51 protein-coding genes and 1 tRNA gene (1 of these 52 cut by a window edge) are annotated in these 55921 nt (G+C 62.8%); 25 read left to right on the top strand and 27 right to left on the bottom strand.

Annotation, left to right across the window (positions count from 1 at the left end; translation table 11 throughout):
* Positions 1 to 75 carry the 5' portion of a PTS sugar transporter subunit IIA gene (locus tag ACOVRJ_RS05835; RefSeq protein WP_422042953.1) on the bottom strand. Its footprint begins 330 nt before the window's first position, so the window shows 75 of its 405 coding nt (coding positions 1-75); its start codon is at positions 73 to 75; its stop codon lies off the left edge, out of view.
* 110 nt (positions 76 to 185) lie between these two features.
* Positions 186 to 719: a hypothetical protein gene (locus tag ACOVRJ_RS05830; protein ID WP_422042952.1), complete on the bottom strand. Its 534-nt coding sequence runs from the start codon at positions 717 to 719 to the stop codon at positions 186 to 188.
* A gap of 143 nt (positions 720 to 862) precedes the next feature.
* Between ACOVRJ_RS05830 and ACOVRJ_RS05825 the strand changes: the two genes are divergently transcribed.
* From ACOVRJ_RS05825 to ACOVRJ_RS05810, 4 genes are all read left to right on the top strand, one after another.
* Positions 863 to 2080 (top strand): CaiB/BaiF CoA transferase family protein, encoded by a 1218-nt coding sequence (locus tag ACOVRJ_RS05825; RefSeq protein ID WP_422042957.1) that lies wholly within the window; start codon positions 863 to 865, stop codon positions 2078 to 2080.
* A gap of 194 nt (positions 2081 to 2274) precedes the next feature.
* Positions 2275 to 3462 (top strand): hypothetical protein, encoded by a 1188-nt coding sequence (locus tag ACOVRJ_RS05820; protein ID WP_422042951.1) that lies wholly within the window; start codon positions 2275 to 2277, stop codon positions 3460 to 3462.
* Positions 3463 to 3506: 44 nt separating this feature from the next.
* On the top strand, positions 3507 to 4019 hold the full coding sequence (locus tag ACOVRJ_RS05815) for a TlpA disulfide reductase family protein (protein ID WP_422042950.1): 513 nt from the start codon (positions 3507 to 3509) through the stop codon (positions 4017 to 4019).
* Positions 4020 to 4051: 32 nt separating this feature from the next.
* Complete coding sequence (locus ACOVRJ_RS05810; protein ID WP_422042949.1) at positions 4052 to 4861, top strand: substrate-binding periplasmic protein; 810 nt, start codon at positions 4052 to 4054, stop codon at positions 4859 to 4861.
* Between the two features lie 24 nt (positions 4862 to 4885).
* Here ACOVRJ_RS05810 and lipA read toward each other — a convergent pair whose 3' ends face one another.
* The 9 genes from lipA to ACOVRJ_RS05765 all read right to left on the bottom strand — a co-directional run bounded on the left by lipA (position 4886) and on the right by ACOVRJ_RS05765 (position 11777).
* Positions 4886 to 5872 (bottom strand): lipoyl synthase, encoded by a 987-nt coding sequence (gene lipA, locus ACOVRJ_RS05805; protein ID WP_422042948.1) that lies wholly within the window; start codon positions 5870 to 5872, stop codon positions 4886 to 4888.
* Positions 5873 to 5896: 24 nt separating this feature from the next.
* Positions 5897 to 6568, bottom strand: coding sequence for a lipoyl(octanoyl) transferase LipB (gene lipB, locus ACOVRJ_RS05800; RefSeq protein ID WP_422042947.1), 672 nt, complete (start codon positions 6566 to 6568; stop codon positions 5897 to 5899).
* A 173-nt stretch (positions 6569 to 6741) separates the two neighbouring features.
* Positions 6742 to 7044, bottom strand: a complete 303-nt coding sequence (locus ACOVRJ_RS05795; RefSeq protein ID WP_422042946.1) for a DUF493 family protein — start codon at positions 7042 to 7044, stop codon at positions 6742 to 6744.
* A gap of 29 nt (positions 7045 to 7073) precedes the next feature.
* A complete protein-coding gene (locus tag ACOVRJ_RS05790) occupies positions 7074 to 7955 on the bottom strand; it encodes a D-amino acid aminotransferase (RefSeq protein ID WP_422042945.1) in 882 nt (293 codons plus the stop codon).
* An 89-nt stretch (positions 7956 to 8044) separates the two neighbouring features.
* On the bottom strand, positions 8045 to 9211 hold the full coding sequence (locus tag ACOVRJ_RS05785; RefSeq protein ID WP_422042944.1) for a D-alanyl-D-alanine carboxypeptidase family protein: 1167 nt from the start codon (positions 9209 to 9211) through the stop codon (positions 8045 to 8047).
* 18 nt (positions 9212 to 9229) lie between these two features.
* Complete coding sequence (locus tag ACOVRJ_RS05780; protein ID WP_422042943.1) at positions 9230 to 9850, bottom strand: alpha/beta hydrolase; 621 nt, start codon at positions 9848 to 9850, stop codon at positions 9230 to 9232.
* Between the two features lie 3 nt (positions 9851 to 9853).
* Positions 9854 to 10180, bottom strand: a complete 327-nt coding sequence (locus tag ACOVRJ_RS05775) for a (2Fe-2S) ferredoxin domain-containing protein (RefSeq protein ID WP_422042942.1) — start codon at positions 10178 to 10180, stop codon at positions 9854 to 9856.
* Positions 10181 to 10238: 58 nt separating this feature from the next.
* A complete protein-coding gene (locus ACOVRJ_RS05770) occupies positions 10239 to 11339 on the bottom strand; it encodes a VanZ family protein (RefSeq protein WP_422042941.1) in 1101 nt (366 codons plus the stop codon).
* Positions 11340 to 11354: 15 nt separating this feature from the next.
* Positions 11355 to 11777, bottom strand: a complete 423-nt coding sequence (locus ACOVRJ_RS05765; protein WP_422042940.1) for a CopD family protein — start codon at positions 11775 to 11777, stop codon at positions 11355 to 11357.
* A gap of 314 nt (positions 11778 to 12091) precedes the next feature.
* Here ACOVRJ_RS05765 and hemB point away from each other — a divergent pair, with 314 nt between their 5' ends.
* The gene (gene hemB, locus ACOVRJ_RS05760; protein WP_422042939.1) at positions 12092 to 13108 is read left to right on the top strand and encodes a porphobilinogen synthase; all 1017 of its coding nucleotides are present in this window, start codon (positions 12092 to 12094) and stop codon (positions 13106 to 13108) included.
* Positions 13108 to 14205: a magnesium transporter CorA family protein gene (locus ACOVRJ_RS05755; RefSeq protein WP_422042938.1), complete on the top strand. Its 1098-nt coding sequence runs from the start codon at positions 13108 to 13110 to the stop codon at positions 14203 to 14205. The genes hemB and ACOVRJ_RS05755 overlap by 1 nt, the downstream gene beginning before the upstream one ends.
* 10 nt (positions 14206 to 14215) lie before the next feature.
* On the opposite strand, the gene ybeY is transcribed toward ACOVRJ_RS05755, so the two are convergent.
* Positions 14216 to 14662, bottom strand: coding sequence for an rRNA maturation RNase YbeY (ybeY, locus tag ACOVRJ_RS05750; protein WP_422042937.1), 447 nt, complete (start codon positions 14660 to 14662; stop codon positions 14216 to 14218).
* On the bottom strand, positions 14659 to 15729 hold the full coding sequence (locus ACOVRJ_RS05745) for a PhoH family protein (protein WP_422042936.1): 1071 nt from the start codon (positions 15727 to 15729) through the stop codon (positions 14659 to 14661). Before ACOVRJ_RS05745 ends, ybeY begins: the two co-directional genes overlap by 4 nt.
* 136 nt (positions 15730 to 15865) lie before the next feature.
* On the opposite strand from ACOVRJ_RS05745, the gene ACOVRJ_RS05740 reads away from it, so the two are divergent.
* The 4 genes from ACOVRJ_RS05740 (at position 15866) to ruvB (ending at position 19766) form a co-directional block, all read left to right on the top strand.
* Positions 15866 to 17287 (top strand): sensor histidine kinase, encoded by a 1422-nt coding sequence (locus ACOVRJ_RS05740; RefSeq protein ID WP_422042935.1) that lies wholly within the window; start codon positions 15866 to 15868, stop codon positions 17285 to 17287.
* Positions 17288 to 17417: 130 nt separating this feature from the next.
* Positions 17418 to 18071, top strand: a complete 654-nt coding sequence (locus ACOVRJ_RS05735; protein WP_339595631.1) for a response regulator transcription factor — start codon at positions 17418 to 17420, stop codon at positions 18069 to 18071.
* Positions 18072 to 18102: 31 nt separating this feature from the next.
* Positions 18103 to 18675, top strand: a complete 573-nt coding sequence (ruvA, locus tag ACOVRJ_RS05730; RefSeq protein WP_263539181.1) for a Holliday junction branch migration protein RuvA — start codon at positions 18103 to 18105, stop codon at positions 18673 to 18675.
* 20 nt (positions 18676 to 18695) lie between these two features.
* Complete coding sequence (gene ruvB, locus ACOVRJ_RS05725) at positions 18696 to 19766, top strand: Holliday junction branch migration DNA helicase RuvB (protein WP_422042934.1); 1071 nt, start codon at positions 18696 to 18698, stop codon at positions 19764 to 19766.
* Positions 19767 to 19872: 106 nt separating this feature from the next.
* Here ruvB and ACOVRJ_RS05720 read toward each other — a convergent pair whose 3' ends face one another.
* From ACOVRJ_RS05720 to ACOVRJ_RS05700, 5 genes are all read right to left on the bottom strand, one after another.
* Positions 19873 to 20829: a porin gene (locus tag ACOVRJ_RS05720; RefSeq protein WP_422042933.1), complete on the bottom strand. Its 957-nt coding sequence runs from the start codon at positions 20827 to 20829 to the stop codon at positions 19873 to 19875.
* A gap of 219 nt (positions 20830 to 21048) precedes the next feature.
* Positions 21049 to 21699, bottom strand: a complete 651-nt coding sequence (locus tag ACOVRJ_RS05715; RefSeq protein ID WP_422042932.1) for a histidine phosphatase family protein — start codon at positions 21697 to 21699, stop codon at positions 21049 to 21051.
* Positions 21700 to 21702: 3 nt separating this feature from the next.
* A complete protein-coding gene (locus ACOVRJ_RS05710; protein WP_422042931.1) occupies positions 21703 to 22026 on the bottom strand; it encodes a DUF1840 domain-containing protein in 324 nt (107 codons plus the stop codon).
* Between the two features lie 100 nt (positions 22027 to 22126).
* On the bottom strand, positions 22127 to 24256 hold the full coding sequence (locus ACOVRJ_RS05705; protein WP_422042930.1) for a putative bifunctional diguanylate cyclase/phosphodiesterase: 2130 nt from the start codon (positions 24254 to 24256) through the stop codon (positions 22127 to 22129).
* Complete coding sequence (locus ACOVRJ_RS05700; protein ID WP_422042929.1) at positions 24253 to 25548, bottom strand: HD-GYP domain-containing protein; 1296 nt, start codon at positions 25546 to 25548, stop codon at positions 24253 to 24255. Before ACOVRJ_RS05700 ends, ACOVRJ_RS05705 begins: the two co-directional genes overlap by 4 nt.
* A 212-nt stretch (positions 25549 to 25760) precedes the next feature.
* Here ACOVRJ_RS05700 and pcaF point away from each other — a divergent pair, with 212 nt between their 5' ends.
* Both pcaF and ACOVRJ_RS05690 read left to right on the top strand, forming a co-directional pair.
* Positions 25761 to 26963 (top strand): 3-oxoadipyl-CoA thiolase, encoded by a 1203-nt coding sequence (pcaF, locus tag ACOVRJ_RS05695; protein WP_422042928.1) that lies wholly within the window; start codon positions 25761 to 25763, stop codon positions 26961 to 26963.
* A 432-nt stretch (positions 26964 to 27395) separates the two neighbouring features.
* The gene (locus ACOVRJ_RS05690) at positions 27396 to 28241 is read left to right on the top strand and encodes an IclR family transcriptional regulator domain-containing protein (protein WP_422042927.1); all 846 of its coding nucleotides are present in this window, start codon (positions 27396 to 27398) and stop codon (positions 28239 to 28241) included.
* 72 nt (positions 28242 to 28313) lie between these two features.
* On the opposite strand, the gene ACOVRJ_RS05685 is transcribed toward ACOVRJ_RS05690, so the two are convergent.
* From ACOVRJ_RS05685 to ACOVRJ_RS05675, 3 genes are all read right to left on the bottom strand, one after another.
* Positions 28314 to 29213, bottom strand: coding sequence for a CPBP family intramembrane glutamic endopeptidase (locus ACOVRJ_RS05685; RefSeq protein ID WP_422042926.1), 900 nt, complete (start codon positions 29211 to 29213; stop codon positions 28314 to 28316).
* Between the two features lie 217 nt (positions 29214 to 29430).
* A complete protein-coding gene (locus ACOVRJ_RS05680; RefSeq protein ID WP_422042925.1) occupies positions 29431 to 30954 on the bottom strand; it encodes a 3-hydroxyacyl-CoA dehydrogenase in 1524 nt (507 codons plus the stop codon).
* A 9-nt stretch (positions 30955 to 30963) separates the two neighbouring features.
* The gene (locus tag ACOVRJ_RS05675) at positions 30964 to 31758 is read right to left on the bottom strand and encodes an enoyl-CoA hydratase-related protein (RefSeq protein WP_422042924.1); all 795 of its coding nucleotides are present in this window, start codon (positions 31756 to 31758) and stop codon (positions 30964 to 30966) included.
* A gap of 91 nt (positions 31759 to 31849) precedes the next feature.
* On the opposite strand from ACOVRJ_RS05675, the gene ACOVRJ_RS05670 reads away from it, so the two are divergent.
* The 5 genes from ACOVRJ_RS05670 (at position 31850) to ACOVRJ_RS05650 (ending at position 40510) form a co-directional block, all read left to right on the top strand.
* The gene (locus ACOVRJ_RS05670) at positions 31850 to 33577 is read left to right on the top strand and encodes an NADH-ubiquinone oxidoreductase-F iron-sulfur binding region domain-containing protein (RefSeq protein WP_422042923.1); all 1728 of its coding nucleotides are present in this window, start codon (positions 31850 to 31852) and stop codon (positions 33575 to 33577) included.
* On the top strand, positions 33574 to 36393 hold the full coding sequence (fdhF, locus tag ACOVRJ_RS05665) for a formate dehydrogenase subunit alpha (RefSeq protein WP_422042922.1): 2820 nt from the start codon (positions 33574 to 33576) through the stop codon (positions 36391 to 36393). The genes ACOVRJ_RS05670 and fdhF overlap by 4 nt, the downstream gene beginning before the upstream one ends.
* Positions 36394 to 36397: 4 nt before the next feature.
* Entirely contained in the window at positions 36398 to 37318 is a 921-nt protein-coding gene (locus tag ACOVRJ_RS05660; protein ID WP_422042921.1) for a hypothetical protein, read from the top strand.
* Between the two features lie 110 nt (positions 37319 to 37428).
* Complete coding sequence (locus tag ACOVRJ_RS05655; RefSeq protein WP_422042920.1) at positions 37429 to 37722, top strand: antibiotic biosynthesis monooxygenase family protein; 294 nt, start codon at positions 37429 to 37431, stop codon at positions 37720 to 37722.
* Positions 37723 to 37819: 97 nt separating this feature from the next.
* Positions 37820 to 40510 carry a GNAT family N-acetyltransferase gene (locus ACOVRJ_RS05650; RefSeq protein ID WP_422042919.1) on the top strand — a complete coding sequence of 897 codons (2691 nt, stop codon included), beginning with the start codon at positions 37820 to 37822 and terminating at the stop codon, positions 40508 to 40510.
* A gap of 102 nt (positions 40511 to 40612) precedes the next feature.
* Here the strand turns inward: ACOVRJ_RS05650 and ACOVRJ_RS05645 are convergent, their stop codons facing one another.
* Entirely contained in the window at positions 40613 to 40969 is a 357-nt protein-coding gene (locus ACOVRJ_RS05645; RefSeq protein ID WP_422042918.1) for an HU family DNA-binding protein, read from the bottom strand.
* 197 nt (positions 40970 to 41166) lie between these two features.
* Here ACOVRJ_RS05645 and ACOVRJ_RS05640 point away from each other — a divergent pair, with 197 nt between their 5' ends.
* Positions 41167 to 43320 (top strand): putative bifunctional diguanylate cyclase/phosphodiesterase, encoded by a 2154-nt coding sequence (locus ACOVRJ_RS05640; protein WP_422042917.1) that lies wholly within the window; start codon positions 41167 to 41169, stop codon positions 43318 to 43320.
* 71 nt (positions 43321 to 43391) lie between these two features.
* Here ACOVRJ_RS05640 and ACOVRJ_RS05635 read toward each other — a convergent pair.
* A tRNA-Leu gene (locus tag ACOVRJ_RS05635) sits at positions 43392 to 43476 on the bottom strand.
* Positions 43477 to 43669: 193 nt separating this feature from the next.
* On the opposite strand from ACOVRJ_RS05635, the gene ACOVRJ_RS05630 reads away from it, so the two are divergent.
* Positions 43670 to 43861 (top strand): hypothetical protein, encoded by a 192-nt coding sequence (locus ACOVRJ_RS05630; protein WP_422042916.1) that lies wholly within the window; start codon positions 43670 to 43672, stop codon positions 43859 to 43861.
* Here the strand turns inward: ACOVRJ_RS05630 and ACOVRJ_RS05625 are convergent.
* A complete protein-coding gene (locus tag ACOVRJ_RS05625) occupies positions 43858 to 45075 on the bottom strand; it encodes a M24 family metallopeptidase (protein WP_422042915.1) in 1218 nt (405 codons plus the stop codon). The genes ACOVRJ_RS05630 and ACOVRJ_RS05625 overlap by 4 nt on opposite strands.
* A gap of 218 nt (positions 45076 to 45293) precedes the next feature.
* On the opposite strand from ACOVRJ_RS05625, the gene ACOVRJ_RS05620 reads away from it, so the two are divergent.
* Positions 45294 to 45872 carry an NnrU family protein gene (locus tag ACOVRJ_RS05620; protein WP_422042914.1) on the top strand — a complete coding sequence of 193 codons (579 nt, stop codon included), beginning with the start codon at positions 45294 to 45296 and terminating at the stop codon, positions 45870 to 45872.
* A gap of 66 nt (positions 45873 to 45938) precedes the next feature.
* Here ACOVRJ_RS05620 and ACOVRJ_RS05615 read toward each other — a convergent pair whose 3' ends face one another.
* On the bottom strand, positions 45939 to 47243 hold the full coding sequence (locus ACOVRJ_RS05615) for a glycerophosphodiester phosphodiesterase family protein (protein WP_422042913.1): 1305 nt from the start codon (positions 47241 to 47243) through the stop codon (positions 45939 to 45941).
* 157 nt (positions 47244 to 47400) lie between these two features.
* Between ACOVRJ_RS05615 and ACOVRJ_RS05610 the strand changes: the two genes are divergently transcribed.
* The gene (locus ACOVRJ_RS05610; protein WP_422042912.1) at positions 47401 to 49170 is read left to right on the top strand and encodes an ABC transporter ATP-binding protein; all 1770 of its coding nucleotides are present in this window, start codon (positions 47401 to 47403) and stop codon (positions 49168 to 49170) included.
* Here the strand turns inward: ACOVRJ_RS05610 and ppk2 are convergent.
* Entirely contained in the window at positions 49167 to 50381 is a 1215-nt protein-coding gene (gene ppk2 / locus ACOVRJ_RS05605; RefSeq protein WP_422042911.1) for a polyphosphate kinase 2, read from the bottom strand. The two genes, ACOVRJ_RS05610 and ppk2, sit on opposite strands and share 4 nt — an antisense overlap.
* Before the next feature lie 608 nt (positions 50382 to 50989).
* Here ppk2 and ACOVRJ_RS05600 point away from each other — a divergent pair.
* The 4 genes from ACOVRJ_RS05600 to ACOVRJ_RS05585 all read left to right on the top strand — a co-directional run bounded on the left by ACOVRJ_RS05600 (position 50990) and on the right by ACOVRJ_RS05585 (position 55373).
* Positions 50990 to 52477, top strand: a complete 1488-nt coding sequence (locus tag ACOVRJ_RS05600; protein WP_422042910.1) for a PhoX family protein — start codon at positions 50990 to 50992, stop codon at positions 52475 to 52477.
* Positions 52478 to 52509: 32 nt separating this feature from the next.
* On the top strand, positions 52510 to 53094 hold the full coding sequence (locus ACOVRJ_RS05595; protein ID WP_422042909.1) for a PEP-CTERM sorting domain-containing protein: 585 nt from the start codon (positions 52510 to 52512) through the stop codon (positions 53092 to 53094).
* A 41-nt stretch (positions 53095 to 53135) separates the two neighbouring features.
* A complete protein-coding gene (locus ACOVRJ_RS05590; protein ID WP_422042908.1) occupies positions 53136 to 53972 on the top strand; it encodes a PEP-CTERM sorting domain-containing protein in 837 nt (278 codons plus the stop codon).
* A 120-nt stretch (positions 53973 to 54092) separates the two neighbouring features.
* On the top strand, positions 54093 to 55373 hold the full coding sequence (locus ACOVRJ_RS05585) for a CaiB/BaiF CoA transferase family protein (RefSeq protein WP_422042907.1): 1281 nt from the start codon (positions 54093 to 54095) through the stop codon (positions 55371 to 55373).
* A 302-nt stretch (positions 55374 to 55675) separates the two neighbouring features.
* On the opposite strand, the gene ACOVRJ_RS05580 is transcribed toward ACOVRJ_RS05585, so the two are convergent.
* The gene (locus ACOVRJ_RS05580; RefSeq protein WP_422042906.1) at positions 55676 to 55843 is read right to left on the bottom strand and encodes a hypothetical protein; all 168 of its coding nucleotides are present in this window, start codon (positions 55841 to 55843) and stop codon (positions 55676 to 55678) included.
* Positions 55844 to 55921: the final 78 nt, after the last annotated feature.

Here is a 55921-nt window from a genome sequence, read left to right as displayed (position 1 = left end):
CGGAAAGGTGTGTTCGGCAACCGCTTTCATCGCGGAGGCCAAGGGTGCGTGGGCAATCAGGAGTAGACCGGGCATGGCACGATTATCAACGCAGCGTTAAGCAGCAGTGAAGCGCTGGCTCACTCTGGCCCCTTCGGTCGCGACCAGCCCGGCGACGGAGGCCTGAAACACATTCAAAGCGCCACTCACTGATCCAACTTCACCGCAGACACAAAGCCGTCCCAGGCTTCATTGGCGCCTTTTTTACCCAACACCACCACCTGATAGACACGCAGACCTCGCGCAAAAACAGCGACGTGAGCAGTTTGGGAAGCCCCGGAAAAAACCTGCACCTGCGCTTCGGGGTTGGGCGTCATGCCGGGCACCTGAAACGCCGTCCCGGCGGTGCCAGGCGCTTGTAGCTTGGCCGCTAAGGACTGCCGCATCTGCAGCAATGCCGGCGTCACCATCTGCGGCTCAGATAGGTCCGCCCAAGCCAGCGAAAAACTCAAATCCGCGGCCTTGCACTCGGCCAAGCCCATGCTCGAAGGCTCAGCCGGTGTCGCAGGGCGCACATTGATCTGCGGTTTGCAAGGGAACAGCGCCTGCACGCCACTGCCGGCCGGTCTCACCTCCCGCCAATCCAATGCGGGCGAGCATGCCGCCAAACTAGTCGCCAACAAAAAGCCCGCCAACCGACGAAGCGCAGACGAAGACACCAACCAGAATTTCACTTTCATCTTGGCATTATCGAGCGGCGCCTGAGCCCTCGCCCGTCAAAGCCTCACCACGGCGATGCCGCACAATCAAAGGCATGCAGAACTCCGATCCCGCCACCCCTGGTGCCGTGCATACAAGCAACCCAACCAGCGCTACCGCGCCGATGGCCCTGGCTGGAGTGCGTATTCTGGACCTCTCCCGTGTCTTGGCGGGCCCCTGGTGCACGCAAACGCTCGCCGATCTGGGTGCCGATGTCATAAAGGTTGAAAGACCCGGCCAGGGTGATGACACTCGCAGTTGGGGGCCTCCGTACCTGAAGGACACCGAGGGTGCCGACACCAGCGAAGCGGCCTACTACCTGGGAGCCAACCGAAACAAGCGATCCATTGCCATCGACATCGCCAAGCCCGAGGGTCAGGTCTTGATACGTCGCCTGGCTGCCAAGGTCGATGTCTTGGTCGAGAACTTCAAGGTCGGCGATCTGGCTCGCTACGGCCTGGACGCCCAAACCTTGCGGCAGGCCAATCCCGGACTGATCGTCTGTTCCATCACAGGATTCGGCCAAACCGGCCCTTACCGGGAGCGTGCCGGCTATGACTATGCCGTCCAAGGCATTGGTGGCCTGATGAGCGTCACTGGGGAACGCGATGATCTCCCCGGCGCAGGTCCGCAGAAAGTTGGCGTGGCAGTCGCCGACTTGTTCACCGGTATGTACGCCAGCGTGGCCATCCTGGCCGCCTTGCGCCACCGGGATGCCACCGGCGAGGGGCAACTCATCGACATGGCGCTGCTCGACAGTCAAGTGGCGATGCTGACCAACCTTGGGGTCAACTATTTGTGCAGCGGCGTAACGCCAGCCCGCATGGGCAATGCCCATCAAAACATCGTGCCCTATCAAGTCTTTGAGGCGGCAGATGGACATCTGATCCTTGCCGTGGGCAACGATGTGCAGTTCGGCAAGTTTTGCTGCATCGCCGGCCATCCAGAATGGGCCCAGGATCCTCGATTCAGCAGCAATGCGGCACGCGTGCGTCACCGAGATACTCTGACCCCCCTGATTGCACAAGCCCTCAGGTCCAAGTCGCGTGATGCGTGGTTGAGCGCCCTTGAAGCAGCCCATGTGCCCTGCGGCCCCATCAACAATCTGGCGCAGACCTTTGCCGACCCCCAGGTGCAAGCGCGTCAGATGTGCGCGCATGTCCCCCATCCCTTGAACCCCGAGCTGCGCCTGGTTGCAAGCCCAATCAAGCTATCGGCCACGCCGGTGAGCTATCGACGCGCACCCCCAACTCTGGGCCAGCACACGCAACAACTCTTGTCCGAAGCCGGCTTGTCAGAAGCTGAAATCAACGCCCTGCTCGCTTCTGGCGTCGTCGCCTGAGCCAAATGCAAGCGTGAAAAATTCCTCAAAAAACGAACGCCCTGGAGGAACAAGCCTGATTTGACAGTGCTTTCCCCCGGATCAAGGGATGGACGCTCTGAAGTATCGCGCTGACGATGGCGGCCGCTGTGGTCACTTCGCTCTCTCTGGGCGAGTACAAAGACAACACGGCCCACAGCCAAACAAGCCCCTTCATGTCCAGCCCTCCGACTGCCTCCACTGCCAGTGCCGCCCAAGCAGCCGCGAACGATGTCGCCGGCTCGCCCAGCCACACGCAATGGACCGACATCGTGCAGCAACTGGGAGCCGAGATTGCCGGGCCGCTCAGCACCGCCATGGAACGCATCCATGATCTGATCAGCACGGGGCAAATTGACCGCCAGAGCCTGCGCTCGCTGAAAGAAAGCGTCGTCCAGGCACGTGAGGCCGGCATGATGGGACAACAGCTGGCGCGCCTGGCCTCCGGGCGACTGCGTCTGTCGCGCGAGCGCATGCACCTGACGCAGGTTTTGCGCGGCGTCTTGGCGCAGCGCAGTCGCGAAACCCAGTCCCGCGGCATCCAGGTTCGGCAGATCCTCAAACCAGTGGAGGTCATGACCGATGGCTCTTTGCTGTTTTCCCTCCTCAATGCGCTGATGGATTGGGCCTTGTCCAGCACCCACAGCGCCGTCGATCTGCGCCTGGATCTGACGCCTTGGCCGGCCAAAGCTCGCTTGACCTGCCGATTCGCCCATCGCTCACTTGATTTGATGGACGATCCGCGCGCCCAAGAGTTGCCTCGTGCACTCAACTCACTGTCTTGGCGACTGGTTGAGCAGACTGCCCTAACAATGGGCGTGCTGCCACTGCGCGAGGACGAGGCCGGCATCACCGTTTTGACGCTGGAGTTTCCCAACACCGTCAGCGAAGAGCCCGGCGTGGCCGGCCTGACTGTAGGGTCGGCCACGCCCCCCCTGCCACCCATCGAACGGGAGCGCGACTCCGACTACCAGCCTTCCAGCAATTCAAAACCGCTGGCGGGCAGCCATGTGTTGATCGTCTCGCAGCGGCGAGACTTGCGCACGCAGATTCAGGCGGCGGTCCAGCACATGGGCCTGATCGTCGACCTGGTCGGCAGCATGAGCGAAGCACTCCGGTTCTGTGAGGAAGGCCTGCCGCACGGCATCATCTTTGAAAGCGCCCTGCGCGGCGCCGACTTCGAGCGCCTGCACGAAGAAACCATGCGCGAAGTGCCAGACTTTTGCTTTGTTGAAGTCCTGGACGAGCCCCATTTGACGCAGCTGTCCACCGCCACCTCGGACGGTTTAGCCCGAATCTCTCGTCTGCACGTGAGCGATGCCCTGCCCTCGGTGCTGCTGTTCGAGCTGTCCAAAAGCCTCTAAACCCGGTCGAAGTCGAGCATTTAGGGCCCGGCTACACTACGGGCATGAAGTTGCAAAGAAGCGTCGTGATCCCTGTGCTGCTGGCTGCCTTGGGTGGTGCCGGTTTTTGGGCCTACCAAGACCTGGGCCAGCAAGAGAAGCTGCCTGTGGTCAGTTACGTGCTCTTGAACGGCCAGAAGCTGGATTCCAGCCAGTGGGCCGGCAAGGTGATGCTGGTGAACTTCTGGGCCACCAGTTGCAGCACTTGCGTCAAAGAAATGCCCGAGTTGATGGCCACGCATGAGAAGTTCAAGGCGCGCGGTTTCGATACCTTGGCCGTGGCCATGAGTTACGACCCGCCCGCTTTTGTGGCCAACTTCGCCGAGAGCCGCAAGCTGCCCTTCGGCGTTGCAATCGACAACACCGGCGAAATTGCCAAGCAGTTCGGCAAGATCCAATTGACCCCGACGACCTTGCTGATCAACAAGCGCGGCGAGGTGGTGAAACGTTATGTGGGCGAGCCGGACTTCGCCGCCCTGCATGCGCTGGTAGAAAAGCTCTTGGCCGAAAAGGCTTGAACACAAACCCTGGCGGCACTCGAACTTTGACCATGCGAAGCTCAATGATCCGCACCCTGTGCCAACTCAGCCTCTCGATCGGTCTAGCGATCGTCAGTGGGGTCGCATCGGCTGCGGAAGAGCCTCTCGACAAGAACACCGTGGTCTTGGCCGGCGAGGATGACTGGTCGCCCTACAGTGCCGCAGAAAAGCCGGGCGCAGACCCTCAAACCAGCCCGGTGGGCTACAGCGTGGATCTGGTGCGCGCCGTGTTTGCCAGCCAAGGCATCAAGGTGCAACTCATCAACGTGCCCTTTGCCCGCTGCATGCAATATGCCAAGACGGCGCAGGTGGCCGGTTGCTTCAACGCGACCATCACCGATGACAACCGCAGCGACTATATCTGGCACCAACCCGCCATGTTTGAAGAAGAGTTGTCCATCTTCGGTCGAGCCGACAACACCGGGGTGGAAATGCGCCTCTCCGATTTGCGCGGCAAGCGCGTGGCCTATACCAATGGCTACACCTATCCGAGCGAGTTCATGCATGACAGCCGGATCCAAAAGTTCGCGGCAGTCTCAGACGGCGCCTTGATTCGCATGCTGCTGAACAAGCGCGTCGACTACATCTTGCTGAACCGCACCCCCGGCTGGATGCGTATCGACGCTACCCCCGAGGCGCGAGGCAAAGTCAAGCGGGTGGGTTTGGTGTCAATGGATGGCTTCTGGGTGGCATTTTCCAAACAGCACCCGCAGGGGGAGCGCCTCGCCATGACCTTCAGCCAAGGCCTGGCGCAGATGCGTCGTGACGGCAGCTACCAGCGCCTGCAAGATGAGTTCAGGCGGCGCGTCAGCTACCGCTGAACTTCAGAACGGCGGCGGGATCTTTCAGTCGCCCGCCAATACGCCGTGCGCCTGCTGATCGGCGTGGTAGCTTGAGCGCACCATGGCGCCAACGGCCGCGTGACTGAAACCCATCTTGTAGGCCTCAGCCTCAAACATCTTGAAGGTATCCGGGTGCACATAGCGGCGCACCGGCAGATGGTGGCCCGAGGGGGCCAGGTATTGCCCAATGGTCAACATGTCTATGTTGTGGGCTCGCATATCGCGCATGACCTGCAACACTTCTTCATCGGTCTCACCCAAGCCGACCATGATGCCGCTCTTGGTCGGCACGCCCGGCACTTCGGCCTTGAAGCGCTTGAGCAGGTCCAGGCTGAACTGGTAGTCGGAACCGGGGCGCGCTTCCTTGTAGAGGCGCGGTGCAGTCTCGAGGTTATGGTTCATCACATCCGGCGGCGCAGCCTTCAAGATGTCCAGCGCGCGGTCGGCGCGGCCGCGGAAGTCGGGCGTCAAAATCTCGATCTGCGTCGTCGGGCTGAGTTCGCGGATCTTCTGGATGCACTCGACAAAATGGCCGGCACCGCCGTCACGCAGATCGTCACGGTCCACGCTGGTGATGACCACATACTTGAGCTTCAACGCGGCGATGGTCTGCGCCAGCTTCAGCGGCTCATCGGTATCGAGCGGGTCGGGGCGGCCATGGCCCACATCGCAGAAGGGGCAGCGACGGGTGCACTTGTCCCCCATGATCATGAAGGTGGCCGTGCCCTTGCCGAAGCATTCGCCAATATTCGGGCAGGAGGCTTCTTCGCAAACGGTGTGCAGCTTTTGCTCGCGCAGGATCTGCTTGATTTCGTAAAAGCGGGTGCTGGGGGAGCCGGCTTTGACGCGAATCCAATCGGGCTTTTTCAGCGTTTCAGCCGGCACGATCTTGATCGGGATGCGGGCCGTTTTGGCCTGCGACTTTTGCTTGGCGCTGGCGTCATACGCCTCGCCTGTCTTCGCTTCGTGAGTGATGTTCTCGGTCGCCATGCCAGCCAAACTCCAAATGATCGTTCAGCCTTCGAGCTGGGCCTGCAGCCGCTCGCCGAAACGCTGGGCCACCTCGGGCCAATCCGCAAAAACCCCGAGTGTAACGAGGTCCACCGTTGCCAGACCCGCATAACCACAGGGGTTGATGCCTGCAAAGGGCTGCAAATCCATCGCCACGTTCAATGCGACACCGTGATAAGTGCAATGCCGGCTGACCTTGATACCCAAAGCCGCCACCTTGCCCAAGCCGCGAAACGGGTCGAGTGGATCGACCGGGCCCGACAGCGCCGCATGGTTGTGAGGGTCATTCAGCCGCACATAAATGCCGGGAGCACCCGCCACCCGGTGGCCGGTGATGCCGTAAGCATCCAGCGTCTGAATCACCGCCGCTTCCAGGCGGAACACATACTCGCGGACGAAGTAGCCGGCGCGCTGCAGATTGATCAAGGGGTAGGCCACCACCTGACCCGGCCCGTGATAGGTCACCTGCCCGCCTCGGTTGGTCTGCACCACCGGGATACCGCCAGCCTGCAGTACATGGTCGGCCTTGCCGGCCAGGCCCTGGGTGTAGGTGGGCGGATGCTCGCAAAGCCAGAGTTCATCGGGGGTGTCGGGCCCACGCGACTCTGTGAACTCGCGCATAGCCTCAACAGTCGGCGCGTAATCCACTCGCCCCAGAGTTTTCACAACAATCATGTGACGAATGGTAGCGCCAGCCTGAAAGCCCTTCGCCACGACGGACACCTGAGTTTGGGTGCGCGAAGCAGCAAATGTTGTCGATAAATCCGCACCCAGCAAGGTTTTGGATCAGGGTCGACGCTTTGGCGGCCGCCCCCGCAAGCTGAGCGGGAGGCCTGGATCGATGCGGCTTACAGCACCACCTTGACCATCGGATGGGTGCTGAGCGTGCGGTACAACTCGTCGAGCTGTTCGCGACTGGTGGCGGTGACGGTAATCGTCAGGCCCAGGTAGTTGCCGCCCTTGCTGGGGCGGCGCTCGATGGTTGCGGCGTCGAATTCGGGGTCGAACTGCAGCGCCACCTGAGCGATCGCCTCAACAAAGCCCTCCACATGGCTGCCCATCACTTTGATAGGGAAACGCGAGGGATATTCAATCAAAGACTGCTCGGGCGGAATGTCCGGTGGCGGGTTCATGGGGGGCAGAATACTCATCGTCTTACTCTCAAACTTTTTTCATATTCTTAAATGGACTGCAGCAGCTTGGCGCGCTGGTAAGCCTCAAACAGCCGCGCGTAGACCGGTCCGGGCTTGCCGCGCAAGGCACCATGCCCCACCGACTGGTGATCCAGCGTCGTCACCGGCAACACCTCTTTGGTGGCCGAGCTGAGGATGATCTCGTCGGCCGCAAACAGTTCGACCTCTGAAATCGGGCGCAGGTTGTAGCCGATGCCGACTTCTTCGCAAAGCTCTTTGAGCAGTTCCACCCGGATGCCTTCAAGCAAGCATTCGCTCTTCGGAGGACCGAGCAGCGCGCCCTCCTTGACGATCCAGACATTGGAAGCCGACGCCTCGGTCAAAAAGCCGTCACGCAACAGAATCGTTTCCAGCGCCCCTTGGTCGGCTGAGATCTGCCGAGCCAACACATTGCCCAGCAAAGACGTGCTCTTGATGTCGCCGCGCTCCCAGCGGAAGTCACGGGCGCTGACGCAACTCACGCCGTGATGACGTTCTTCGGCCGAGATGGGCTTCGACGCGCTGCTGTAGGCGAACACGGTGGGCTGAATGCCCGGCGGCATCACATGGTTGCGTGGCGCCACGCCGCGGGTGACTTGCAAGTACAGCGCCTGATCCTCGGCCTCGACCTTGGAAATCAGCTTGCGCGCGATTTCCAACCACTGGGCGCGCAACATTGGGCTGTTGATGCGCAACTTGGCCAAGCTGCGCTCAAAACGGTCCATATGCTGCTCGAAGCGAAACAGGCGCCGGCCATAGACAGGCAACATCTCATAGGCGCCGTCGCCAAAAATGAAACCACGATCCATCACCGAGATCTTGGCCTCGGCCAGGGGCGCGTAATCGCCATTCAGAAAACAGTACACCTCGGGCAAAGCGTGAGTCTTCATGCGGCCTCCTCCTGATCAGATCCAAGCACACCCGGACGATCAAGCCTCAAGCTGAAACTAACTCAGCGCGCCGCCCTGGCCGGCATGAGTCACTTGATCCACAAACGAATAGCATCCCAAGCGCGGCCAAAAATGCCGGCCAAGGGCACCGCCTCCTGCACCACCAAGGGCACTTCAGCCACAGCCACACCGTTCGAGGTCGTGACCGTCAGAGTGCCCACTCGTTGCCCCTTGGTCAAGGGGGCGACCAGTGGATCGGTACGTTCAACCTTGGTCTGCAGCTTGGCACCATCGCCGCGTGGCACGGCCACGAAGACAGCGCTGCTGGCCCCCAGCTTGGCCTCAGGCGCCGCACCCTTCCAGACCGGCACTGTGCTGATGGCTTGGCCCTCTTCAAACAGGCGCACCGCATCAAAGGCGGAATAGCCCCAGTTCAACAACTTCTGGCTTTCGCTGGCACGGGCTTCCCTGGAGGCCGTGCCCATCACCACGCTGAGCAGGCGACGTTTGCCATTCGGGAACTCGCGCTGCGCGCTCGACACCAGACAGTAACCCGCGGCTTCGGTATAGCCGGTCTTCATGCCATCCACGCTGGGGTCGCGACGCAGCAGCAGATTGCGGTTGTCTTGACGAATCTTGTTAAACGTGAAGTCGCGCTGCGAGTAATAGCTGTAGTACTGCGGAAAGTCACGAATCAAATGGGAGGCGATCACCGACAGGTCGCGCGCACTGCTGCGATGCCCCGGCTCGGTCATGCCGGTCACATTCTTGAACTCGGTGTTCTTCAGTCCCCAGGCTTGCGCTTGGCGATTCATCATCGCCACGAACTGCTCAACGGTGCCGCCCACGCCCTCTGCCAAGGCGACCGAAGCATCGTTGCCCGATTGAATGATCATGCCGCGCAACAACTCATCGACCTTGGGCGTCATCGTCGTATCGATGAACATCAGCGACGGATCGCCCTTGCGTTCATCCCATGCGCGCTTGGACACGGTCAGCGGCTGCTCCAGCGTCAAACGCTTATCGCGCAGGGCGCCAAAAACGATGTAAGCCGTCATCAACTTGGTCAGCGAGGCCGGATCGTTCGGTGTATCGGCATCACGCTCGGTCAACACCCGGTTGGCCGACATGTCCAGCAGCAAATAGCTACGCGCGGCGATCTCGGGCGCTTGGGGTGCTTGCGCTTGCGCCGACATAGACGCGACAGCGGCAGCTGCGCTCAGAACCAGGGCGATCAATCGTTTCAACATCATCATCAAAAAGTCTCAGGGAAATCAGGCCTGCCAGCTACGAACCACGATGTTCTTCAGCAATGGCAATTGCCCATGGAAAAAATGTCCAACGCCGGGCACCACAACAACCGGCAAGGCCTGGGGTCGAGCCCAGTCCAGCACCGAACTGAGCGGCACCACATCATCCACCTCACCGTGAATGACCACGGTGTCGGCCGGCACCGCCGCCGTGTTGAAGCGACTGGTGGCCGGGCCGACCAGCACCAAACGCTCGGCCCGAGCCTCCTCGGGCAAACGCAAAGCCGCCTGGGTGCTCACATAGGCGCCAAAAGAGAAGCCGGCCAGCACAAAAGGCTCATCACTCGCGCGCACCGCAGCCAAAACGGCCAGCGCATCATCGATCTCACCGCGACCTTCATCCCAAGCGCCCTCGGATTTCCCGATGCCGCGAAAGTTGAAGCGCGCCGTTCGATAGCCCAGCTGTACAAATGCCCGGGCCAAGGTCTGCACCACCTTGTTGTCCATGGTTCCACCCTGGGTCGGATTCGGGTGACAAATCAGGGCCAAGCCTCGCGGCGCGCTCTCGGCGCCAGGGCTATCGATCGCACATTCGATGAGGCCCGCAGGCCCTGCAATCAGGCGTTTTTCGGTTTGAGAGTTCACCGCTCAGAGCCCAACGCTGTCCGGCAAGAGCAAGCGTTCGACCACTTCGCCATTCTGCAAATGCTTGTCGATGATCTCGTCGATATCACTCTGGTCCACATAGGTGTACCAAGTCGCATCGGGATAGACCACCGCCACCGGGCCGCCGGCACAGCGATGCAAGCAACCGGCCTTGTTAACGCGAACCCCGCCAACATCGGCAAGGCCCAAGTCGCGCACGCGCGCTTTGCAGTGTTCAAAGCCAGCCTGCGCCCCTTGCTGAGCGCAGCTGTTTTTGCCGCTCTCACGTTCGTTGAGGCAGAAGAAGATGTGTCGCTTGAAATAGCTCATGCCGCTATTGTAGGGACGGGGCCATCCAAGCCCCTTGGCTGCTGCGGAGAAACCCTGCCTAGACCTCGCGCCGCCCGATCAGGGTGAGCAACCAAGCCACCGCCACAAAGGGCCAGACCCACCCCACCCATTCAGCCAGACCATAGAGGTTGACGAAGCGACTTTGCTCCCAGGTCTGCAAGCGCTGCGCCAGATAGGGATCGGAGGGCGCCTGATTGACCAGCGCGATCAAGGCACACATCACCACCAGGCCCAGCGCTGCACAGACCCGCCGCGGCAGCAGTACCGCTAACAAACCCAGCACAAGCCCAGCGACCAGACCCGGCCATGTCGCCAGCGTCAACCAGGCCCAAGTGTTCTGCGGACCAAAGTTCAAGCCGGTCGACAAGGCCGTGACCAAGATCCCCAGCAAGGCAGCGCCGAGCACCAAGACCACCCGCCTCAGACCCGGCCGCGCGACCGACAAGGCAAGCAATGCCGGCGACAGGACGCCCAAGGCAATCGTGATGGCCTCCACGCCGGGCGGCAATGTGCGGGTCTCATCCACCAAACTCTCGGCCCACTGCATGGCCCAGGGCGTCCCCGCCAGCAGGTCTTGCAGCGCCAATTGCAGGTGAGGCAGCCACTGCCCCAAGGCCAGCGGAATCGGGGCCGGAAACAACAAGCCCAACGGCCACAAGGCCAGCAGCGCCAGCGCACCGGCGCAATGAGGTTGGAACCAGAACTCGCGCACATCGTGCCACCGCCGCAGACCGCCGAAGGCATTCAGCAGCAAGCCCATCAACATGCCGACTGCAGCGCCTATGGTGTTGAGCAGCCAGTCCGCCAGCGAGGGCACCCGAGAAGGCAAGAAATACTGCCCCGTTTCCATGGCGAAAGACAAGGCAGGACCTGGCAAGAGCCCGAGCGCCACGCTCGGCCACAGACCCAGACCACTGCGAAGGCCGGCGGCAAGCCCGAGCAGCCCCAGCGGCAGATAACCCAGCAGGTTGACGTACTGATCAAACAGGCCGAAGTAGCGCGGCCACGGCAGGCCAAACATGCCCCGAAGGGTCAAACCGGGTGGCCAGACCCAGGGCCCAAACGGATACAAGCTGGCATAGGCAATCAAGATCGCATAGGCCAGCAACAGCCAGGTCGCTGAGCTTTGCCGGCGCAACTCAGGCCCCTCGCATCAGAAGGGTTTCACCACCACCAAAACCACGATGGCAGCAAACAGCAACACCGAGACCTCATTGAAGACCCGGAACCAGCGATGGCTGCGCCGATTCGCCTGCAGCTCAAAACCACGCAAGATGCTGCGGCAGACATGGTGATAGCCCACGGCCCCCAACACCAGCACCAGCTTCAAATGCAGCCAACCACGGTTGAAGCCCTGGAAATTCTCCATCCAGAGCCAAACGCCAAGACCCAAGGCCGGAATCATCAGCAAGCTCATGAATCGATACAGCTTGTGCGCCATCAACAGCAAACGCTCGCGCTCGGCATGGCTGTCGGCCGGCACCATCGCCAGGTTCACGAAGATGCGAGGCATATAAAACAGGCCGGCAAACCAGCTGGCGACGAAGACGATATGAAAGGCTTTGATCCAGAGCATGGTCGGATTATGCGTGGCGACACCGAGCCCTCGAGCCAGCCTTGGGCGCTGTGATCTTCTCGTCCTTGCCGGCGCAGAATGCAACAAGGCAAAAAAAAGCCCCGGCTACGCAGCCGGGGCGAGAAAGCCTTTTCGCTGTCATCACGCAAAGGCTCCTGCTCAGGGAGGAAAAGCAGGGAACGACCACCTTGCGGCTATCATTCAGAGTGAATATTAACAGAAACGTCATGCGCTTGTCAGCCGGACTTGCCGCTTAGATTGCGCAGTCATTCACAAAGTACGTTTCTTTGCCTGAAATTGGACGGAGTTTGCACTTGTCTCGATCGACCCTGAACCCACCGCCCTTCCCCGCCAGCCGCCCTCGCCGATTGCGCCGGGATGCCTTTACCCGCGCCCTGGTGCGTGAACATGGGCTGCGCTGCAGTGACCTGATCTTGCCCGTATTCGTGCATGAAGGCGTCGACCGGGTCGAGCCGGTACTGTCCATGCCGGGCGTGTCCCGTTTGAGTCTCGACCGGTTGATCCCGGTCGCCCAAGAGTGCGTTGATCTGGGCATTCCGGTGCTGGCCTTGTTTCCGGTCATTGACTCGGCCCTGAAAACGCCCGACGGCGCAGAGGCCGCCAACCCAAATGGGCTGGTGCCACGGGTAGTTCGCGCCTTGAAGGACAAAGTGCCTGGCCTCGGCATCCTGACCGACGTTGCCCTGGACCCCTACACCAGCCACGGCCAAGACGGCGTGCTGGACGAAACCGGCTACATCCTGAATGACCCCACGGTCGAGATGCTGTGTCGCCAAGCCTTGGTACAAGCCGAAGCCGGCGTCGACATCGTGGCGCCCAGCGACATGATGGATGGCCGCATCGGCGCGATTCGCCAGGCACTGGAAGCGCACGGCCATGTTCACACTCGCATCATGGCTTACAGCGCCAAGTACGCCAGCGCGTTCTATGGCCCCTTCCGCGATGCGGTGGGCTCCGCCGGCAACCTGGGCAAGGCCGACAAAAAGACCTACCAAATGGATCCCGGCAACGGTGACGAGGCCTTGCGTGAGGTCGCGCTGGATATCGCCGAGGGGGCCGATATGGTGATGGTCAAGCCCGGCATGCCCTATCTGGACATCGTGCGTCGCGTCAAGGACGAGTTCCGCGTGCCGACCTTTGCTTATCAGGTCAGTGGCGAGTACGCCATGATGAAGGCCGCTGCCGCCAATGGCTGGCTGGATCATGATGCCGTGATGATGGAGTCGCTGCTGGCCTTCAAGCGCGCGGGCGCCGATGGGGTGCTGAGTTACTTCGCGCTGGAGGCAGCGCGCTTGCTGAAGAAGGGCTGATGCGGGTCTTTCATATTCACGGCGACCACTTCACCGAATTGGGGCGCCTGCCAGCGGACCTGCCCGAGTCAGGTTTTCTTTGGCTGGGTTGTGGTCGGCGTGAGTTTGAGTTGCAGCACCTTGAAGTCCAACTGAGCCTGCAACGCTGGGGCTGCGGGCCCTTGGTTGACCTGCATGTCGCCGATCTACTGAACAACCACCTGCCCTCGCACTTTGACTACACCTCGTGGTACGACTTGCTTGTTTTTCGCCGGCTGGCGGCGGTGCCGGGGAGTGAAGACCTGTTCGTCGATGACGAGCATGGCACCTTGGCCGGGGCACAAAAAGCCTTCCGCGCAATCGACACCAGCCCGGTCGGCTTTGCCGTGTTTGACCGCGTTTTGCTCACGGTGCATCCCACCGACTGTGCCGTTCGCGACTACTTCGCCGGCAAACTGGGTGAACTGACCGAAGGGCGTGATTTGCGCGGCAGCTCTCGATTGCCTAGCAGTTCGGCCGAGCTGATGCTGCGCATGGTCAACCATATGGTCGACAGCTACTTGGCGCTGCGCCGCCTGATGACCCGCCAGATGAGCACGATACAGCGTGCGCTGACGGACTCTCGGCACGAGTTCAATCAATGGCCGCTGCTGCTTGAATCTCGCGAAGCCCTGCATCTCTTGGAGGAAACCTGCGAAGACCAGCGCAGCGCCATCCAAGAGTGGATCGATGTGCTGGAAGACTGGCCCGCCACCTCGGATCCTGATGCCCGGCGCGAGCGGGAATTGCTGCGCGTGCGCTCGCGCGACGTGCTGGAACACATTGAGCGCGTGCTCAGCCATGTGCGGCGGATGGGCGCTTCCTCGGAAGCCGCTGTGCAGATGCACTTCTCGGCCCTGGGCCATCGCACCAATAACATCATGCGCACGCTGACCGTGCTGACCGCGATCTTTTTGCCGCTGAATCTGATCACCGGCATCTTCGGCATGAACTTCGACAGCCTGCCCTTGATTCACCAAGCCACAGGGTTTTGGATCGCCTTTGGCGTGATGGCCTTGGTGGCGATACTGCTTGGCGGCTTTTTCTGGCGCAAGCGCTATCTGGGCACGCAGCGCTGACGCAAAAAACTCAGGTCTTGGCGTAGGGATCGGCGAAACCCAGCGCCATGAGGACTTCCGATTCGCGGGCCTCCATGCATTCGGCTTCGTCGTCTTCCTCATGGTCATAACCCTGCGCATGCAGGGTGCCATGCACCAGCATATGGGCGTAATGGGCAGCGATGTCTATGCCCGCCTCTAGGGCCTCGCGCTCCACCACCTCGGCGCAGATGACCAGGTCCGCCGTCACCACGGGCTCATGACTGTAATCAAAGGTCAGCACATTGGTGGCGTAGTCCTTGCTGCGAAAGTCGCGGTTCAAGGCCTGCCCCTCTTCGGCGTCCACGATGCGCACGGTGATTTCGCCGGGCAGTTCCAAGGCGGCGCGGATCCAGCGCTGCACTTTGTGGCGCGGCAACAGCGCCCGGTGGCGTGGGTCGGCAAACTGCAAAGACAGGCTCAGTTCGGCTTGGCTCATTGCGGGGATCCCTTCTCTGTCTTGCTCAATTTGGCCTCGGCCGCCGTGCGCGCCTCGTAGGCCTCCACAATGCGCGCCACCAGCGGATGGCGCACCACGTCGGCGCTGGTGAAGCGGGTCATCGCAATGCCCTTGACCTTGGCCAGCACCCGCTCGGCATCCACCAAGCCGCTGGTGGTGCCGCGCGGCAGATCCACCTGGCTGGTATCGCCGGTGACCACGCATTTGCTGCCAAAACCAATGCGGGTCAGGAACATCTTCATCTGCTCCGGCGTGGTGTTTTGCGCCTCGTCCAGAATCACAAACGCGTGGTTGAGCGTGCGTCCGCGCATGAAGGCCAAAGGCGCCACTTCCAGCATGCCTTTCTCAAAGGCCTTGGTGACGCGATCGAAGCCCATCAAGTCATAGAGCGCGTCATACAAAGGGCGCAGATAAGGATCGACCTTTTGAGTCAAGTCGCCGGGCAGAAAACCCAAACGCTCGCCGGCTTCCACCGCGGGTCGGGTCAGGATGATGCGTTGCACCGAACTGCGCTCGAGCGCATCCACCGCGCAAGCTACGGCCAAAAACGTCTTGCCAGTGCCCGCAGGCCCAAGACCAAAAGTGATGTCATGGGCCAGGATGTGCCGCAGGTACTCATGCTGACGGGGCGTGCGGCCGGCCAGATCGGCCCGGCGGGTGCGCAACACGACCGCCTCTGGCGCAGTGCTTTCCGCTTTCGCCTCATCGGCCGTTGCGCCGGCCCGTTTACGCTTGACGGCCGGCTTCAACTCGCCAGCGGCTTCAACCAAAGCCAGTTGAAAAATCTCGGGCGCAATTGGGCGCCGCGCGCGCTCATACAGGCTTTGCATCAGTTGCAAGCTGCGTTCGGCAGCAGCCTTCGGGCCCTCGATCCGAAAACTCTCATGCTGGCGCAGGATTCGAACGCCCATGCCGGCTTCGATCTGGCGCAAATGCTCATCCAGGCTGCCACACAGATGGGCCAGGCGGCGGTTGTCAACCGGGGCGAATTCATGGCGAAGAATCACAAACAGCTTTCTTTCAAATACGTGAAGCACGGGCTCCATTGTCGCCCGAGCAAGTACGGGGGCGAAGCGGGGCCGGCGTCCTGCACAATCGCCCCCCATGCATTGCTCGACACACTCAGATACAGCCCCTGACTCGAACGCCGAACATGGCCGGGCGAGCGGCGGTCCTGCGGCCATGGCTTGCGCCCTCTTGCTCTGCTTGCCCATTGCCGCCTTGGCACAAGCCACGCAAGCCGTAACGACGAGCTCGGGCGGGCTTGAAGTGTTGGTCCTGATTCAAACGCTGCTGGCCGGCATGGCGCTGATGATGAGCGCATCCACCGGTCTGATCGCTTATTGGCACGCCGGGGACCGCACCGCGGGCTACCTCAGCGCGGCATTGTTGGCCGGCGCCTTGTGGGCCTTGCTGCCGAGCTTTTGCGCGCACTTGGCACTACAAGCCCTGACCCAACAAACCCTGTCTTTGGCCTTGCTGGCTGCAGCCACCTGGGCATCGGTTCAATACCTCTTGCATCAAATCGCCTCATCCCGTGACTGGATGGATCGCACCTTGCTCATGCAAGTCTTGGCGGCGCCACTGAGTCTCTTGCTGGCGCCACCCGCCTTGGCAGTTGGCGCGCAGCGAATCTGGTGCGTCGTGATGAGCCTGGAGTTGTTGCTGGCTATCGCTCGCCATGTGAGCGTGCGCCGACGCCGACACCAGGCCAGCGCCAACCCCACAGCCTTGCAAACACGAGAGTTACGAGTCGCAAGCGGGTTGCTGTTCGCTGCAGCAGCCTCAGCGGCCCTGATCCTGGCTGACGCGTTGGCCGGGCTTCCTCACGGTCAGATCGCCGCCCTGCCCTCTTTCGTAACCCTCGGCTTGCCCCTGGCCTTGCTCGGCCACGGCCTGCTGGTCACGCTCGCCTTGGCCCAAGCGCGCAAGACCGCAGAGGCCCAGCAAGATCAGCTGGAACAAACCATGATCGAACGGGTGGCGGAGGTGGAGCGCAGCTATGGCGAAATGGCGGAACAAAAACTCGAGCAAGTGACCGAGCGTGAGCGCAAACGCATTGCCGCCGACCTCCACGATGACCTCGGCGCCAAGCTACTGACCATCGTGCACACCAGCGAATCGGATCGCATCTCCACCCTGGCTCGGGAGGCATTGGAAGAAATGCGACTCTCGGTGCGCGGCCTGACGGGCAAGCCGGTACAACTGCTGGACGCGCTGGGCGACTGGCGTGCCGAGGTGGTTTCGCGCCTGGGGCAGGCCAATATCCTGGCCGAATGGAAGTCCCCACCCGAAGACATTGTCCACACGCTGCCGGCACGCGCTTACGTGCAAACCACACGGATCTTCCGAGAGGCCGTCAGCAACATCATCAAACACAGCGGCGGCACCCATTGCACCATCAGCTGTCATGTGCAAGACGGAGACTTCCTCGTGATGATCCAAGACAACGGCCAGGGCATTCCTGCTGAGTTGGATGGTCGACTGGACCGCGGTCACGGCATGGCCAGCATGAAGTCACGCGCCAAACAGATGCACGGTCAATGCTTGGTGGAGTCGGGTCCAGGCTGGGGAACCGTGATTCGTCTCACGATTCCGCTCTGAACATCGCACGAAACGCTGGCAAGTCACTCAGGCAAGTTGGCAGCCTGCCGATAAACCCTTACTGTTCAGGGTGCGAATGGAGCCTGCGGCAATCCGCCTCAGGCCCGCACCGACAGCGACCGAGACCCCCATGGATCACATCCTCTTGCTTGAAGACATTCCTGAAATCCGCGCCTGGTTGAAGGCGCTGATCAAGCAGGTGTTTGCCAACGCACAAATCACCGAGTGCTCACGCGTGCAGGATGCGCTGGCCCTGGTCAACAGCCAGCGCTTCAATCTCGCCTTGCTCGATCTGGGTCTGCCCGATGGATCGGGTGTCGACGTGATCGCCGCACTTCGTGATCGCCAGCCCGAGGCGCAATCGGTGATCGTGACTATTCACGATGACGACGAGCACCTGTTCCCTGCTCTGCAAGCTGGCGCTTTTGGCTATTTGCTGAAAGAACAATCGCGAGAGTTGCTGGTGGAACAGTTGCAGCGCATGAGCCAAGGTGAGCCACCGCTGTCACCCTCCATCGCGCGCAAGGTCATCTCTTATTTCGCCAAGCAGAACCGCCCACAAGCCGCCGCGCTGCTGCACGAGGTCTCGCTGACCGACCGCGAGACCGAGGTGCTGCTGCGCGTCGCCAAGGGCTTCACCCTGCCCGAGATCGGCGTGCAGCTGGGTCTGTCGCGCCACACGATTGCGGACTATGTGAAGCAGATCTACCGCAAGCTGAACGTCTCTTCACGCGCGGAAGCCGCCTTGGAGGCACAACGCTTGGGCCTGTTCGGCAGGAACTGAAGCGCAGCTCGATCGGCCGGATAATGGGCCGATGATTGGAAGACTGACAGGCGTCATCGCGGAAAAATCGCCCCCGCTGGTTCTCATCGATGTGCAAGGCGTCGGCTACGAGGTCGACGTGCCGATGAGCACCTTCTACAACCTCGGCAATCTGGGTGACAAGGTCTCGCTGCTGACCCATTTTGTGGTGCGCGAAGATGCCCAGATCCTGTTTGGCTTTCTCAGCCAAGAAGAACGCGCCACTTTTCGTCAACTGATCAAGATCAGCGGCGTCGGGCCCCGCATGGCTTTGTCGCTCTTGTCCGGTCTGTCGGTGGCCGAATTGGCCCAGGCGGTGGCGCAGCAGCAAAGTGCCCGCCTCGTCAAAGTGCCCGGCATCGGTAAAAAGACGGCCGAGCGCCTCTTGTTGGAGCTGAAGGGCAAATTGGGTCCAGATCTGGGTGCGCCGGTCAGCATCGCCAACGACAACCAGGGCGACATCCTGCAGGCCTTGGTGGCGCTGGGCTACAGCGAAAAAGAGGCCGCGCTGGCGCTCAAAGCCTTGCCGCCTGATGTGGGCGTGAGCGAAGGCATCAAGCTGGCGCTCAAGGCGCTGTCCCGTTGAGTCGCAGATAGTCATCGACGATGAGCATTCAAACCGACGATTTCGCCAGCCCCTTCAGCCCCGCAAACACTGCACGGGTGATCAGCGCGGCTCCCGCCTCCCCGAAAGAAGAAGCGATTGAGCGTGCACTGCGCCCCAAATTGCTGGACGAGTATGTGGGCCAGACCAAGGCGCGCGAGCAATTGGAGATCTTCATTGGCGCGGCCCGCAAGCGCGATGAGGCCATGGACCATGTGCTGCTGTTTGGCCCTCCCGGCCTGGGCAAGACCACCTTGTCCCACATCATCGCCGCCGAATTGGGCGTGAACCTGCGCCAGACCTCGGGACCGGTGTTGGAAAAGCCCAAAGACTTGGCGGCCATCCTGACCAATCTCGAGAAGAACGATGTGCTCTTCATCGACGAAATTCACCGGCTCTCACCGGTGGTGGAAGAAATCCTCTACCCCGCGCTGGAGGACTACCAGATCGACATCATGATCGGTGAAGGCCCCGCCGCCCGCTCGATCAAGCTGGACCTGCAACCCTTCACCTTGGTCGGCGCCACCACCCGGGCCGGCATGCTGACCAACCCGCTGCGCGACCGCTTTGGCATCGTGGCGCGGCTGGAGTTCTATACCGATGTCGAACTGCAACGCATCGTCACCCGCTCTGCCGCGCTCTTGAACACGCCGATGGACGCGGACGGTGCCATGGAGATTGCACGTCGTTCGCGCGGTACGCCGCGCATCGCCAACCGACTGCTGCGCCGCGTCCGAGACTACGCCGAGGTGAAGGGCAATGGCCATATCGGCAAGAGCATTGCCGACAAAGCACTGGCAATGCTGGATGTGGACCCACGCGGCTTCGACCTGATGGACCGCAAATTGCTGGAAGCCATCGTGCACCGTTTTGACGGCGGCCCGGTGGGACTGGAAAACGTCGCCTCGGCCATTGGCGAAGAAGCGGGCACGATCGAAGACGTGATTGAGCCTTATTTGATCCAGCAAGGCTTTTTGCAGCGCACACCGCGTGGCCGCATTGCCACCTTGGCGGCTTTCAGGCATTTGGGGGTGACGCCGCCGAAGGCCAGCGGCGCCTTGTTCGAGGAGTAGCTGCCGGCGGCTGTCGCCTGACAGCCCCTCAAAACCCTGCCTGTCCGCCTGTTCAGGCATAAAAAAAGCGACCCGAAGGTCGCTTTTTTGATTCTGTCGCGAACGATCAGAAGTTGTGGCGGATGCCGACTGCGAAGGAGTCGAAGTCGTTGGCGCTCTTGGCTTGCGTGCTGTCGATAGCTGTGTAGAAGCCATAGACCTTGGTGCGCTTGCTCAGGTTGTAGTTGTAGCCCAGGGTGTACTGCTTGCCACCGTTGGTGCCGTTGACGCCAGGACGTGCACCGAACGAAGTACCACCAGCCTTGGTGCCGCCCACGTTCACGTGGAACTCGGAGGCGCCCAGAGCGTACATGGCGGAAACGCGGCCGATGTCACGGGTTGCACGTGCGCCAGCACCCACGTCTTCACGCTGATAGTAAGCGCCGAATGTGAACGCGCCCAGCTCATACAGGCCACGCACGGCGAATTGCGAGGCGTCGCCTTGCTTGCCGTAGCCAGCGCCCAGGTGCAGAGGGCCCATGTCGTAGTTGGCCGACAGGTCGAACGCGCGCTTGTCAGCGCCTTCACCAGCGTGAGCCGTGATTTCAGCCGAGAAACCGGCGTAGGTCGGAGTGAAGTAACCCACCTTGTTGGTTTCGGTGAAAGCTGTGCCGAAGGCATACAAAGCATCGCTCGAAGTGCCGGTGTCGTGGTTGTGCATGCTGATGTAGTCAGCAGTGGCGAAGTAGGAACCATTGGTCCAACGGCCCAGCTTGACGGCGCCGAAGTTGCCGCTCAGCTGCACTGCAGCTTCACGATTCCAGAAAGCCGACTTGGTGCGGCCGTCGTCGGATTTCAGACCGTGCTCCAGGAAGAACTGAGCCTTCAGGCCGCCACCCAGATCTTCGGTGCCCTTGAAGCCCAGACGCGAGCTGTTGTCCTCAACCATCACCTTGCGATCGCCGCCGTTCACGGACTGGCTTTCCACGGAGGTGTTCACGCGGCCCCACAGGGTGACCGAGCTTTGAGCGAATGCGGGGGCGGCGAATGCTGCAATAGCTGCCACGAGAGCGATCTTTTTCATCGTATGCCTTTGTGAGTTGAGATTGAGCTGAGCTTGAGTGCCCGGTCTTCTGCGCAATGTGGCGTGAGTATAGGAGTCGAAAGCTTGGGGCGCAGCATTCCGACGCGAAATTGCAACACTTAACTGCTATACCCCTAGGCATGAGCTTTCACACTTGCAACAGGCGCCAAAAGATAACGGGCGAAACCTGCGCAAAGAGGTCGCCAGCGGCTTGGCCCTTCAGGTCGGGAGTGGCCGCGCTAGATGCGCCAGATGGGCATCATCGTGCCAGCCGATCAAGCGAAAGCCAGCGTTGGCAAACAGCAAGCGATTGATCGCGGCATTGCCCAAGATCCAGCTGCGCGGCGCCTGCAGCGACTGCCCGGTGCTGGCCCTGTAGAGACAGTCCAACAGCCCCCCATGACTGACGATCATCACGGTCGCGCCTGGATGGGCTTCGGCCACGCGCCGCACGGCCGCCACACTGCGATGGCAAAAATCACCCAAGGCTTCACCCTCCTGGGGGGCGAAATCGGCATCCCGGCGCCGCCAGCGCTCGGCTTGCTCGGGCGCTCTTTCGGTAATCTCTTGCCAAGTCAGGCCCTCAAAGACCCCAAACGAACGCTCGCGCAAGCTCGGCGCCAAGATCAAGGGCGGAAGGTCCGACCGCCTGCGCAACAAAGGCGCCGCCGTTTGTACCGCCCGGCTCAAGTCACTCGAGTAGACCGCGTCAATCGGCTCCTCCAGCAAGGCTTCAGCCAAGCATTCGGCTTGCTGAAGCCCGAAGGGGCTGAGTCCAATATCGGTATGACCCTGGATGCGCGCAGCTTGATTCCAAGGCGTTTCGCCATGCCGGACGAGCAGAATCCGAGTGCTGCTGTCGAGCGACATCGTTCAAACGCCCCAGATCACCGGCTCTTCGGCCTTGACGCTGTGGCGCATCAATTCAAGCAGCGGCCAAACCCGCTGACGCAGGCTGACGCCTTCGCGCCGAGGGGGAGGCTCACCGGCCGCCACCGCCTCTGCCTGAGCCGCAGCGAATGCAGCATCATCCTCGGCGGCCGCCTGCTCCAGCTTGTGCATGGCCTGCGGCAACTCGCCGACCGGCAAGATGCCTTGCGCCATCGGTTCTCGCCCCAGGAGCTTCAGGATCTGATCACCCTGGGGACCGAGCATGATGACGTCCGCACCTGCCTTGGACTTGAATTTATAGATCACGGGTACCCCTCTCGCGGCCATTGACTCGCTATTGTGAGGGCTCGGGCGCAAAAAACGGGCTCTGGCGATGCGCCGTGACCAGCACATGACCAGAGCCCGCTCAAACCAACAGGCCGCCCATCAACTGCATGCCGCCACGCCCGGGCGGCGCCAGAGGGCGACGCCAAACGCGCTCCTCAAAAGCCTGCGCATCCAGGGCAGGGGCATACAAGAAGCCCTGGAACTCATCGCAGCCGGCGCGAGCCAGGAAGTCTTTCTGCACTTCGGTCTCGACGCCCTCCGCAATCACATGCAAGCGCAAGGCTTGGCCCATTTGAATGATGGCGTTGACGATGCCCGCATCACTGGCATCCCCTGGCAGGCCTTTGACGAAGCTGCGGTCGATCTTCAAACGCTGGATCGGGAAACGTTTCAAATAGCCCAGGCTGGAATAACCCGTCCCGAAGTCATCGATCGACATGCAGACGCCAAGCGCAGCCAAGGCTCGCAGCCGGCGCAGTGCCTCTTCGGCATCACGCAACAAAATGGATTCGGTCAGTTCCAACTCCAGCAAGGCGGGCGGCAAGCCGGAGCTTCGCAGCACCTGCGCCACGGTCTCGGCGAACTGACTCTGCTGAAACTGCAGGGCCGACACATTGACCGCCACCGGCATGCGCCAGCCCTGACGCAACCAGATCGCGGCCTGTTCCACCGCTTGGCGCAACACCCACTCCCCAATGGCAACGATAAAGCCGCTCTCCTCGGCCACCGGAATGAACTCGCCGGGCGATATCTCACCGCGCAGCGGATCGCGCCAACGAATCAATGCCTCGGCGCCGATCACCTGTCCGGAGCGCAAATCGATTTGGGGCTGGTAGTGCAGGCGGAACTGTCCCTCCTGCAGGGCCTGGCGCATGGCGTGATCCAGCCGCATGCGTGAAAGCAGGTCGACATCCTTGCGGGGCTGATGGAAGTGGAAGGTCGCACGGCCGCTTTCCTTGACCCAGTGCATAGCTCGCTCGGCGCTGGCCATCAACTCCTCAGCGTTGGCGCCGTCGCCTGGGAACAAGGCAATGCCGGTGCTGCAGGTGACGGTGAAGCTCAGAGTATCGAAGTTGAAGGGCCGGGACATCGCCTCCTGCACCCGCCGCGCCGCATGCTCGGCGCCGCGCGCATCGGCTTGGTGGATCAGCAAGGCGAACTCATCACCGCCGAGTCGCGCCACGGTGTCGACCTCGCGCAGACAGGCCTTCAGTCGCTCGGCCACCTCCTTCAACACCCGGTCACCATAGGAATGGCCCAGCGTGTCATTGATCTGCTTGAATCGATCCAAGTCGACATTGAGCAGCGCAAAGGGCGCACTCTCGCGCTTGGCCATGGCTTGCGCATAGTCCAGCCGCTCAGCCAGAGCGCGGCGATTCGGCAGGCCGGTCAACATATCCGAATGGGCCAGCTGATCGATGCGCTGGTTCGCCGCCATTTTCTCGCTCAGATCACGGAAGGAGTACACCCGTCCGATCGGCCGCCCGCGGCTAAATTGGGGCAGCGAAACACGCTCCAGCACGCGACCATCGTTGAGCTTGATCACATCGCTGCTTTGCAGCAGCGGCGCTTCTTCGATCGCCGCCAGGCGCTGCGCATAGGCGGCACCATCGACCACGCTGCGCCGCATCCAAGTCTGCACGGCCTCGTCATTGCGCTCCAAGAGCAGGTCGGCCGGGATGCCCCACAAAGAGGCAAAACGCCGATTGAAAGAGCGCATGCGTCCCGCCAGATCGGCGACCAAGATGCCGTCGGCGGTCGACTCCAAGGTGGCCTGCAATTCGGCTACCAAGGCTTCGCGCTCTTCCTCGCTTTGGCGCTGTCGACTCAAGTCCCGAATCGACACCAGCCAGTAGGCGCTGGTGTCACCGGGCGGCCGGATCGGGCTGATGCGCCGCGTCACCCAGAGCATCTGACCATTGGCGTGCCGCATCAGCGTGTCAGAGTTGAGACTGGCCGCGCTATTGCCCGCCGCCTCCATCCAGAACATCGCATCCTCTGGCGTGCTGGCCAGCGATTCGACGGTCTGCCCCAACAAGTGCTCGGCGCTCATGCCCAACAGTTGCTCCGCCGCCGTGTTGACCGCCAGGATGCAACGGCTGCGCCCATCCACCAACCACGCGGCCTCCAGCAAGCCCTCCATCAGGGCTGCAAAAGGTTCGGTGGACAGTGGCGTTGGGCTGGAAAACTGCAGGCTGACCACGGTCACGCCGCCAACTCCGTCGCCCCGAGGCCGCCGCTGCCGAGGCCATTGCTGGGTTCAAAGAAATAAGCAATGCGGGTGCGCGGACTGAGATAGTCCATCGAAGCGCGCGGCAACTGCTGCGCCTTCAGGCTCCGGCGGATGCCCAGGTCAGGCATATCCTCGAGATTCAGGACCAAGGCCTCTTCCTTGGGCACATTGGGGTCGTGCACCATCACCCGAGGCTTCAGTGGCCGCGAGGAATTGACCGCCACCACCAAGGCGAAGCGATCGTCCGTCAGTTGCACCGCCGAGCCCGGTGGGTAGACCCCCATCATGCGAATGAAGGCATTCAGCATGGTGGCGTCAAAACGGTTACGCCCTTGGGCAAACATCAAGGACAAAGCCTCATGGGGCGTCATCGCCTTGGAAGCGAGCAAGGGGTTGCACAAGCCGTCAAACCGGTTCACCAACGCCACGATGCGCGCGCCGGCGCTCATCTTGTCCATATTAATGCGCTGCGGGAAACCGCTGCCATCGGCGTTCTCGTGGTGCTGAGCGATGATCAGCAAAGGGCCGGGCGACAAACCCATGCCTTGCGCAATCGCCACCCCTTTGGCCACGTGTTGCTGATAGGCCTGCTGCTCGGCCGCGGTGAAGCTGTCGTCTCGATTGCGCAAACGGGCCAGAACCTCCAGCTTGCCCACATCGTGCAGCAAGGCCCCAACACCCAGATCCAGCATTTCGTCGCGATTCAAGCCAAAAGCACGACCCAACAATAGCGAAATGATGGAGACGTTCAAGGCGTGGGCGGTACTGCGGTCGCCGGCACCTTCGTTGAGCAAGCGAATGTTGAGATCTCCCTCAACCAACATCTTGTCCAACAGCGCCGCCGTTAAGGCCGTGGTCTGCTCTCGGCTGGCCAGCGGTTCTCGTGGCACCAGATCCATCACCTCACGGAAAGCTGCGGCGGCCTCGCCGTACTGGCGCTCACAAACCTGCAGCGCCTCGCGTTGGGCAGCCAGCGCCTTGCGGTGCGCTTCGCGAGCCAAATCCTCCACAGAACTGCCCTCGGGCGCAGATGCAGGCAAGGGCTCCGCAGGCAAGGGCGTTGCATCCATATGCAAATCGCTCTTGCCGGGACTCCAGCGCACCTGACTCAAACCCAGTCGGCGCAAGACAAGCAATTGGTCTTCGGAAGCCAGCTTGAAACTGCTGAGCGGAAACGGATGCGACATCCAGCCCAGTTCCAGGTGGATGAACATCCCCACCTTCAGCTGGCCTACATCGATCAAAGGATCGGCAGTTCTGTCCTTCATATTCTCTCTACGCCTGTTCGTTGAGGCGCCCTCCAGTCAAGCTTCGGCTCGATTTTGGCCAAACTTTAGCGTCTGAGGGAGGAATCGCGAGCTTCAGAGCACTGGCAGAAATTCATGTGCGAATTGTCACGCAGCCTCGTCGATATCTGGCCACGCTCGGTACAGTTGCGGCCACGAGGCCATGCCTCACCCCCTATCTTGAAGAGGATGCCATGAGCCAAGCCTTGATCTGTGATGCCATTCGTACGCCCTTTGGCCGCTATGCCGGCGCTTTGTCCTCGGTCCGCGCCGACGACCTGGGTGCCATTCCGCTGCGTGCCCTGATGACTCGCAATCCGGGCGTGGATTGGGCGGCTGTTGACGATGTCGTCTTCGGCTGCGCCAACCAAGCCGGCGAAGACAACCGCAATGTGGCCCGCATGTCGGCGCTGCTGGCCGGCCTGCCGCTTGAAGTCCCGGGCCTGACCCTGAATCGGCTGTGCGGTTCCGGCCTGGATGCCGTCGGCACGGCGGCCCGGGCGATTCGCTCGGGCGAAGCCCGGCTGATGATCGCGGGCGGCGTGGAGAGCATGAGCCGAGCCCCTTTCGTGATGCCCAAGGCCGACAGCGCCTTCTCCCGCAGCCCGGCGGTTTACGACACCACCATCGGCTGGCGCTTCATCAACCCTCGGATGCAGTCCCAATACGGCGTCGACTCGATGCCCGAGACCGCGGAAAACGTGGCGCTCGCTTTTGGCATCGAGCGCGAGGCCCAGGACCGCATGGCCTTGGCCAGCCAGTTGAAGGCCGTCGCCGCCCAACAAGCCGGTTTTTTCGAGCAGGAGATCACGCCCGTCGAGATCGCGCAGAAAAAGGGCGACGCGCTGATCGTGCGCTGCGATGAACATCCCCGCGAGACCAGTCTGGAGGCTTTGGCCAAACTCAGGCCCATCGTCCATGCGCAAGGGTCGGTGACGGCCGGCAATGCCTCGGGCGTCAATGACGGCGCCTGCGCCCTGTTGCTGGCCAATGAAGCGGCAGCGGCTCAGCACGGTTTGCGGCCACGAGCGCGCGTCGTCGGCATGGCCACGGCCGGCGTCGAGCCTCGCCTCATGGGCATGGGCCCGGCGCCGGCCAGCCAAAAGGTCTTGGCTTTGACCGGCCTGAGCTTGGCGCAGATGGACGTGATTGAGCTGAACGAGGCCTTCGCCGCCCAAGGTCTGGCCGTCTTGCGCCAGCTTGGACTGGCGGACGACGACGCACGGGTCAACCCCAACGGCGGCGCCATTGCCCTGGGTCACCCGCTTGGCGCCAGTGGCGCCCGACTGGTCACCACGGCGGTCAATCAACTGCATCGCAGCGGCGGTCGCTACGCCTTGTGCACCATGTGCATCGGCGTTGGCCAAGGCATTGCACTGATCATTGAGCGGGTTTGAGCGCGCGAGCAGTTGCTCGTTTCCGATGCGAGTCATGAGCCTGAGACATGACTCGATGCTTTTTTGTCACCCATGCAGCCTCAGTCACCTCGGGTAAGCCCGGGGCCGCATGGGATACTCAAAACAGACGTCCGAACGCATAGCGCCCATATATTGCTAAAACCTCGGACAAATCCACACAAACAGTCGCTCAACCCTTTTCCAGCCGGACACACTCACAGACTTTGTATTTCAGCCGCCCAGCACCGCTGCGGCCCGCCAGCCCCAAGCCCTAGCCCGACGCCATGGGATGCAGCACTCCGCGTGCCGCAGTCAAGATTTCGCCCGCCCCCTATCCAGCAAGGGGAGCCGCGGCGGAGGGTTGAAAGGCGCCAGTGCTCACGATGGTTTGAGCAAAGCCCGAGTCAAGCTGGCGCCACCTGAACTCGCACCATGTCAGCACGCGCTTTTGAAGATTTAGCCGCCGCACCCTTGGCGCCCTCGATTCAGGACAGCCCACACGCCGAACAGGCCTTGGAATCCGGCCCCCTGAAACGCGATCTGGTCGCCGGTCTGGAAAAGGGCTTGGCCGTGATTGAGGCTTTCGATCAAGAGCGCCCACGCCTGACCATCAGCGAGGTCGCCGTGCGGACCGGTTTGACCCGAGCCGCCGCCAGACGTTATCTGCTGACCCTGGCCCACCTGGGCTTCGTCACACAAGAGCGCAAGATGTTTGCACTGACGCCCAAGGTGCTGCGTCTGGGCCAGAGCTATATGCACTCGGCGCGCCTGCCCCGCATCGTCGAGCCCGAGTTGCACAAGCTGGCCTACGCGATGAAGGAGGCCTCCTCCGCTGGCGTGCTGGACGGCAATGACGTCATCTGCATTGCCGCCACCAGCGCGGGCCGGGTGGTTTCGCCCACCTTGCAACCGGGCTTTCGGGTGCCCGCCTACTGCGCCGGCACCGGTCGTGTGATGTTGGCTGCCATGGCTCCGGCTGAGTCGGATGCCTGGATTGCGCGCCAAACCCTGACGGCACTGACCCCCAACACCGTCACCCACCCCGATCGCCTGCGCATTGAGATTGCGCGGGCGCGGCAGTTGGGCTACGCCGCGGTGGACCAGGAGCTGGAGTTGGGTCTGCGCACGGTAGCCGCCCCCCTGAAGAACTACCGCGGCGAGGTGGTGGCGGCCATGTGCATCAGCGTGCATGCCTCAAGAATGAGCATGGACCAAATGGTCGAAAACTGCCTACCGCCCCTGATGCAAGCGCAGGCACATCTGCGCATGCTGCTCTAAGCGGCGTGTACGCGGCCTCAGCTGACGCGCACCTGCTGCAGTCGAGGCCAGCATCAACCCCCTACTCAGGCCTTATCGCGCCTTGAACTGGCCTCTGCGGCTGGCCTGCACCCAGAGCACCCCGGCGGCGAGCAAACAAAGCAGCAACGACACCGCAGAACCCTCCACGCCAAAAGTGCCGCCGCTCAGCCAGTCCGGGCCCGTCAGGCTGGCGCGCAGCCAGCCTTCGTCGGTATGGCCGGACACCGAGATCCCAAACACCGCGCCCTGCACAAAGTTCCAGGCCAGATGCACGCCCACGCACAGCCACAGACGCCGGGTCAGCACATAGGCCGCGCCCAGCAACAGGCCCAGCTCGATGCCCAACATCAGGCCGATCAGCGGCGAGGCGCCGGCATTACCCAAATGGGCCAGACCGAACAGAACACTGGAAATCAGCAGCGCCCAGGCGGTGCCGACCGAGCGCTCCAACAGCCTCAGGGCGATCAAGCGAAACAGCAACTCTTCAATCACAGCGCCGACCGCCACCTTGGGCATCATCTCGGTGAAGACCCGGGCAAAGTCACTGGCACTGCCCACCGACTGCACGGTGTAAGCCCCGACCAGCGCCAGCATGGCGACCACCGCGGCGATCAGCGCGCCGCCCAAGAGCAAACCGCCAGCAAACTCTCGGCTTGCCGCCTGCAGGGAGAACTCATCGACCGGCCGCCGCTCCCACCAGCGCACATAGGCGAAGTAGGCGCCCATCAAGACCAGCACCTTGATCAGATTGCGCGCGTCCCGCAGGCCGGGGTCGGCCATGAAGAGCTTGGTCAAGATATTGGCGCCAATAAAGGGCAAGCCAACGAAGAGCAAGACGGCCAGCCATTGGCCGAGAGCGCCGCCCCTGAAGCGTCGCCCGACGGGCAGGACCGAGAGCGCCGGGGTCGATGCGGGCGAGGCGGAGAAGGAAAACGTGCTTTTGAAGTCCATGGCGCGAGGCCCTGCTCGCGCAGTGGCAGAGAGGAGTGGTGTTGAATCAAGCCCGCATTCTTGGCCGCTGCTCATTCACAAACCACCGCCTTGCGACAGACTGCAAAGCCGCGCCGCTAGGCGGCACAAAGCCGGGCATCGTGGCGCGCATTGCCAACACCCCATTTCACTCACACTCGCTGGGATGGCCCCTCTTTCACCATCACAGGCTGGACACTTATGCGCCGAAGCGCCGCTGCTGCAACAAAGGGCTGACCCGGTAACGTTCGCTGCGATAGGCCTCGAACAAACCGTCCAGCAGTTCCACCACCGGCTCAGCGCCCAGCAGCGCCAGCCATTCAAACGGCCCCGCCGGGTAATTGACGCCCAGCTTCATCGCCAGGTCCGCGCCTTGCGCCTCGCATACGCCTTGCCAAACGGCGTCCGCCCCTTCATTGACCAGCATGGCCACCGTGCGCGCCACCACCAGACCCGGTGCGTCGCGCAGCAGCAGCGGCTCCCAGCCCAAGGCGCGCCAGACATCGGCCACGCCAGCTTGAGCCGCCGCGCTGCTGCGCGGAGCAAATACCAGGGCCAAAGCGTCCATGCGGTCCGGCGCGACCGGCCAGTCCATCACCGCCAATTCATCCTGCTTCAACTCAAAAGCCAATTGCGCCGCACTGCGGCCCCGGCTCAGATGCACTTGCATCGCGCCGATCTGCAAGCCGGCCCATGAGGAAGCGGACTCTCGCTCAAAAGCCAAGCCCTTGTAGGTCAGCCAACTCGCCAACTGTTCGACCAGCCCACCCTGGCCATGCAGGCCCAGAGTCGGCAAAGCCTGCTGCGGCGCCGCGACCGGGCCACTGGCCTGGGGCGTGCCGGCATAAAAACCGCGCCCCACTTTGCGACCCAAGCGCCCGCCGTCCACCAAAGCTTTTTGCACCAGCGAGGGCATATAACGCTTATCGCCAAAGTTAGCTTCGAAGACCGACTGGGTCACCAGGAAGTTGGTGTCATGCCCAATCAAGTCCATCAGCTCGCAAGGGCCCATGCGAAAACCGGCGCTGCGCAGCGCCCGGTCCAGCTGCGCGGGCGTGCCGGCCTGCTCTTGCAGCAGCGCCAAAGACTCCGCGTAATAAGGCCGCGCAATCCGGTTGACGATAAAGCCTGGCGTGGACTTGGCATGCACCGGCGTCTTGCCCCAGCGGCGCGCCAAGCGATCAATCACCGCAGCCACATCGGGGTCGGTCTCGGCACCCGACACCACCTCGACCAGCTTCATCAACGGCACCGGGTTGAAGAAATGCATGCCCACCAGCCGCGCCGGGTTTTGCATGCCATTGGCCAGCGCGGTCACGCTGATCGACGAGGTGTTGCTGGCAATGATGGCGCCCGGCGGCAGCAAGGCATCCAGCTGCCGCAGCAGCGCCTGTTTGGGCTCCAGCTTCTCGACGATCACCTCGACCACCAAGGCCGCCTCGGCCAATTCATTCACATCCGCAGCGGGGCTGATGCGCGCCAGAACTGCAACGCGCTCCTCCGCCGCCATGCGGCCCTTGGCGACCAAACCGTCCAGCGCCCGCCCCATTTGTTCAATGGCCGCAGCTGCTGCGCCCTCGCGCACGTCCAGCAGGCGCACCGCATGCCCGGCCTGCGCTGCCACTTGGGCAATGCCCGCCCCCATGATGCCGGCGCCGACCACGCCAATCAAAGCCGGCGCTTCAGCCGCCACCGTCCACATCGTCAAATCTTTATCACTCATGCTGGCTACTCAATTCTTGCCATGGATCCAAGCCGCAGGCCGCTTGCCCACAAAGGCCGCAAAGCCTTCGCGGGCCTCGTCGCCGCTGCGCACCCGCGCGATCGTCTGCGCGGTCAGCTCGCGCACCTCGGGCGTCACCGGCCCGACCTCCAACTGCCCCATCAAGGCCTTGATCTCGGCCTGCGCGCCGGGGCCGCAGGCCAGCAGCTCGCTCACCCAGGCATCCAGGGCCAAGTCCAAATCGTCGGGGGTGTCCACCACCTGCTGCAACAAGCCGAGCTGCAAAGCCTCATCGGCGCCGATGCGGCTGGCGGTCAAAGCTAAGCGCCGCGCTTGGCGCAGGCCCACGGCATTGACCAGATAAGGGCCAATCACCGCCGGCAAGATGCCAAAACGCGCCTCGCTGACGGCGAACTTGGCCTCGCGGCTGGCCAAGGCGATATCGCAGGCGCAAGCCAGGCCCACGCCGCCACCCAGGGCCAAGCCCTGGATGCGAGCCACCGTAGGTTTGGGGCAGGCCGCCAGGCGCTGCAACATCTCGGCAAAACGGCGCGCATCGGCCAGATTGGCTTCTTGCGAGGCGGCCGCCGCGCGGCGCATCCATTCAATGTCCGCCCCGGCGCTGAAGGCCTTGCCGGCACCGGCCAAGACCAGCACCCGCACGGCAGGGTCGGCCTGGGCATGCTGCACCGCCTGGCTCAGCTCCGAGATCATCAATTCATTGAAGGCATTGAATACCTCCGGCCGGGTCATGGTGATGCGCGCCACGCCGCGTGCATCCACCGCAATCGTCAGTGTCTCCACCTGAAACTCCTTGTAATTCAGCAAGTATCGCAGCGCGGCGCACGGGGTTTAGCCTTGCGCCGCCCGCGAGATCAAGCGGCACAATCCGCGCATGAGTTCCGTCATTCCTATCCATGTCGAAGGCAGTCGCCGCCCCGCCAAAGGCGGCGGTCTGCGCGGCCGCCAGGCCAGCCGCTCCGCGCTTGAAACCGTGCGCCAACTCTTGGGCACGGCGCCGCGCCGCCGCGACCTGCTGATTGAACATCTGCATCGGATCCAAGACCGCCACGGCCATCTGAGCGTGGATATGCTGGCCGCCTTGGCCGAGGAAATGAAGCTCTCGCAAGCAGAGGTGCATGAGGTCGCCAGCTTCTATCACCACTTCGACATTGTTTATGAAGGCGAAGCCGCTCCGGCTCCGCTGAGTCTGCGCGTTTGCAACTCGCTGAGCTGCAGCATGGCGGGCAGCGCGGGCCTGAGCCAATCGCTGCGCGGCTTGCTGGCCGAACAAAGCGGCGTGCGGGTGATTGAGGTGCCTTGCGTGGGGCGCTGCGAGCAAGCGCCGGTGGTGGTGATGGGGCAAAAGCCGCTGGGGCAGGCCACGGTCGATCAAGTTCTAGAAGCTCTAAAGCTTGGCCACACAGAAGACCCGCTGCCCGATCACCAAAGCCTGGCCGACTATCTGGCCCAGGGCGGCTACCGCGTGCTGGATGAATTGCTGATCGGCACGCGCAGCATCGAGGCGACGCTACAAACCCTGAGCGACTCCGGCCTGCGCGGCCTGGGTGGCGCCGGTTTCCCGCTGGGCCGCAAATGGAGCATCGTGCGCGAGCAGCCTGCACCTCGGCTGATGGCCGTCAATATCGACGAAGGCGAGCCCGGCACTTTCAAAGACCGCTACTACCTGGAGCGCGAGCCGCAGCGTTTTTTGGAGGGCATGTTGATCGCCGCCCATTGTGTGGGCGTGGAGGCGATCTATATCTATCTGCGCGACGAGTACCACGCCCTGCATCGGGTGTTGAGCCGCGAGATTGCCGCCTTGCAAGCCGCCAGAGCCGACCTGCCGCCGATCGAGTTGCGGCGCGGCGCCGGCGCCTATATCTGCGGTGAAGAGTCGGCCATGATCGAGTCCATTGAGGGCAAACGCGGCTGGCCGCGCCAACGCCCGCCCTATGTGGCCGAGCGCGGCCTGTTTGGCCGGCCGACGCTGCAACACAATATTGAATCGCTGCACTGGGTGCGCGACATTCTGGAGCGCGGCGCCGACTGGTTCGCGACCCAAGGACGCCATGGCCGCAAGGGCTTGCGCAGCTTCTCACTCTCAGGTCGGGTCAAAAAGCCTGGCGTGCATCTGGCGCCCGCCGGCATCACCTTGCAAGAGTTGGTGGATGAATATGGCGGCGGCATGGCCGAGGGCCATCAGCTGTACGGTTACTTCCCCGGTGGCGCCTCCGGCGGCATGCTGCCGGCCTCGCTGGCGAATGTGCCACTGGACTTTGACACCTTGCACCCGCATGGTTGCTTCATCGGCTCGGCGGCGGTGATTGTGTTTTCGCAGCAAGACAGCGCCCGTGAGTTGGCGCTGAATGCCATGGCGTTTTTTGAACATGAGAGCTGCGGCCAATGCGTGCCTTGCCGCGAAGGCACACAACGCGCGGTGGAGCTGATGCGTCAGCCGGTCTGGGACCTGCCCTTGTTGGATGATTTATCCGCCGTCATGAGTGATGCTTCCATCTGCGGCCTGGGCCAGGCCGCACCGAATCCGCTGCGCTGCGCGATTCGCCACTTCCCGCAAGAATTCACGCAGGAATTGAAGACTGCGGAGGGCCAACAAGCATGAGCCACCTGCACAAAAAAGAAAGCCAACACCAGCCCGAGCAAGCGGTGCGCTTCTTGCTGGACGGCGAAGCGATGCTGGCCGAGCCCGGCGAGTCGATCTGGAGCGCGGCCAAGCGCCACGGCGTCAAGATTCCGCATCTGTGTCACCAAGAAGGGCTCAGCCCGACCGGCAACTGCCGCGCCTGCGTGGTGCAGATCGAAGGCGAACGGGTGCTGGCCGCCTCTTGCTGCCGCACGCCGCGCCCGAATCAACACATCCACCTGAAGACCGAGCGGGTCCAGAAAGCCCAGTCCATGGTGCTGGAGCTGCTGGCCGCCAAGGCGCCCGAGCAAGCGCACACCCGCGCCTCCGAGCTGACGCAATGGTGCGAGACCCTGGGCCTGCGAGCGCCGCGCTTTGCCCGGCACTCCGCCCCGCCCGCTGACCGCAGCCACCCGGCCATCAGCGTGCAGCTGGACGCCTGCATCCAATGCATGCGCTGCGTGCGCGCTTGCCGCGACGAGCAAGTCAACGATGTGCTGGGCATTGCCGGCTGGGGCCATGACACCCGCATCAGCTTCGATGCCGACGAGGCGCTGGGCTCCAGCTCTTGCGTGGCCTGCGGCGAATGTGTGCAGGCCTGCCCGACCGGCGCGCTGACGCCCGCCAACGGCGCGGCGCAGCAAACAGCCGATGCCGAGGTCGATTCGGTCTGCCCGTTTTGCGGCGTGGGCTGCCAACTCAGCTACCGAGTCAAGGACAACAAAATCATCGAAGCCATCGGCCGCGATGGGCCGGCCAACCACGGCCGCCTGTGCGTCAAGGGGCGCTACGGCTACGACTATGTGATGAGCGATGAGCGCCTGCGCACGCCGCTGATTCGCCGCAGCGGCGTCGCCAAAGACCCGGCCGACATCGGCCGGGTGCGGCGAGGCAAACTGCCTTTGAGCGCGCTGTTCCGCGAGGCTTCTTGGGAAGAAGCGCTGGACTATGCCGCCGCCGGCCTGGCCCGCTTGCGCGACAGCCATGCGCGCGGTAGCCAAAGCCCGCTGGCGGGTTTTGGCTCCGCCAAGGGCAGCAATGAAGAGGCCTATTTGTTCCAAAAGCTGGTGCGCCAGGGCTTTGGCAGCAATAACGTGGACCACTGCACCCGCCTGTGCCACGCCAGTTCGGTGGCGGCCTTGCTGGAAGGCCTGGGCAGCGGCTCGGTCAGCAACCCGGTGTCGGATGTCGAACATGCCTCGCTGATCTTGCTAATCGGCGCCAACCCCAGTTCCAACCATCCGGTGGCGGCCAGCTTCATCAAGAACGCGGTCAAAGACAAGGGCGCCACCTTGATCGTGGCCGACCCGCGCCGGGCGCCGATGGCGCGCTTCGCCACCCACCACCTGGCCTTCCGCCCCGACACCGATGTGGCACTGCTGAACGCCTTGCTGCATGTGATCATTGCCGAGGGCCTGACCGACCCGGACTTCATCGCCGCACGGGTGAAGGGTTATGAGGCCTTGAAAGCTGCGGTGGCCGAATGCACGCCGGAGCGCATGAGCGAGATCTGCGGCATCGCCCCCGAGGTGCTGCGCGATGTGGCGCGGCGTTATGCGCGCGCCCCCAGCGCCATGATTTTCTGGGGCATGGGCGTGAGCCAACATGTGCACGGCACCGACAACGCCCGCTGCCTGATCGCGCTGGCCATGATCACCGGCCAGATCGGCCGGCCTGGCACCGGCTTGCATCCGCTGCGCGGCCAGAACAATGTGCAAGGCGCATCGGACGCCGGCCTGATCCCGATGATGCTGCCCAATTACCAACGGGTGGTACGCGAAGACCTGCGCCAGCATTTCGAGGCGCTCTGGGCCACGCCGCTGGACCCACAGCCCGGTTTAACCGTCGTGGAGGTCATCCACGCTGCTTATGAGGGTCGCATCAAGGGCATGTTCATCGAGGGCGAAAACCCCGCCATGTCCGACCCCGATCTGGACCACGCCCGAACCGGTCTTGCGCGACTGGAGCATCTGGTGGTGCAAGACATTTTTGCCACCGAAACGGCGCTGCTGGCCGATGTGATCCTGCCGGCCTCGGCGCAGCTGGAGAAATGGGGCAGCTATACCAATACCGACCGCCTGATTCAGCTCGGTCGCCCGGCGCTGCAGCCGCCGGGGCAGGCGCGACAAGACCTCTGGATCATCGAACAACTGGCGCGTCGCATCGGCCTGGGCTGGAACTACTGGCGCGATGAGGATGGGCCAGGGCACCAAGCGGCCGAAGCGCCGGTGGCGCGCGTGTTTGAAGAAATGCGTTCGGTGATGGCGCCTCTGGCCGGCGTGTCTTGGTCACGGCTTTTGCGGGAGGAAGCGGTGGTCACGCCCGCGCCGCTGGCCGACGCGCCTGGCCAGTCCATCATTTTCGAGCAGAGCTTCATGACTACGGATGGCCGCGCCCAGCTGGTGCCTGCCAGCTTCATGCCCGGCCCCGAGCAGCCGGACTTGGACTACCCGCTGGTGCTGTCCACCGGCCGAGTGCTGGAGCATTGGCACACCGGCGCGATGACGCGGCGGGCCGAGATGTTGGATGCCTTGTCACCCACGCCGCTGCTGCACATCCATGGCGAAGACGCTGCAGCGCTGCGCCTGCACGAGGGCCAAGACATTCGCATCCGTTCCCGCCATGGCGAGTTGCAGGCACAACTGCAGATCAGCCCCGAGGTGCGGCCCGGTCAGGTCTTTCTGCCCTTTTGCTACTGGGAGGCTGCGGCCAATGTGCTGACCGGCAGCGCGCTGGACCCGGCCGGCAAGATCCCGGGCTTCAAGGTCACCGCCGTGCAGGTGGCGGCACTCTGACCCTATGAAGACTCGCAATACAGCCGCACTGACGCTGGCATTCGCCGGCACGCTGCTCATGGCCTTGTGGCACCCGGCCAGCGCCCAAGCCACCAGCCCCGCCCCCTTGATCGTGCGCCATGCCTTGGCGCAAGAGCAGCATGCCAAGGTGCTGACTTTCGAGCAGGCGGTGTTGCGCTTGCTATTGGACAAAACCGTGGCCACGCACGGCCCCTATCAGTTGCAAGCCACCGAGGTGGTCTCGCAAAACCGCGCGTTCTTGCAGTTAGCGGCGGGGGATCTGGACCTGCTCAGTTCCATGACATCCAAGGAACGCGAGGCCCAGGGCTTGCCGGTTCGCGTCTGTCTGTACCGCGGCCTGCTGGGCGTGCGCCTGCCGATTGCGCGGAGCCAGCGGCGCGAGCAGTTCGAGTCTGTCAGCCAGCTCTCGCAAGCGCTGGCCTTGCGCATCGGGCAAGTGGCCGACTGGCCGGACACCAAGGTCTTGAGCGACAACGGCTGGAAGGTCGAGCGCCTGCCGCGCCTGAACAACTTCCCGGAGATGCTCAAACGCGAACGCATCGATCTGTTCGCCCTCGGCGCCATCGAGGTCTTCCCGATCGTCGACGCCCAAGCCGGCCTGAGCGTGCTGGAGCAATGGGCCATCGCCTACCCTTCTGCCTACTACTTCTTCGTCAGCCCACATCAGCCGGCGCTGGCCGAGCGTTTGCGTCGCGGCTGGGACATGGTCTTGGCGGATGGCAGCTTTGAAGCCTTGTTCGAGCAATGGCTGGGGCCGCAGCTGGCCCGCGCCCGGCTGAGCGAGCGCCGTTGGCTGGTACTGAAGAATCCGGAACTGCCCGCGACCGCAGCACTGAACGATGCACGCCTGTGGCACCCCTTGGTACGCAGCCGATTGCTCGGGGCGCAGCAGCATAGCCCTTGAAATCGAGCCGACCCATCGAGTCGGCCAATTGCTTCGCCCGATAGGCCGCATGGCGTCTGCGTTAGGATCAAGGCACACTCGCCCCTCCCACTCACCCAAGGCAGATTCGCATGATTCTCGAAGTCGCGGAAATCCACATCGCCCCCGGCCAACAAGCCGCATTTGAGGCCGCCATCGCGCATGGCATCAGCAGCGTCATCTCACGCGCCCAGGGCTTTGTGAGCGCCAAGGTGCAGCGCGGCATTGAGTCGCCCGAGCGCTACCTGCTGCACATTGAATGGGCCACGCTGGAGGATCACACCGAGGTGTTCCGTGGCGGGCCACTGTTTCCCGCTTGGCGCGCCATCGTCGGCCCTTTCTTCGCGCAGCCACCCCGGGTCGAGCATTTCTCCAGCGTGCTGTAAACAGAGCAGGGCGAGCGGCTCGCCCTTGCCCTGCGTCAAGCGCACTGCGGGGCGCCCACCCTAGACTGCCTGCAATCCAGCCAGCGAAAAGGACGCCATGGACCAGCATTACCTGACCCCTCTTTTCACACCCGAATCCATCGTGGTGTTTGCCGGCGCAGCAGACAGCCCGGAAGGACAGGCCCACCTTGCGCGCGCCTTGCACCAGGCCTTGGGCAGCCAACGCTTCAGCGGCAGCCTGGTTTACCTGGACATCCACACCACCGGAACGCTGGCCGATCTGGCGCAGTCTCGCGCCGACCTGGCCATCATTGCCCTGCCGCCGCAGGACATGGCCGCCGCCCTGGAGATTGCCGGCCGCATGACATGCCGAGCGGCACTGCTGATCAGCAGCGGCGTATCGGCCGAGCAAGCCGCAGCTCTGAAGCGCATCGCCAAACGCGAAGGGATGCTGCTGCTCGGCCCCAACAGCCTGGGCCTGCAGCGGCCGGCCCTGCAACTGAATGCCAGCATCGCCGGTGATTTGGCCCGGGTCGGCCCACTGGCCCTGGTGTCGCAATCGGGCGCCCTGACCGCATCCATGCTGGACTGGGCGCGCAGCAATGCGGTCGGGTTTTCTTCGGTGGTATCGCTGGGCCCGAACACCGGTGTGGACTTGGCGCAGGTGCTGGACTTCCTGGCCCACGATGCGCAAACCCAAAGCATCATCGTCTATATGGAGGGCATCGCCAACGCCCGCCGCTTCATGAGTGCGCTGCGCTCGGCCGCCAATGCCAAGCCCGTGGTGGTTCTCAAATCCGGCCGCAGGCCGGCGGGCAATTCAGCAGCCCAAACGCACAGCGGCGCCATTGTGGGCAGCGATGAGGTGTTCGACTCCGCCCTGCGGCGTGCGGGCGCGGTTCGGGTGCATTCGTTTGTGGAGTTATTCTCAGCGGCCAAATGCTTGGCCTCGCGCTACCGCCCGGTCGGCAAGCGGCTGGCCATCGTCACCAATGGCGGTGGCCCCGGCGTGCTGGCAGCCGACTGGATCCATGAACTCTCGCTGCAACTGGGCACCTTGCCTGGGGAAGCGGCCGCCAGGCTGAAGCCGCAACTGCCCGAGTTGGGGACGCTGACGGATCTGATCGATCTGTCCGAGGATGCCGATGGGCGGCATTACCAAGCGGCCATCGAGGCGGCCGGGCGCGAAGCCCAGATTGACGGCGTGCTGGCCATCTACTCCCCCAAGCTGGGCGCGGACACCAAGGCCGTGGCCCGCTCACTGGCGGAGATGAAGCGCACGCTGAGCAAGCCTTTGCTGGCCTGTTGGATGGGGGATGCCTCGGTGGCCGAGGCGCGTTTGCTGCTGAATGAAGCCGCGATCCCGAGCTTTCGCACGCCGGAAGCGGCCGTGGGTGCTTTCGGGAATATTGCGGCCTTCTATCAGAACCAGCGCCTGCTGCAGCAAACGCCACCGCCGCTCTCGGCCCTGGCCAAACCTGATATCGAAGCGGCCAGGCTGGTGATCGAAGGAGTTCTGGCCGAGCGCCGCAAGGTCTTGACCGAGATGGAATCCAAGACGCTGCTGTCGGCCTTTCAAATTCCGGTCACCCACACCATCCTGGCCCGCAGCGCCAGTGAAGCCATGATGATGGCCACCCAACTGGGCTACCCGGTGGCATTGAAGATCGACTCGCCCGACATCCCCCACAAGTCCGATGTCCAGGGCGTGGTGCTGGGCCTCACGCATGGCGCAGCCGTCAAAGACGCCTACACCGAGATGATGGAGCGAGTCAGCCGCCTGCAACCCCAGGCCCGCATCAATGGCGTGACGGTACAGAAGATGGCCGGCGCCAAGCGCGGGCGTGAGGTTTCGGTCGGCCTGGTCACGGACGACCCCTTCGGCCCGGTGGTGGTGTTTGGCGCCGGCGGCACCATGATCGAGTTGATTGCCGACCGCGCCATGGAGTTGCCGCCCCTCAACCTGTATCTCGCACGCCGATTGATCGAACGATCCCGCGTGGCCGATACCTTGGGTGAATGGCGGGGTGCCAGTGCGGTCGATATGGATGCGCTGGAACAAGTGTTGCTGCGAGTTTCTGAGATGGTCTGTGAGTTGCCGCAACTGCGCGAAATGGACATCAATCCCATCATCGTGGATGAAACCGGCGCCGTAGCGGTGGATGCACGTATCGTGATTGATACGGCGCCCCTGGCCATAGGCCCTGGCTCTCAACGTTATGGGCACTTGGCCATCTTGCCCTACCCAGCACGCCACGAGCAGGTGTTCCCGATGCGCGGCGGTGGCGAATACTTGGTACGCCCGATTCGCCCGGATGACGCCCAGATGCTGCAAGACCTGGTGCAACGGCTTTCGCCTGAGAGTCGCTACTTCCGCTTTATTTCCAGCATGTCGGAACTGCCCCCGGCCATGCTGGCGAGATTCAGCCTGATCGACTATGACCGCGAGATGGCCCTGGTGGCTGTCTACAAGGAACGCGTGGCAGGCGAAGACGGCGAGATGCTGGAAAGCGAACGCATCATCGGCGTGTCGCGCTACATCACCAATCCGGATCAAAGCAGCTGCGAGTTCTCGCTGGTGGTGGCCGACGATTTCAGCGGCAAAGGCCTGGGCTCACGGCTGATGGACAGCATCATGGAAGTCGCGCGGGAAAAAGGTCTGAGCGAAATCAACGGCATCGTGCTGGTCAAGAATCCCGGCATGCTCAAGCTGATGAAAAGCCTGGGCTTCACGATCAAGCCTTTTGAGGAAGACCCTGACTTCAAATGGGTCACCCATCCCTTGTGAACTTGAACGGCCATGCATCAAAGAAAACGGCCGGCACCTCGCGATGACCGGCCGTTTTTGGGCCCAGCAAGGGGGACCGAAATCGGCCCCTCTGTGGACTGATTACTTCTTAGCCTTTTTGGCGGCCGGCTTGGCAGCGGGCTTGGCGGCAGGCGCAGCCTTGGCGGCCTTGCGAGCAGCGGCTTTCGGGTCCACAGCAGCCTTGAAGCCAGCGCCAGGAGTGAACTTAGGCAGCTTGGCTGCGGCGATCTTGATCTTGTCGCCGGTGCTGGGGTTCACGCCGGTACGAGCGGCACGGGCGTGCTGCTTGAAAGAACCAAAGCCGGGAATCGACACGACGCCGTCCTTCTTGACGGTGGTGACCACAGCGTCAAGCAGTGTTTCGAGAATGCGGCCGGCTTCGGCCTTGGTCAGCTCGTGTTTGGCGGCCAGATGTGCGATCAGTTCGGTTTTATTCATTCCAGGGTCTCGTCTGAGGTTTAGCCCGACCATCTCGGGCGCCGCTATTTTGTACCGAATCCTCGCAAATGCCGATGAGGACTTGCTAAAAAGCGTAAGCGCGGTGCCCAAGCAGTGCAGAAGTTCCGGCCGAACTCCTGTTTTGAGCGGCAATCTAGTAAGCTAGTCGCTGCCGATCTTCTGTACGGCCGGGGATCATGAGAGATTCAGCCAAGCATTCACCTGTTTCAGCGCAGGCCGATCCCGTGGTCGTTGACACGGCTTTGGCGCAGATGGGCTGGCCGCCGGCCAAGGCTCTGACTCAGCTCCCCCTGCTCCTTTGCCTCCTGGACGAGCAACTGCGCTCACTTGCCGCCACCGATGCGCTGCTGCGTTATGCCGGCTGGCGTAGAAGACCCCCGGCAGGCGCAAATTGGCGAGCGCTGGTCCATCCAGAAGATCTTGCTGAGTTTGAACGTGCTTGCGCCAACTGCGTGGCTCGGCAGGGTGAGTCGGTGGAGGCGCTTGATCTCCGTTTTCGCAGAGCCGATGGCAGTTTCCGCTGGCACTTGGCTCAACTCCGCGCACTGCCCGCGGGCCATGCCGATTCGTCCGAACGCTGGCTGCTGCTGACGCTGGTTGACATCGATGTGCGCAAGCTGGCTGAGACCCGCTTGAAGGAAAGCGACGACCTCTGGAAACTGGCGCTGGAAAGCAATGGCGACGGGGTCTGGGATTGGCATGTTCAAACCGGGGTTGAGCTTTACTCGCCGCGCATCCTGCAAATCTACGGCTATGCGCCCGGCGAAATAGAACCTGACCCCGCCGAGCTGGATGCACGAACCCACCCCGATGATCTGGCGCAGATGCGGGCCGACCGAGAGGCCCATTTCTCCGGCCGCGCGCCCATCTACAGCAACGAACACCGCGTCCGCTGCAAAGATGGCAGCTGGAAATGGGTTCATACCCGGGGCATGGTGATCAGCCGAGATGCCCAAGGGCGGCCGCTGCGCATGGTCGGCACCCATACCGACATCACTCTGCGCAAGCAAGCCGAGGCCTTGATTTGGGAACAGGCCCATTTCGACTCCTTGACCGGCTTACCGAACCGCCGCAATTTGCGCGACCGACTCGCCCTGAGCCTGCAAACGGCGGAGAACGCAGGCGGTCAGCTGGCCTTGCTGTTCATCGATCTCGATCACTTCAAGGAAGTCAACGACACCCTCGGCCACGATGTGGGCGACGCCTTGCTGATTGAAGCGGCAGCGCGCATTGCCCACTGCTTGCGCCCCAGCGACACCGTCGCGCGCATGGGGGGCGATGAATTCACCGTGGTGCTGCAGCCCCTGCAAGATGCCGCGCAGGCCGAGCAGGTGGCCCATCAAATCATCCTTGCGCTGTCGGCTGCCTTTCAGCTCGCCAGTGAACGGGTCTTTGTCTCCGCCAGCATTGGCCTGAGCATCTATCCGCAGGATGGACTGCAGATCGAGAGCTTGTTCAAGCATGCGGATCAAGCCTTGTATGTTGCCAAGGCTGCGGGGCGCAATCGCCTGGGGCGCTTCACGCCTGAGCTGCAAGAGGCAGCCTTGAAACGCATGCGCCTGAGCACCGATCTGCGCGAAGCGCTGAAGCAGCATCAGCTGTTTCTCGAGTATCAAGCCATCGTGGATCTGGCCACCAGTCAGGTGCACAAAGCTGAAGCCTTGTTGCGCTGGGCACATCCGACCTTGGGCATGATCAGCCCCGCCGCATTCATTCCGCTGGCCGAGGCGACGGGCCTGATCCTTGAAATCGGTGAATGGGTGTTTCAACAAGCCGCCGCCCAGGTCAAGCATTGGCGACAGCACTTGGACCCCAAATTCCAGATCAGCATCAACAAGTCGCCCATCCAGTTTCGCGATTCGGCGCGAAGCAGCGCCCAACTCAGTTGGCCAGAGACCATGCGAACGCTGGATCTCGACGGTGAGGCCCTGGCGATTGAGATCACCGAAGGCTTGTTGCTGGAGGCCGATGAGGGCGTCAGACAGCGCTTGGCGCAAATGCACCAGGCGGGCTTTCGGGTGTCCTTGGATGACTTTGGCACCGGCTTCTCATCACTGGCCTATCTGCACAAATACGAGATCGATTTCATCAAGATTGATCAACGCTTTGTACGCCAGTTGCACCCCGGCAGCAAAGATTTGGCCCTGTGCAAGGCCATCATCACCATGGCGCACGAATTGGGCATGCAGGTGATTGCCGAGGGCATTGAAACCGAGGCACAGCGTCAGTTGCTTTTGTCCGCTGGCTGCGACCTGGGTCAGGGCTATTTGTTTGCAAGACCGATGAGCCCGGCCGACTTGGAACTCAGCCTGAATGCCGGCACGATCTGAGCCGCGCCGCAGCCGGAAGCCTTTCAGAATGACAAAAGGGTCAGCACTTGCGTGCTGACCCTTTTTCAATTTGGTGCCCAGGAGAGGACTCGAACCTCCACGGAGTTACCCGCTAGTACCTGAAACTAGTGCGTCTACCAATTCCGCCACCTGGGCTTTTTCTTCGTTGACCTGAGCGCTTTCAAAACCGCGTTCAGCGAAGAGGCCGGACTATAGCATGGTTTTCAAAAGCCAAACCAGTCTCTTCAAAATTCGATGCCCCAAGCGGCCGGTCCATACGCTAGATCTTGAGTGGCACGGCTATTGCTGAACTCGCTAAGTTCGTCGCAGCTCAGTTGGAAAGGATCATGTGAAGCCCAGTCATCTCGTTGCGCATCGGCCCGCGAGCCGCAAGGTGCAGGCCGTCAGCACGGCCAAGGCTGTGGGTCTGGCCTTGGTCATTTGGGGACTGGTCTACCCCGCACTGCTCTGGGGCATGGGCGCCCTAAGGCGGGACCGTGCGCACAGAGACCGTGCCACGCCCGGGCGACGTGTCGATTAGCGCACCAAGCCAAAAGGATCGTCGATCGAGTGCGCCGGTGGGCTGAACCAACGCGGTCCTTGCGCCGTCATATAGACATGGTCTTCGTGACGGATGCCGAATTCACCCGGCATGCAAATCATGGGCTCATTGCTGAAGCACATGCCCACATCCAGCGGCGTCTCGTCGTTGTCGACCAGATAGGGCCATTCATGAATGTCCAGGCCGCAGCCATGCCCGGTACGGTGCGGCAGGCCCGGCAGTTCATAGCGCGGCCCCAGGCCCGCTGCGGCGATGACGCGGCGCGCCGCACGGTCCACCTCCCGGCAGGGCACACCCAGTTGCGCCGCCTCAAAGGCCGCCGCTTGCGCGGCCTTCTCCAAATTCCATATCTCGCGCTGACGCGCATTCGCCTCACCAAACACATAGGTGCGGGTGATGTCCGACATATAGCCGTGCACGAGGCAGCCGGTGTCGATCAGCACCACATCGCCCTCCTTCAGACGCTGCGCCTCCTTGACCCCATGCGGGAAGGAACTGGCCACGCCGAAGAGCACGATGCAGAAGTAGGAACCGCTGGCACCGACCTTGCGGTGCGCGTTGGCGATAAAGGCCTCGACCTCGGTGGTGCTGATGCCCTCATGCAGCATGCTGGCGGTGGCACGGTGCACCGCCATGGTCATGTCATGGGCGCGCTGCATCAGCGCGATCTCGGCGCTGGACTTGCGCATGCGCAAGGTCGCCGTGACCGGCTTGGCATTCAGCCACGCGATGCCTTCGCGCTGCAGACCGTCCACCACAAACAGCGGCGTGTCTTCACTCACCGCGATGCGCGCATCGGCGGGCACACCCAAACCGGCCAGCACTTGGCGGCACAAGGCATAGGGGCTCTCATGTTCGTGCCACAGGTGCAAGGCTCCGGGCAGTTGCATATATTCGCGCAGCGTGCCTTCTTCAAAGGCCGGGGCAATGTAGTGCGGCTCACCCTGGGCCGGAATGATCAGGCCCACCATGCGCTCGCTCGGATACCAGACGGTGCCGCTGAAGTAACGCATATTCGTGCCGGCATGGGCGTACAAGGCGGCGATGCCCTGGGCCTGCATCAGCTGCTGCGCCGCCTTCAGCCGGGCGCGGTACTCGTCCAAGCCTATCGGCTGTGCGCCGCCCATCATGTCGCTCAGCCCGGCCAGCGCCTGCTGTGCACCGACACCCCCAACCCCGATTGTTCTCGCCATCACCCATTCCCCTTGTGCAACTCGCCACAACAGCGTGCGCCTCTTGCGCAGGCTCATGCAAATATATTATCAGTATTCAAGCCATCAAGCCGAACCGGCGCGCCCAGGAATGGCCGGACTCTGCGCGCCGTAGCTTTCAGAAAATCGGTTACAACCGCTGCCTGACAAAGCGCCGGGGATGGCCAAGCGGCTGCCTCCGCCCCACAGGAGATTGATTGATGCTCGAATTGATTGCCGGACTGACCCTCTTCCTGGGCGTCCACTCGGTGCGCATCGTGGCCGATGGCTGGCGCAGCGCCCAGATTGCACAGCGCGGTGAGTCCGTCTGGAAGCTGAGTTACACCGCCTTGTCCCTGCTGGGCCTGGGGCTGATCATCTGGGGCTACGGGCAGGCCCGCCTGACGCCACAAGTGCTGTGGGCCACGCCCAAGGGCATGAACCATCTGGCCGCGCTCTTGACCCTGGTTTCATTCATCTTCTTGAGCGCCGCCTATGTGCCGCGCAATGCCATCAAGGCTCGCTTGCGTCACCCCATGGTGCTGGGCGTCAAGGTCTGGGCCTTGGCCCACTTGCTCAGCAACAACACCGTCGCCGATTTGCTCTTGTTTGGCGGCTTCCTGATCTGGGCGGTGCTGTGCTTCCGCGCCGCGCGTCAACGTGACCGGCTCACGCCTCCCGCGGCGATCCAGGCCCGGCCCCTGAACACCGCGATCACGCTGGCCATCGGCGTGGTCGCCTGGGCGCTGTTTGCCTTTGTGGGCCATATGGCCTTGATCGGCGTGCGCCCCATGGGCTGATTGTTTTCGCCCGGCCGTAGAAAAGGGGCCGAGAGGCCCCTTCTTCTTGGTTCCGAGCGGAGAAGCTCAGGCGGCCACCTGGTTCTTGCGACGGCGGGCAAGCGCCAGCACACCCGCCAAACCGCCCAGCATCAGCGCATAGGTCTGCGGCTCGGGCACGGCAGACAAAGCTGCGACCGCAGCCACGCCCAAATCGGGGTGATCAGTGAAAAACCCGTCCATGCCCAGGTCCACAAAAGCCTTGATCTGGCCGGCCATATCGCCTTGGGCGGCCGGGTCTGCGCTGCTGTCGAACTCATTGGGCAGGAATGCGTTCTCGGCGCGGAAGGTCCAGCCATGCACAGCCAGGCCACGCTGGTGGGCGTTGGCGATCAGCTGCGTGGGGCTGCCCAGCTTGCCGCCCACCAGGGTGATCATCAGATTGGTGTTGGCGCCCACGCCGTCGGCGTAGCCCTTGATGAAGTCCAGGCCGGCGGCCGAGGCCAGCTCGGCATAGCTGCGCGCATCATCAAAAGGCTTGCCGCTGCCGTTCAGCAGCTGAGCGATCTTGATGTCGGTCTTGCCATTGATGTAGGCGAGGTTGTGCACCTCGAAGGACTGGATGAACACCGGCGCATTGCGGTCATTGCCGTAGTTGGCATGCAGCACTTCGACCAGCTTGTCTTCCATGCGCTTCACACCGTTCGCGTCGGTGAAGTTCTTGAAGTAGGTCGGGTGCTTGGTTTCTGGGTAGATGCCAATGGTGCGGCCGGTCTCGAGGGACTTGGCCTTGGCCAGGTCGATCACTTCCTGCAAGGTCGGGATCACCAGTTTGTCGTTGTAGGCGTTGTTGCCGGTACGCAGATCGCGCAGGCGCTCTTGGGCGCGGATGTCGCTGCGGATCTCAGCGGCGGTGAAGTCCTCGGCGAACCAGCCGCCGACCTTTTGGCCGTCCACGGTCTTGACCGTCAGGCGGCTGGCGTACTGGTTCAGTTGCCAGACATTGGTGCTGCTGTCCGTGCGGTGCAACACCGGCGCGCCGTTGACCATCTTGATGCTGCCATCGGCGTTCAGGTCCACGCGCGCCAGCATGGGCTCGTGGCGTGCAATCAGCTCGCCGTCCTTGGTCATCACCAGATCGGGCTCGATGTAGTTGGCGCCCTGAGCAATCGCCAGCTCATAAGCCGCCAAAGTGTGCTCGGGCCGATAGCCGGAAGCGCCGCGATGGCCGATGACGATGGGCGCGTTGCCCGTCAGTGTGTTCCAGGCCTTGGCCGGCAGGACTTGTTGGCCCGAGCCGAGCACATTGGTCTGCGCCTGGGCCAGGCCCGCAGCAGACAGAGCCAGGCCGACGGCCACCGAAAGGGTAGAGAAACGAAACGCAGACCTCATGATGCAATCCCTTGGAGGAAGAAGAGACCTCAAGCATCGAGTCTAGAAATGACGGCGGCATGAACAACGGCACACGCTGTTCGGTCTGCGAACCCTGCTCGCTCCACACCGCCTCAGGGTCTCCTGCAGCCACACGAGGCTGCTAACCTTGCGCCCCATGCACCCATTCAAGAAACTGCTGGCCTATGCCCAGGGCCACCGGCGCGATATTCGCCTGGCAACGCTCTACTCCATCATCAACAAGTTCTTTGACATCCTGCCCGAGATATTGATCGGCGCGGCGGTCGACGTGGTGGTGCGCGGGGAGCAGAGCTTTTTGGCCAAGAACCTCCTGGTCAACTTTGGCATCACCGACACCTGGCAGCAGTTGCTGTTCTTGGGCGCGCTGAATGTGGCGGTTTGGATTGGCGAGTCCGGCTTTGAGTACTTGTTGGAACTGAAGTGGCGCGGCCTGGCGCAGAACATTCAGCATGAGCTGCGCCTGGACACCTACCGCCATGTGCAAAAACTCGAACTCAGCTACTTCGAGAATCAGCGCACCGGCGCGCTGATGTCGGTGCTGAACGACGACATCAACCAGTTGGAGCGCTTTGTGAACGGCGGCGCCAATCAAATCATCCAGGTGGTGTGCTCCTCGCTGATGGTCAGCGCGGTGTTCTTTGCGCTGCAGCCGGGCCTGGCGGTGATTGCCTTGCTGCCGGTGCCGGCGATTCTGTTCGGCACCTTTTGGTTCCAAAAGCGCCTGGCGCCACGCTATGGCGAGGTGCGCGAGGCGGCTGGCGATGTCTCGGCCCGGCTCAACAACAATCTGCTCGGCCTGGCCACCATCAAGGCCTTTGCCACCGAGAACCTGGAGGCCGCCCATATCGAGCAGGCCAGCCGTGGCTATCTGCAATCGAACGCCCGCGCCATCCGCCTGAGTTCGGCCATCACCCCGGTGATCCGCATGGGCATCTTGGCCGGCTTCACCGCCACCTTGGTCTATGGCGGCTGGCTGACGATTCACGGCGATCTGGCCGTGGGCGCTTACTCGGTGCTGGTCTTCCTGACCCAACGCCTGCTCTGGCCCATGACCCGCCTGGCCGAGGTGGCCGATATGTACCAGCGCTCGATGGCTGCGGCGCAGCGGGCGCTGGGTTTGCTCGACACACCGATTCGCATCGCTTACGAAGGCGAGCACTTCCCAGTCAGCCAAGCGCGCGCGGCGCTGCGCTTTGAGAACGTCAGCTTTGCCTATGCCGAGCAGCCCACTTTGCAAACGCTGAATCTGGACGTCCCCGCCGGCCAGACCATTGCCTTTGTGGGCAGCACCGGCTCGGGCAAATCCACCTTAGTCAAACTGTTGCTGCGTTTTTACGAGCCGCAGCAGGGCCGCATCCTGTTTGACGGCAAGCCCATCGCCGAGCTGAACCTGCAAGACCTGCGCCGCGCCATCGGCTATGTGGCGCAAGACAGCTTTTTGACCGACGGCACGATTGCCGAGAACATCGCCTACGGCATGGCCGAGGCCAGCGACGCGCAAATCCATGAGGCGGCGCGCCTGTCCGAGAGCCTGGAGTTCATCGAGCGATTGCCGCTGGGTTTTGCCACCCGCGTCGGCGAACGCGGCCAAAAGCTCAGCGGTGGCCAGCGTCAGCGCCTCGCCCTGGCCCGCGCGATCCTGAAAAACCCGCCGCTGCTGATCTTGGACGAAGCCACCAGCGCGGTGGACAACGAGACCGAGGCCGCCATCCAACGCTCGCTCAACGTGGTCAGCCAGGGTCGCACCACCCTGGTCATCGCCCACCGCCTGTCCACCGTGCGCCAAGCCCATTGCATCCACTTGCTGGAGCGTGGCCGCATTGTGGAGAGCGGCACGCATGACGAGCTGCTGGCGCTCGGCGGCGCCTATGCGGCGCTGTGGCGGCTGCAGACCGGCGAGCTCTAGGCCGAACCCGCCCCCTGCGACTCACCCCGCTCGTACACCGCATTCGCGCGCCCCACCAGCAAGGGATCCAGCAAGCCCAGCTTGCTGATGTCTTTGTTCGTGTAGGGCAGCTGGTGCAGCACATGGCGCATGGCGTTCAGACGCGCGCGCTTTTTGCAGTCGGACTTGACCACGGTCCAGGGTGCTTCGGCGATGTCGGTGTGGAAGAACATCGCTTCCTTGGCCTGGGTGTAGCTGTCCCATTTGTCCAGCGAGGCCAGGTCGATGGGTGAGAGCTTCCATTGCTTGAGCGGATGGGCCTCGCGCTCCTTGAAGCGGCGGCGCTGCTCCTCGCGGCTGACCGAGAACCAGAGCTTGACCAGATGCACGCCGCTGCGCACCAGATTGCGCTCGAACTCCGGCGCCTGGCGCATGAACTCCTTGTACTCGTCGCTGCTGCAAAAGCCCATCACCCGCTCGACGCCGGCGCGGTTGTACCAGCTGCGGTCGAACAAGACGATCTCGCCCGCGGTTGGCAGGTGCTGCACATAACGCTGGAAGTACCACTGGCCGCGTTCGACCTCGCTGGGCTTCTCCAGCGCCACCACGCGCGCGCCGCGTGGATTCAGGTGTTCCATATAGCGCTTGATGGTGCCGCCCTTGCCGGCCGCGTCGCGCCCTTCAAACAAGATGATGACTTTTTGCCCGGTCGCCTTGACCCAGGCCTGCAGCTTCAGCAGCTCGACCTGCAACTGGTACTTTTGCTGCTCATAGCTTCTGCGCGACATCAGGTTCTTGTAGGGGTAGCCGCCGCGTCGCCAGTCCGCCGCCAGTTCCTCATCCGGATGCAGGCCCTGCGGCTTGTGACCCACTTGCAACTCCTGCAAGAGCGCTTGTCGCAAGGCCGTGGCGTCGTCATCGGAAGCACCGGCCACGATGGCCTTGACCGAGGAGGCCAAAGCCTCCGCGCCGCCCTTGGCGACGATGTCTTTCAAGGCGGCCAACTCGCGCGCCTGCGCGGCGGCAATGGCTTCCTTGACCACGTGGCGGGCGATGCCTGGGGCGCTGCGGCTGCCGGCGGTATCGCCACTGCGGCTGCGGCGCGGCTTGGCTGCCGGCTTGGCCGCCGCCTTTGCCTTGGCCTTCACACTGGCAGCGGCTTTGCTGCGTGAAGAGGATGCGGCCGACTTCTTGCTGCTGACGGCGGGCGATTTGCTCGGTGCTGGGCTCATGGTGTGAATGCGGGAGTCGCAAAACTGTCACGTTCGCACCTTGGGCAGGATTTCAACTTGATCCACCTCAAGAGACCCCGCTGTTTGCAGCCCTGGCAGGCGGGTGCAGTTTCGCAAGCCAGCAGCCGCGTGAAAAAGTCCCTCGCAAGAGAGGCTAAGCAACCGTGGAAGCCCCCTGCCGAGTAGACCGGGCCGGCGGCAGGTGCGGTGCAGCTTGGCGCCCCGCACAAAGCAGCGCTTGGCTCCCAAGCTCCTTGCGCCGCCAACGCAAGGCCCATCGCCACGCATCTGCGCGTCAGCCTCAGCCACAGTGCGCACCTTCTGAATGCAATCGCATGCGGCAGCAAGGCATCGCACGGGTGTTCGCCGAATACGCCAGATGAACCCAACATGAGCACTGCATGAATAGATGTCAGTTGATGGCAGAAAACGTAGTCCCGATGCGCCATGAAAGCCAAAAAGCCGACAGCGCGCGCGCCATATGGGCCCATCAAAATGCGCTCGCCGACCGCGCCATCCACCCTCCGGATCAGCCGGTCCAATTTTTCCTTGCCATGGGCTTGGTCCCCCAGCAAGTCAGCCGCCACAACTTCAACTCGCTTATCGCCATGTCTGCAAACAACTTCGCCCCCTCCCGCCGCCATCTGCTGAAGAGCGCTTCGGCCGCTGCCGCTCTGCCCTTCATCGCCACGCTGGGTGCTCTGCACAGCCGTGAGGCCCAGGCCGCCGGCAACACCCTGCTGATCGACAGCCCTTACGGCCCGATCGCGCCGGTCAAGGACCTGGTCACCGGCCTGCCCCTGCTGCAGCTGCCCGCCGGCTTCAGCTACAAGAGCTACGGCTGGTCTGGCGACCTGATGAGCAATGGCAAGCCTACGCCGCGCGCCCACGACGGCATGGCCGTGGTGCAAAGCCGCCGCGTCGGCCGCAGCACCGAGCTGGTGCTGATCCGCAACCATGAAGTCTCGACCGGCTCCGACGCCAGCTTCTTCGGCGCCCCCGCCGTGTATGACGCCGGCATGTCCGGCAGCAGCTACTTCAACGGCGGCACCACCAACCTGATCTTCCGCGACGGCAACTGGATTCGCACCGACGCCAACTTGGGCGGCACCCGCACCAACTGCGCCGGCGGCCCCACCCCCTGGGGCACTTGGCTGAGCTGCGAAGAAGTCAGCTCCGACAGCGTCAGCACCCAAGGCAAAAAACACGGCTATGTGTTCGAGTGCGCGGCCGACCCCAGCAAGACCAGCCCCCAGCCCATCGTCGGCATGGGCCGCTTCGGCCATGAGGCCGTCGCCATCGATCCGGCCACCGGCATCGCCTACCAAACCGAAGACCTGTCCGGCAAGTCTGGCTTCTACCGCTACATCCCCAACGTCACCGTCGGCGCCCTGGGCAGCTTGGCCCAAGGCGGCCGCCTGCAGATGGCCAAGGTCAAGGGCCAGAACAACGTCAACATCGCGCCCGCCCAACTGGAACAAAGCTACGAGCTGGAGTGGGTGGACATTGCCGACCCGGACCAGAATCGCGGCACGGCCGTAGGCCTTGACGGCGTCAGCATCACCAATTGCGCCGGCCCCTTTGTGCAGGGCTGGAACCAAGGCGGGCTGCGCATGAACCGTGGTGAAGGCATCTGGTACCACGCCGGCAAGATGTATGTGATGGACACCTCCGGCGGCAATGTCGGCCGTGGCGCCATCTGGGAACTGGATCTGGCCGCGCAGACCCTGGTGTGCATCTACGCCAGCGCCTCCGAGTTGGTGGGCGACGCTGGCGACAACCTAACCGTCAGCCCGCGCGGTGGCATCGTGATCTGCGAAGACGGCGGCGGCGCCACCGACAGCTTCGGCTTCGGCAGCCGCTTGATGGGCCTGACGCCCGAGGGTGACACCTTCATTTTCGTGAAGAACAACGTCAATCTGACGGCCGCTCAGCTGAGCACCGCCGGCAAGCTCAGCAGCTTGGCCGGTGACCGCCGCGGCTCCGAGTTCTGCGGCGCCTGCTTCGACCCAACCGGGCGCTTCCTGTTCGTCAACATCCAGACGCCCGGCATCACCCTCGCCATCACCGGCCCCTGGGCCAACGGCTCGCTCTGAGCCCTGACTCCTTATTTCATCGGATCACCATCATGAAAAAGACAAGCATCTTCGCCGCAGCCCTGCTGGCCTTGGCCACTCAAGCGCAAGCCGCTCAGTACCTCGGTGCAGAGGGCCAAGCCCAGGTTAACGCCAGCTTCGCCACGGCCAGCCAGCTCTTCTTCGACCTCGACTTCGCCAAGATCGGCAGCACCACCCTGAACTTCAGTGTAGAAGCCGATGACCTGAGCCAGCCGCTGCTGAGTTTCAACGCCCTGGTGCGCAACCTGAGCGGCCAAGGTTTCGAGGCCGTCAGCGTCCAACTCAAGGGCGCCAGCTTTGCCGCCCCGGTCGGCAGCATCAGCACAGACGGCTTCCAGCCGGTGCTGGCCCGCGGCAGCAACAGCCAATCGCTGTGGGCCCAATTCGCCAAGCCCGGTGTCACCACCGAGTTCTATCTCGGCAACCCGCTGCTGCAAAACGGTGCCAGCGACTGGACCTTGGACCTGACGGGCGCGCAAGTCGGCGACACCTTCAGCATCAGCGTCGCCGTGCCCGAGCCCGAAAGCTATGCCTTGATGTTGTCCGGCCTGGCCCTGGTGGGCTGGCTGGCTCGCCGCCGCCGCGCAGTGGCTTGATCGGCCGAAGCATTCCAGCAACCTGAGCATTGAAAAGCATGATGAAGCAAAAAATCATCCTGGCCGGCACCTTGGCCCTGACCCTGCTGGGCAGCGCCCAGGCCTCCATTGAGCTGAACAAAGGCACGCTGAGCTACGGCCAGAACTTCAACAGCCTGGCCAGCAGCAATGGCAGCGATCCCGCCTGGACCAATAACAGCAGCTTGGCCGGTTGGTCACTGTTTGCCGGCCCGGCGCTGAACCAGACCGTCAGCAATCTGCGCGTCTCGACCAGCAGCGGCTCCGACCGTGCCCACATCAGTTACGGCAGCGCCAACGCCGCCGACCGCGCGCTGGGCATGCAAGGTGGCTCTTCGCACCGCTACAGCGCGAACGCCGCTGCCTCAGATGGCGAGAACTTCGGCGCCATTGGTGTGGCCTTTGTCAATGCCGGCGCATCAACGCTGGACGGCTTCTCCTTCAGCTACACCGGCGAGCAATGGCATGTTTCGTCGAACGCCAACACGGCGCACAACCTGAGGGTGCAGTACGCACTCGGCGCAGCCGGCAGCAGCTTCCAGTCGCAAACCTGGAAAAACCTGGCCGGCGCCAACTTCGTCAGCCCGGTCACATCGGGCGGCACCTCCGGCGACGGCAACCTGGCCGCCAACCGGGTGACCGGTCTGGGGGCCAGCGTAACCGGCTTGCAATGGCAGACAGGCCAGACCCTCTGGCTGCGCTGGGTCGACACCAACGACCGCTCCTCCGACCACGGCCTGGCCATCGACGACTTCAGCTTCAATGCCAGCGTTTCCGCCGTACCCGAGCCGCAGTCTTGGTTGCTGATGGGCCTGGGCCTGCTGGCGTTTGCTGGCGTTCAGCGCGCACGCCGGAGCTGAGTCCGCTCCACAGGCCATCCGGCCTTGTGGCCTGACAGACCTACCCGAACAAGGGCACTGCGAGATACTTGCAGTGCCCTTTTTTCCTTGGTCTGCAGGTCTCCTGCCCCAGCCCGCTCCATGACAAACACGCCTTCGCCACAAGACCCGTCCAGCGGCTCGCTGCCTTCCGTGCAGACGCCAGGCGCCCCGCACTCAGCACCCGCCCTACCCTTAGCCGGCCTGCGGGTGATCGAGTTCACCCATATGGTGATGGGCCCGACCTGCGGCATGGTGCTGGCCGACCTGGGTGCCGAGGTCATCAAGGTCGAACCGCTGAGTGGCGACAACACCCGCCAACTGCTCGGCTCCGGCGCGGGCTTTTACCCGCTGTTCAACCGCAACAAACTCAGCTTGAGCGTGAACGTCAAGGACCCGCGCGGCTTGGAGATCGTGCTCAAGCTGGTGGCCGGCGCCGATGTCTTCAGCGAGAACTTCAAAGCCGGCAGCATGGACAAGCTGGGCCTTGGCTTTGAAGCCTTGAGCCGGCTGAACGAGCGCTTGATTTACGTTTCACACAAAGGTTTTTTGCCCGGGCCCTATGAGCACCGCACCGCGCTGGACGAAGTGGTGCAGATGATGGGCGGCCTGGCCTATATGACCGGCCGGCCCGGCGACCCGCTGCGCGCCGGCAGCAGCGTCAACGACATCATGGGCGGCATGTTCGGCGCCATCGGCGTGCTGGCGGCGCTGCAGCAGCGCCACAGCAGCGGGCGCGGTCAGCAGGTGCAATCGGCCCTGTTCGAGAACAATATCTTTCTGGTGGCGCAGCACATGATGCAGTTCGCCGTCACCGGCAAGGCCGCAGCACCCATGCCCGAACGCATCTCGCCCTGGGGCATCTACGACGTCTTCAGCGTGGCCGGGGATGAGCAGATCTTTCTGGCCGTGGTCAGCGACACCCAATGGGCCGTCTTCTGCCAAGCCTTTGCCTTGAGTGACTTGCAAGCCGACGCCCGCCTGGCCAGCAACAATCTGCGAGTGCAAGCGCGCGAATGGCTGTTGCCCGAGTTGCGCCAACGCCTGAAAGAGCGTTCGGCCCAGGAAATTGCTGCCGTGTTTGAAGCCGCCGGCCTGCCCTTTGCGCCCATCACCAAGCCCGAGCAGTTGATGCAAGACCCGCATCTGCTCGCCACCGGCGGCCTGGCCCCGATGACCCTGCCCGATGGCCGGGCCACCCAGGTGCCGCTACTACCGCTGAGCCTGGACGGTGCCCGCCTGGGTCTGCGCCGCGACCCGCCGCGCTTGGGTCAACACAGCCGCGAACTGCTGGCCAGCTTGGGCTACGAGCCCGGCGCCATCGACCATCTCATCCAGGAAGGCGTGGTGGGCGTTGAAACCCAACTGCCAGCCTCCGCCTGAGCCTGAGCAGCGTAGCCGCTGCTCGCGCTGCCGCTGCTCCGCAGCTCTCTGTATGCCCGAAGAATCCCCACGGCTACCCCGGCGAGGCCGGCAGCAGCCCTTTAGCTTCTCGTAGCAACGCAGGACATCGGTGGAGCTTTGGCAGGCGCGGGCCAAGCAACTGATGGACACAGCTTGCTTGGGTGAAGGGACGATGGGCGGCAGCAACAAGTGCCCGTGATCCTAGGCCAGGAACAGCCCGCCCCCCAGGCAGGCTTGACCCCGCGAAATCATCAGAGCATGCGGGGAAATCCCCAGTTAGATCACGCCCAAACCTGAGCATTGCCAGCAGCAAAGCTGGCAATATATGGGGCCGTGCAGCCCGCGCCACGGACTTCTCTAGAGTTTGTAACAAACGCCGCTTTTGTCGGGAAAAATAATGCGGTATGAAACGACAGTTCAACAGCAAAAAATGCAGTGCAATCAATCACTTAGCTCTGATTGCACAGAGCCGGTTATGACGACACCGGCTTTGATAAGCGGCGTTTGCCTTCGATATACAACACGTT

Source organism: Roseateles sp. (assembly GCF_049240545.1).
Lineage (GTDB): Bacteria > Pseudomonadota > Gammaproteobacteria > Burkholderiales > Burkholderiaceae_C > Paucibacter_A.
Note: the sequence above shows the minus strand (reverse complement) of the source record. Positions and strands in the feature narration are given on the sequence as shown.

Coding starts and splice junctions, on each gene's coding strand:
- ACOVRJ_RS05830 (WP_422042952.1), bottom strand. CDS start 719: ATGAAAGTGAAATTCTGGTTGGTGTCTTCGTCTGCGCTTCGTCGGTTG.
- ACOVRJ_RS05825 (WP_422042957.1), top strand. CDS start 863: ATGGCCCTGGCTGGAGTGCGTATTCTGGACCTCTCCCGTGTCTTGGCG.
- ACOVRJ_RS05820 (WP_422042951.1), top strand. CDS start 2,275: ATGTCCAGCCCTCCGACTGCCTCCACTGCCAGTGCCGCCCAAGCAGCC.
- ACOVRJ_RS05815 (WP_422042950.1), top strand. CDS start 3,507: ATGAAGTTGCAAAGAAGCGTCGTGATCCCTGTGCTGCTGGCTGCCTTG.
- ACOVRJ_RS05810 (WP_422042949.1), top strand. CDS start 4,052: ATGCGAAGCTCAATGATCCGCACCCTGTGCCAACTCAGCCTCTCGATC.
- lipA (WP_422042948.1), bottom strand. CDS start 5,872: ATGGCGACCGAGAACATCACTCACGAAGCGAAGACAGGCGAGGCGTAT.
- lipB (WP_422042947.1), bottom strand. CDS start 6,568: ATGATTGTTGTGAAAACTCTGGGGCGAGTGGATTACGCGCCGACTGTT.
- ACOVRJ_RS05795 (WP_422042946.1), bottom strand. CDS start 7,044: ATGAGTATTCTGCCCCCCATGAACCCGCCACCGGACATTCCGCCCGAG.
- ACOVRJ_RS05790 (WP_422042945.1), bottom strand. CDS start 7,955: ATGAAGACTCACGCTTTGCCCGAGGTGTACTGTTTTCTGAATGGCGAT.
- ACOVRJ_RS05785 (WP_422042944.1), bottom strand. CDS start 9,211: ATGATGATGTTGAAACGATTGATCGCCCTGGTTCTGAGCGCAGCTGCC.
- ACOVRJ_RS05775 (WP_422042942.1), bottom strand. CDS start 10,180: ATGAGCTATTTCAAGCGACACATCTTCTTCTGCCTCAACGAACGTGAG.
- ACOVRJ_RS05765 (WP_422042940.1), bottom strand. CDS start 11,777: ATGCTCTGGATCAAAGCCTTTCATATCGTCTTCGTCGCCAGCTGGTTT.
- ACOVRJ_RS05755 (WP_422042938.1), top strand. CDS start 13,108: ATGCGGGTCTTTCATATTCACGGCGACCACTTCACCGAATTGGGGCGC.
- ybeY (WP_422042937.1), bottom strand. CDS start 14,662: ATGAGCCAAGCCGAACTGAGCCTGTCTTTGCAGTTTGCCGACCCACGC.
- ACOVRJ_RS05745 (WP_422042936.1), bottom strand. CDS start 15,729: ATGGAGCCCGTGCTTCACGTATTTGAAAGAAAGCTGTTTGTGATTCTT.
- ACOVRJ_RS05740 (WP_422042935.1), top strand. CDS start 15,866: ATGGCTTGCGCCCTCTTGCTCTGCTTGCCCATTGCCGCCTTGGCACAA.
- ACOVRJ_RS05735 (WP_339595631.1), top strand. CDS start 17,418: ATGGATCACATCCTCTTGCTTGAAGACATTCCTGAAATCCGCGCCTGG.
- ruvA (WP_263539181.1), top strand. CDS start 18,103: ATGATTGGAAGACTGACAGGCGTCATCGCGGAAAAATCGCCCCCGCTG.
- ruvB (WP_422042934.1), top strand. CDS start 18,696: ATGAGCATTCAAACCGACGATTTCGCCAGCCCCTTCAGCCCCGCAAAC.
- ACOVRJ_RS05720 (WP_422042933.1), bottom strand. CDS start 20,829: ATGAAAAAGATCGCTCTCGTGGCAGCTATTGCAGCATTCGCCGCCCCC.
- ACOVRJ_RS05715 (WP_422042932.1), bottom strand. CDS start 21,699: ATGTCGCTCGACAGCAGCACTCGGATTCTGCTCGTCCGGCATGGCGAA.
- ACOVRJ_RS05700 (WP_422042929.1), bottom strand. CDS start 25,548: ATGAAGGACAGAACTGCCGATCCTTTGATCGATGTAGGCCAGCTGAAG.
- pcaF (WP_422042928.1), top strand. CDS start 25,761: ATGAGCCAAGCCTTGATCTGTGATGCCATTCGTACGCCCTTTGGCCGC.
- ACOVRJ_RS05690 (WP_422042927.1), top strand. CDS start 27,396: ATGTCAGCACGCGCTTTTGAAGATTTAGCCGCCGCACCCTTGGCGCCC.
- ACOVRJ_RS05685 (WP_422042926.1), bottom strand. CDS start 29,213: ATGGACTTCAAAAGCACGTTTTCCTTCTCCGCCTCGCCCGCATCGACC.
- ACOVRJ_RS05680 (WP_422042925.1), bottom strand. CDS start 30,954: ATGAGTGATAAAGATTTGACGATGTGGACGGTGGCGGCTGAAGCGCCG.
- ACOVRJ_RS05670 (WP_422042923.1), top strand. CDS start 31,850: ATGAGTTCCGTCATTCCTATCCATGTCGAAGGCAGTCGCCGCCCCGCC.
- fdhF (WP_422042922.1), top strand. CDS start 33,574: ATGAGCCACCTGCACAAAAAAGAAAGCCAACACCAGCCCGAGCAAGCG.
- ACOVRJ_RS05660 (WP_422042921.1), top strand. CDS start 36,398: ATGAAGACTCGCAATACAGCCGCACTGACGCTGGCATTCGCCGGCACG.
- ACOVRJ_RS05655 (WP_422042920.1), top strand. CDS start 37,429: ATGATTCTCGAAGTCGCGGAAATCCACATCGCCCCCGGCCAACAAGCC.
- ACOVRJ_RS05650 (WP_422042919.1), top strand. CDS start 37,820: ATGGACCAGCATTACCTGACCCCTCTTTTCACACCCGAATCCATCGTG.
- ACOVRJ_RS05645 (WP_422042918.1), bottom strand. CDS start 40,969: ATGAATAAAACCGAACTGATCGCACATCTGGCCGCCAAACACGAGCTG.
- ACOVRJ_RS05640 (WP_422042917.1), top strand. CDS start 41,167: ATGAGAGATTCAGCCAAGCATTCACCTGTTTCAGCGCAGGCCGATCCC.
- ACOVRJ_RS05625 (WP_422042915.1), bottom strand. CDS start 45,075: ATGGCGAGAACAATCGGGGTTGGGGGTGTCGGTGCACAGCAGGCGCTG.
- ACOVRJ_RS05620 (WP_422042914.1), top strand. CDS start 45,294: ATGCTCGAATTGATTGCCGGACTGACCCTCTTCCTGGGCGTCCACTCG.
- ACOVRJ_RS05615 (WP_422042913.1), bottom strand. CDS start 47,243: ATGAGGTCTGCGTTTCGTTTCTCTACCCTTTCGGTGGCCGTCGGCCTG.
- ACOVRJ_RS05610 (WP_422042912.1), top strand. CDS start 47,401: ATGCACCCATTCAAGAAACTGCTGGCCTATGCCCAGGGCCACCGGCGC.
- ppk2 (WP_422042911.1), bottom strand. CDS start 50,381: ATGAGCCCAGCACCGAGCAAATCGCCCGCCGTCAGCAGCAAGAAGTCG.
- ACOVRJ_RS05600 (WP_422042910.1), top strand. CDS start 50,990: ATGTCTGCAAACAACTTCGCCCCCTCCCGCCGCCATCTGCTGAAGAGC.
- ACOVRJ_RS05595 (WP_422042909.1), top strand. CDS start 52,510: ATGAAAAAGACAAGCATCTTCGCCGCAGCCCTGCTGGCCTTGGCCACT.
- ACOVRJ_RS05590 (WP_422042908.1), top strand. CDS start 53,136: ATGAAGCAAAAAATCATCCTGGCCGGCACCTTGGCCCTGACCCTGCTG.
- ACOVRJ_RS05585 (WP_422042907.1), top strand. CDS start 54,093: ATGACAAACACGCCTTCGCCACAAGACCCGTCCAGCGGCTCGCTGCCT.